The following is a 55,777-nucleotide window of genomic DNA, read 5'->3' on the forward strand; positions in this document are numbered from 1 at the left end:
GTTGTGGCAACTGGCTGCCCTGAACCTGTGGCTCAGTGAACAAGGAATCTGATTGATGAAACCCCACGCCACGGCCATCAACCAACGGCTGCTACGCGGTCAGACGCCGTCCTATGAACGCTTGCAGGCGCGTCTGGCCGAAGATGGCAGCATGCTGGCCGCCGACCCGATCGCCGTCCATTGCGGCTGGGGCCGGTTGCTGATCGGCCACACGTTTCCCGACCCGGCATCGCTGGCGCAGGAGCTGCTCAAAGAGCAGCCCGGCGAGCGTGATATCGCGCTGTACGTCGCGGCGCCGCAGCAGATCCTCGGCCTGGAACCGACGCAACTGTTTCTCGACCCGTCGGACACCCTGCGCCTGTGGTTCAGCGATTACCGCCAGGCCACCCGTGTGTTTCGCGGCTTTCGTATTCGCCGCGCGCAAAGTGAGGCGGACTGGCAGGCGATCAATCTGTTGTACCAGGCGCGCGGCATGTTGCCGATCGATGCCACGCGGCTGACGCCGCATCATCAGGGCGGCCCGGTGTACTGGCTGGCCGAGGATGAAGACAGCGGCGCGGTGATCGGCAGCGTCATGGGCCTGAACCATCAAAAGGCTTTCAACGACCCGGAAAACGGCAGCAGCCTGTGGTGCCTGGCGGTTGATCCGCAATGCTCGCGGCCGGGTGTTGGTGAAGTGCTGGTGCGGCACCTGATCGAGCACTTCATGAGTCGCGGCTTGAGCTATCTGGATCTGTCAGTTCTGCATGACAACCGGCAGGCGAAAAACCTCTACGCCAAGCTCGGCTTTCGCAATCTGTCGACCTTCGCCATCAAGCGCAAAAACGGCATCAACCAGCCGCTTTTCCTCGGCCCGGGGCCAGAAGCGCAGTTCAATCCGTATGCGCGGATCATCGTTGAAGAAGCTCATCGACGCGGCATCGACGTACAAGTGGATGACGCCGATGCCGGGCTGTTCACTCTCAGCCACGGCGGGCGTCGCGTGCGTTGCCGCGAATCGCTGAGCGACCTGACCAGCGCGATCAGCATGAGCCTGTGCCAAGACAAAAGCCTGACCCACAAAGTGCTCAAAGGCGCCGGACTGAACCTGCCCTCGCAGCAACTGGCCGGTAATGCCGACGACAATCTGGCCTTCCTCGACGAGCATCAACGGGTGGTGGTCAAACCGCTCGACGGTGAACAGGGCCAAGGCGTAGCAGTGGATTTGCAGAGCATCGAAGAGGTGCAGCAAGCCATCGAAACGGCGAAGCAATTTGACAGCCGCGTGCTGCTCGAAAGCTTCCACGAAGGGCTTGATCTGCGGATTCTGGTGATTGGCTTTGAAGTGGTGGCCGCGGCGATTCGCAAGCCGGCGGAAGTAGTCGGCGATGGCCAGCATTCGGTGGGCGCGTTGATCGAGGCGCAGAGCCGTCGTCGGCAAGCGGCGACCAGTGGCGAAAGCAAGATCCCGCTGGATCACGAAACCCAGCGCACCCTGCATGCGGCGGGCTATGACTACAGCAGCATTCTGCCGGCGGGCGAGCATCTGTTTGTCCGCCGTACGGCAAATCTGCACACCGGTGGCACGCTGGAGGATGTCACCGCGATTCTGCATCCGACGTTGATTGATGCCGCCGTGCGCGCGGCGCGGGCGCTGGATATTCCGATGGTCGGGCTCGACTTGATGGTGCCGGCGGCGGATCAGCCCGAGTACGTGTTTATCGAGGCCAATGAACGTGCCGGTCTGGCCAACCATGAGCCGCAGCCGACGGCGGAGCGCTTTGTCGATTTGTTGTTTCCGCATAGTCAGCCGGTTGTCTCTTGATTCTCTGGTGACTGAACCGACGCCATCGCTGGCAAGCCAGCTCCCACAAGTTTTGCGGTACATATAAAAACTGTGGGAGCTGGCTTGCCAGCGATGAGGCCCGATCAAGCAACACAAAACTTTCCTCATCGAAACCATCGGTGTGCTCAACCCATCAGGAGTTTCCATGACCACGCAAATCCCCGAACCGGATCTCAACTACCTGCAAAAAGTCTTGCTGGAAATGCTCGCCATTCCCAGCCCCACCGGGTTCACCGACACCATCGTGCGTTACGTCGCCGAGCGTTTGGAAGAGCTCGGCATCCCCTTTGAAATGACTCGACGCGGCACCATTCGCGCCACGCTCAAAGGCAAGAAGAACAGCCCCGACCGCGCGGTTTCCGCGCACCTGGACACCATCGGCGCCGCCGTTCGTGCGATCAAGGACAACGGCCGCCTGACCCTCGCCCCGGTCGGCTGCTGGTCGAGCCGCTTTGCCGAGGGCAGCCGCGTCAGCCTGTTTACCGACAACGGCGTGATTCGCGGCAGTGTCTTGCCGTTGATGGCGTCCGGGCATGCCTTCAACACTGCCGTCGATGAAATGCCGATCAGTTGGGATCACGTTGAACTGCGTCTGGATGCCTACTGTGCGACCAAGGCTGACTGCGACTCGCTGGGCATCAGCATCGGCGACGTGGTCGCATTCGATCCGCTGCCGGAGTTCACCGAAAGCGGTCACATCAGCGCCCGTCACCTCGATGACAAGGCCGGCGTTGCCGCGCTGCTCGCGGCACTCAAAGCCATCGTCGACAGCGGCCAGGAGCTGATGATCGACTGCCACCCGCTGTTCACCATCACCGAGGAAACCGGCAGCGGCGCGGCGGCGGCGCTGCCTTGGGACGTTAGCGAATTCGTCGGCATCGACATCGCGCCGGTCGCTCCCGGACAGCACTCCAGCGAGCATGCGGTGAGTGTGGCGATGCAGGATTCTGGCGGCCCGTACGATTATCACCTGTCGCGACATTTGCTGCGTCTGGCCGGTGAAAACGAACTGCCGGTGCGCCGCGACCTGTTCCGCTATTACTTCAGCGATGCGCACTCGGCGGTGACCGCCGGCCACGACATCCGCACCGCCCTGCTCGCGTTTGGCTGCGATGCGACCCATGGGTATGAGCGCACGCACATCGACAGTCTGGCGGCTCTCAGTCGCTTGCTGGGGGCTTACATCTTGAGTCCGCCGGTGTTTGCCAGTGATGCAGCGCCGGCCAATGCCTCGCTCGATCGCTTCAGTCATCAGATTGAACATGACACGCAGATGGAGAGCGATACGCGAGTGCCGTCGGTGGACAGTCTGGTGGGGCAGCGTTCCGATAGTTGATCCGGCTTTGTGATGACAGGACTGGCCCCATCGCTGGCAAGCCAGCTCCCACAGGTATCGGAGGTGTACACAAATTTGTGTTGCCCCAATTACTGTGGGAGCTGGCTTGCCAGCGATGAGGTCGGTACAGGCAACACAAAACTGGCAGGCAAACCGCAATCGCCGTAGCATCCCGCCATTGATTCAGCCGAGGTGCCCATGCTTATTCCCCACGACCAACTTGAAGTCGAAACCCTCACCCGCCTCATCGAGGATTTCGTCACCCGCGACGGCACCGACAACGGTGATGACACGCCGCTGGAAACCCGCGTGCTGCGCGTGCGTCAGGCATTGACCAAAGGCCAGGCGCTGATCGTCTTCGACCCGGAAAGCGAGCAGTGCCAGTTGATGCTCAAGCACGACGTGCCCAAGCACCTGTTCGACTGAAATCCTCAGCGAACTTTCTGCGTGGCTTGCTTGCGCTGAATCCGCTCATAGACCTCCGCGCGGTGCACGTTGACCTTTTGTGGCGCCTCGACGCCAAATCGCACGCTGGCACCGTTCACTGACAGAACGCGCAAGGTGATGTCATCACCGATTGAAATCAACTCACCAACGACACGGCTGAGTACAAGCATGAGATTCGTCCTTCAGGGTTAGCGAACCCTGAAGATGCGCGGCTTGCCGCGCCTCTTCAATGCACGGCGCGCAAATCAGTTTTGCCTTACACCCATGATCGCCGCGAGCTGTCAGACACTTCCCACAAAAGGTCTTCAGGCAGCAGAAAAGCGTGGCCCGAACAGAATCACGCTGGCGCCGATCACGCACAGCGCCACGCCGATCCAGTCCGAACCCAAGGGACGCACGCGCTCGACCACCATCAGCCAGCCAATCGAAGCGACGATGTAGATGCCGCCATATGCGGCGTAGGCACGACCGGCATAGTTGGCTTCAACACGGGTCAGCAACAGTGCGAACAGGGTCAGGCTGAGCAGCGCAGGAATCACCCACAAGGCACTTTTGCCCTGACGCAGCCACATGAAGAAGGCGAAACAACCGGCGATTTCAAACAGCGCCGCAAGAAAGAACCACAGGTAATTGAGCATTGACGTGTCTCGACAGGGTGACCATTGCGGCCACCCTAGCGACGCTGTCTCCGACGGGCAAGCTCAGCCGTTGCTCTGTTTGGCTTTGGCGCGCATTTTCTCCGCCATTGAGGTCATTTCGTTGTAGAGCAGTTGCGGGTTCTTCTGCTTCAGCGCCCAGGCCATGCGCCCTTGTTCGTGGGGCAGGATCATGAACTCGCCAGCGGCGACTTGCTGATAGATGTAGTCAGCGATATCCGCCGCCGTAATTGGCGAACTTTCCAGCAACTTGCCGACCTGCGCTTTCATCGCCGGGGTCGGCCCACGGAACGAATCGAGCAAGTTAGTCTGGAAGAACGAGGGGCAGACCACGTGCACGCCGACTTCCTGCTGCGCCAGTTCGATCAGCAGACTTTCCGACAGTGCTACCACGCCGGCCTTGGCCACGTTGTAGTTGCTCATCGCCGGGCCTTGCATCAGTGCCGCCATGGAGGCGATGTTGATGATTTTGCCTTTGCTTTGTTCAAGCAGCGGCAAGAACGCCTTGCAGCCCTTGACCACGCCCATCAGGTTGATCGCGATCTGCCAATCCCAGTCTTCCAGGGACAGTTCGCTGAAAAAGCCACCCGAGGCCACGCCGGCGTTGTTGACGATGATGTCGATGCCGCCGAGCTTTTCTTCACAGGCCTGAGCGAACGCGGTGAGCTGGCTGTAATCACGTACATCACAGCGCTGGGTAAAACCGTCGCCACCGGCCTCGCGGACCATTTTCAGGGTTTCCTGAAGACCGGGTTCGCTGACGTCGGACAAGGCCAGTTGCCAGCCTTCACGTGCCCAGCGCAGCGCGATTTCGCGACCCAGGCCCGAGCCCGCACCAGTGATCATCATGCGATTTTGCATAGCACACAGCCTTGTTGTTCTGGGAAAGATGCGCCGAGTGTAGCGAAGGATCGGCGCGCGCCCACGCTCCATCAAGTTGCTGAATGCAAGATCAAAAGATCGCAGCCTTCGGCAGCTCCTACTTGGATTCGTGTAGGCGCTGTCGAGTGAAACGAGGCTGCGATCTTTTCGCTGTAAAGGAAATAAACGAGCAATCCAAATACATTAAAAAAACATTGAATTTTCTTTCACGCGCACCGGTCGGAATTTGTAAGCCGTCTGGAATTACTTAGTCTCCAGTCGCCCTTGAATACCAAGACTTCTCGAACACTATCAACAAGGAAATCGACATGGGCACAATTCTAATCATTATCCTGATCCTGTTGCTGATCGGTGGTCTGCCGGTCTTCCCGCACTCCAGAAGTTGGGGCTACGGTCCATCGGGCATTATCGGCGTGGTGTTGGTGGTGCTGTTGGTGCTGCTGTTACTCGGTCGGATATAACGATTCACGCGTAAAAAAAGAGGCCCTGTTAAGGGCCTCTTTTTTATTGCGCGGATCTTTCTGTTATAGATCGATCAGTCCGGCTTGCCGTGGATGACACCGGCGGTGTTATCCATCAGGCTCTTGGTTGCCGTTTGCAGGAACGCTTCGAGTTTGAGTTTCAACTCGGCGGTGCGCGGCGCATTCGGTACCACTTCGGCGTGCGGATTGGCCCCCAGTTGGTACTGCCACATCTTCGGCCCCATATCCTTGTCTCTCGGCAACACCAGAATCTGGTCAGCGGTGACGATAGCAGTGGTCTGCTCGCTGCCCGACGGCTTGATCACACCGAAACCGGTGTCGCCTTCCGGCAGGTTGAGCAAGTCGCGGCCCCAGCACTGGTGACGCACTTCGCCGCCGAGACGGCCCATGATGGTTGGCACGATATCGATCTGCGTACCCACTGTGTGGTCACGCGTACCGAACTTCTCCTGAATGCCAGGTGCGATCATCAGCATCGGCACGTTGAAGCGGCCCAGGTCCATTTCGGTGATCTGGCGCTCGTTGCCGAAGCCGTGGTCGCCGACGATGACGAACAGGGTTTCCTTGAAGTACGGCTCTTTGCGCGCCTTCTCGAAGAACTGACCCAGCGCCCAGTCGGAGTAGCGCATGGCGGTCAAGTGTTCGTTGAGGCTGCCGCGATCGGTCACGCGCTCGACCGGCAATGGCGTCGGCAAGGCGTATGGCGTGTGGTTAGACAGGGTTTGCAGCAGCGCGTAGAACGGCTTGCCGTTTTCCCGCGCCTTCAACTCCTGCAGACCACGGTCGAACATGTCCTGGTCGGACACGCCCCAGGTCGGATCGGAGAACACCGGGTTGACGAAGTCGTTACGGCCAACGAAGTTGGTCATGCCCTGGTTGCTGAAAAAGCCCGACTGGTTGTCCCAGGCGAAGTCGCCGTTGTAGACGTATACGTCGTCGTAGTTGCGGGCGCTGAGCACCTGCGGCAAGCCGGACAGTTTGTGGCTGCCTTCCGGGGTCTGCATCAGGTATTCGAAACCTGGCAGGTTGGGGAAGCAGGCCATGGTCGCGAACATGCCCTGATGGGTATGTGTGCCGTTGGAGAAGAAGCGGTCGAACAGCAGACCTTCCTTCGACAGTTTGTCCAGGTATGGCGTGATGTTGCCTGGCGCGCCCAGTGCACCGACCGAGTGACCGGCCATGCTTTCCATCAGGATCACCACAACGTTTTTGATCGGCAGGGTCTTGTCGGCCGGCGGCGTGTAATCACGGCGCACAGCGGCAATATCGGCATCGACCAGTTTTTCGTCTGGCATCAGCAGCATGTCGCGCACGACTTTCTGCGCCTGCTCTTGCGGCAACGTCGCTTTCCAGATGTTGTCGCGATCTTCGCCCATGCGAGATTTGGCGGCCTCGATCAGCGACAGCGTGGCGTTGAGGCCGAGCTGGTTGGCGAAGTTGGAATCGGTGGTGTAGACATCACCCCAGCGCATCGGCGGGCCCTGACGCAAGGTGCCACGGGCGGCAGCCACGCAGATCAGCAGGCAGACCATGAACACCGCCAGACGGGTGTACCACGGCGCAACTTGACGAGTACCCACGCTGCCGCCGCTGAACGGTCCGCGTGGACGCGTGGCACGATCGGCGCCTTTGAACGCAAGGGTCAGGATGACAGTGCCGATGGCCCACGCCAGCAGATAGCGCACTACCGGAAAACCGTACCAGAGCATGCTCATCACGGTTTTCGGGTCTTCCTTCACGTACTGGAACACTAGGCCGTTGAGGCGCTGGTGGAACTCGCGGTAGAAGTCCATCTCCATCAGGCCGAGGAACAGCGCGATGCTTGAGGCGATGGTCAGCCACAAGCGGAAGAAGCCGCGTGCGGCCATGGCGCGGGCACTGAACAGCGCCAGCACCAGCGGAATGCACAGGTAAACCACCAGGCGCAGGTCAAAACGCAGGCCGTTGGCGAAAGCTTCGAGGAAGGTCGAAGCCGGGGTATCGAGGATCATCTCGCGGTTGTAGACCAGCAGCGCGAGGCGCAGCACGGAAAACATCACCATCATGACCAGCGCGCAAAGCAGCGTGTAGGCCAGATGCGATTTGACGGTCGGTTGCAGCAGGCGAGCAGAAGATCGCTGCTGATTCAGGGCGTCCGGGTTTGCCATGTCGTTTTAGGACCCATTGGAAGTTGAAGTTGCAAAAATACAGCGGCGCCATGCCCTCTATTGGTCATTCCAGACCCCGGGGCTTGCGCGGTGCGCAAATGTTGCACGATCACCCGCACCATTGCCATTGATTACTGCCCCGCCGCTAGACACTTTCATTTACAGCAGCGGACAAACAGCGCGGGCGAATTGTCAGGAACACTTTGTGAAAATTTCGTGCAACGCATATCTGGAAACACAATATAGATACAAAACAAAACGCCCCGACTTGTTCGGGGCGTTTCGTTGAACGCGGGCCGATTACTTCTCGGCGCGCTCTTTCAAAGCTTTGAGGGTGTTGAACGGAGCATCGACGACAAATTTGTTGGCAACCATTGCCGGCACGCTGCCACCTGGTTCGGTGTGCACTTGATAAGTGACTTCAACCTGGTCGCCCTTCGGTACGAACTTCCAGAAGCCTTTGACCTGCTGCACGCGGACAAAGCCTTTTTCTTCAGGAACGTACGTCGGCAGACCTTTGAGGTTGCGGGTCAAGCTGCCGTCGGCGCCTTCGACGGTGGTGACTTCGATCACCGAGTCACGCGGGGTGACTGGCCAAGGGGTGTTGAACTGGGTGTAGGTCCAGCTCCGATCGCCCTCGTGCTTGAGCAGTTTCTGGGTCTTGCACTCGTGAATCCAGGCGCAGGCGCCAGCGACGTCTTCCTGCAGTGCGCGCAATTTGGCGACGGTGGTTTTCATCAGCGCAACGCCCTGGTAGGACTTGTAGTCCGAACCTGGCACTTCACTCAGGGACACCTTGATACCGTCCTCGTTCTTGGCGACTTTCCAGTCTTCAGCCTGAGCGACGGAGGTGGCCAGCACAGCGGTCAAACCACACAACACAGCGATACGATGCAGCGAACCCATAGTCTTATTCCTTATTGTTGAAGTTCCGTTCGTTTGACACATCACGCCGCCGTCATCTGCTCCCACCAGCCAATCAACCTGATCGCTTCTTCCGAGCTGCTGCCACAGACTTCGACATCCGCCGCGAAGCCGGAACAGACTGCCGGGCGCTCGGGGCGGCCGAAAATGCTGCACAGGTTTTCGACCGAGAGTTGCACGCAACGTTCGCCGGCAGGTTTGCCATCAGGCATGCCGGGAATTGGCGAACTGATGGAAGGGGCAATGCAGCAAGCGCCACAGCCTTCACGGCATTTCATGACGAACAATTCCTCGCGACGGGCGATGTGTAAAAGGGACGCGGAACAGAGTAACCGCTAAAACGGCTGTTTCAAATTCCCGGAACCGGGGTTTTCACCGATAACTGAATGTGACTGACCAGTCTCCGACAAAGCGTCTGGTCTGCGGGTCACAGATGAGCTGAGTTTACTGCTTGAATTCAAAGTCCAGCGCCGCACCTTCGACTTCACGGCGCTCTTCATTGCGCAGTTGCAACTGCATTTCGTTGCTGAGCAAGCGGCCGTTGAGCTGGAATCCGTTGTTTTTCTCGCCAAACATCTGCGGCAGGATCGGCTCGCGCTTGGGCAATTCAACTGTGCCCTTGGGCTTCAATTCCTCGACCATGTCCTTGGGCAGGCTCAAATCGAGTTTGGCCGACGGCAACTTGGTTTTTACCACTTCACTGGCGGGTTTCGATTTCGAGGCGACTGGCTTGCGCTTCTTGATGACTTTTTGCTGAGGTTTCTTCGCGGGAGTTGCCTTCTGCGCTGGCGTGTTTTTTTTCGCCGGGCTCGTCGCCGCCGGTTTTTCCTGAGCCGCAGCGGCCACGACGCCAGGCGCATGACCTATCATCAGCAAACCCAGCAAAACCCAAGCGGCAGGAGCAATCGCTTTCATGAACCCAACAGTGGCAAACGGCAGATGGCCATATGCTCGCTTGTTGGGCGCCACAAGACAAGCATCACCCACCGCTCGTTCAGAATCCGCCAGCGGTTTCCTGACACAGTTGCGTCGCCAGCAACCCAAGGGTCATCAACGCCCGCTCCGCCTCGCGGTTCCACGGAATCCCGCAGTTCAGGCGGATACAGTGGTTGAACTGCTCGGTATTACTGAAGATCAGTCCCGGCGCAATGCTGATGCCCTGCTGCAGGGCGCGCACATGCAATTCCTGAGTATTCACCCTACCCGGCAAGCTCACCCAGAGGATGAAACCGCCCGTAGGCCGGGTCATTTGCGTACCCTCGGGGAAGTACTGCTGCACCGCCAACTGGAAGGCACTGAGGTTTTTTCGGTATTCCTGGCGGATGTACCGTAAATGCCGGTCATAACCGCCGTTTTCCAGATAAGCGGCAATCGCCATCTGCGTCACGCTGCACGCCGAATGGGTGCTGAAGGTCTGCAGTCGCTGGATTTCCTGCTGGTACTTGCCAGCGATCATCCAGCCGATGCGCACACCGGGTGACAAGGTTTTGGAGAAGCTCGAACAGTAGATCACCCGATCCAGTCGGTCATAAGCCTTGAGCGCTTTGGTTTTGCCCTGCTCGAACATCAACTCGCCATAGATGTCGTCTTCGACAATCTGGATGTCGAAGTCCGAGGCCAGACGCAGCAACTGTTTCTGCCGCTCTTCGGGCATGGTGCCGCCCAGTGGATTGCTCAGGCGCGTGGTCAGCACCAGCGCTTTGATCGACCACTGGTTGGCCGCCAGTTGCAAGGCTTCGAGGCTCATGCCGGTGGCAGGATCGCTGGGGATTTCGATGACTTTCAGGCCGAGCAGATCGGCCAGTTGCAGCAAACCGTAATAGGTCGGCGACTCGGCAGCGATCAGATCGCCCGGACGGGTCAGCACACGCAACGACATCTGCAGAGCATCGACGCAACCGTGGGTGATCACGACTTCCGACGGATCGACCACCACACCGGCATCACGCATGCGGATCGCCACTTGCCGGCGCAGCGGTTCGAAACCGGGGCTGAACATGTAGCTGAAGGCGCGTGGGCTATGAAAACGCGTGACCTTGGCCAGTTGCTGATGCAAGGCGCGCACCGGCAAGTAATCGACACTTGGCACGGCAGCGCCGAGCGGGAACACACCTTCACGGCGTGATTCGACCAGCACCTGTTGAATGATGCTGCTGCGAGTGACCAGACCGGGACGTTCAACCCGCGCAATGTCCGGTGTCGGTGCAGTCAGCGCAGGCGTTTGGTGTACGTAATATCCGGACTGCGGACGTGCGCGAATCAGCCCCTGATCTTCGAGATTGGCGTAGGCCTGCAACACCGTCGCATGGCTGACGTTGAGCTGCGAACTCATCTTGCGTACCGAAGGCACGCGCTCCCCCGGTTGATAGACCCCACGGCGGATGTCTTCGGCCAGTTGCTGAGCAATACGTTGGTAGAGCAAGAGATTGGTCATGACGCAGCACTCGATTTCACGGGCATTTTATTCTTGTGTGAAACAATACCGGAACAGTTTAGAAGTGTACTGGGACAGTTGCCACATTACTCGACCATACAGTGCGGTGTCTGCCCCCTACTGTACGGATTGCGAGCCAATCGACAGACGTAAAAAAGCCCGGCACTGCATGACAGCCCGGGCTTTCCAGAGACGCAACCCTTAACGGGCGGCGCCGAGCTGGCCTTTTTCATCGGAGAAGACAATTTCAACCCGACGATTCTGTGCCCGCCCACGCTCGGAAGCGTTGGCGTCCACCGGGTATTCGTCGCCGTAGCCTTCGACCTGAATGCGTTTGTCGTCGATGCCCAGGTCCATCAGCACGTCCGCCACCGATTGCGCGCGGTCACGGGACAGCTTGAGGTTCTCCTGTTTGCCGCCGGTGCTGTCGGTGTAGCCCTCGATGCGCACTACACGTTTGGGGTTCAGTTGCAGGAACTGGACGATTTTCAGCACAACACGGTTGGCCGAGTTTTTCAGCTCCGCTTCACCGGTGTCGAACAGCACATCGCCGAGGGTCATCACCAGACCACGGTCGGTCTGCGTGGTGGCCAGTGCTACGATCTGTTCTTCCAGCCATTTGCCCTGTTGCTGCACGCTGAGCAACTTCGATTCACGCAAGGCCAGTTGCAGGCGCTGACGCTCCAGCTCAAGTTTGGCTGCGCGCTCCTCATTGAGCACCTGATTGGTATGCTCGCGGGCGATTTCGCTGTAGCGCTGGCTCAGGTAGGCGTAGTGCACAACATCGGAACCGCTGCCCCAATAGGTCGACAGGCGATCGGCACGAGCCAGGGACTCACCGGCGCGGATCACGTCTTTCGGCGCGATGCGCAGCACGTTGGAGTCTTCCTTGACCTTCTGAAAGTCGGCGCTGGCTTCCTGCAGAGCGGATTCGCTGTGCTGACCGGCGCAGCCGTACAGGCTGACGCAACCGGCGAGGATCAGGCCGCCTACAACTTTCGACTTGAGGCTCATTGGGCATCTCCCAGTTGCTTGCGCAGACGGACGATGCGGGTGTTAAGCACATTCACCTGTTCTTGACTTTTTTGCGTCAGCACTTTGGCTTCGGCCAGACGTGCATCCAGCTCGGCCTGTTCGGAGCGCATGCGCGCATTCCGGTAGGACTGGTCAGCCATGTTGCCTTTGGCGCGGTTGTACTTGGTTTCGGCCAGTTTCATTTCCGGCACTTCATCGGCGGTGGCGCCAACAGCCTTGGCCTGGGTGATGGCTTGCTCGGTCAGGCGCATTTGTTCATTGGGTGCCGGATCGGTCGCGCAACCGGCCAGGGCCAGAACGGCCACAGCCGCGAAAAGAGGTCGAATACTCACTAAGAATCCCTACTGTTTTGGGGCACTGACAGGTTGTGGCGGCTGTTGCTGCTGCGCCTTCCAGCGCTCGATATTGCGTTGCAGCGCGGCTTCCGTCAGTCCGGACGCGGGCAATTCTGTCATCTTTTGGCCAACTGTCCGCGCAACCACGGATCGTTGCATGCCGAGTTATGCGAAACCGCGAGGAACAGCCCCGGCCGGTCGACCGGTTGCTCGAACACCAACAGGTCATTGGCCATACCCAATGCCTGCGCGGCGGCCATGCCCGAGTATCGGCCGGCGAGTACATATTCCACTTCGCCCAAGAGCAGTTTCTGTAGCGCCTGAGTGAGGTTGGCTGTCCGGGTCAGGGTCAGATTCTGCTCGGCGAAAGTGCCAAATGCCTGGGTCATACGAGACTTTTCCGACAACGCACCGACGTGACCGTGCAGGTCTTTGGCCTCGCTGTAGACCAGCGTCGAGCCTTTGCGGGTCCACACCAGATAGTCGTTTTCCAGCAACGGCGGATGGATGTAGTCGAGGTTTTCCAGCTCATTGAGGGTCAGCGGCGCGTCGGCGAGCATGTCCATGCGCCCGCTGCGCACTTCATCGAGGGCTTGCGAACGTTTGCCGGCGTAGAGCAATTCGACTTTGATGCCGAGGTCTTTGGCGACTTGTTGCAGCAGATCAGCGCTGGCACCGATCAACTGCTTGGGATTCTGCGGGTCCTGCCACAGGTACGGCGGCGCATCCGGGCTACCGGTGACGACGAGGCGCTCGCATTTGCCAGCGGCCATCGCCAACCCCGGCAACAGGGCCAACCCCAACAACCATCCGCAGCGCAGATCCATGGCAACACACTCCCACTCAAATCCGAGACAAAAAAAGCCCGACCAAAAGGTCGGGCTCTTTATAAGTGAAGCCGCTGGATTAGACCAGCTTCTCCAGCTCAGGGACGGCTTCGAACAGATCAGCCACGAGACCGTAATCGGCCACCTGGAAGATCGGCGCTTCTTCGTCCTTGTTGATCGCAACGATCACTTTGGAGTCTTTCATACCGGCCAAGTGCTGGATCGCGCCGGAGATACCGACGGCAATGTACAGCTGTGGCGCAACAATCTTGCCGGTCTGACCGACCTGCATGTCGTTCGGTACGAAACCTGCGTCGACCGCGGCGCGCGAAGCACCGACAGCAGCGCCCAGCTTGTCGGCCAGAGCGTACAGGTGTTTGAAGTTGTCGCCGTTCTGCATGCCGCGGCCGCCGGAAACGACGATCTTGGCAGCGGTCAGCTCAGGACGATCGGACTTGGCCAGTTCTTCGTTGACGAAGCTGGAAGTGCCCGCGTTGTGCGCAGCAGCAACTGCTTCAACGGCAGCCGAACCACCTTCAGCGGCAACCGGGTCGAAACCGGTAGCACGTACAGTGATCACTTTGATCGCAGCGGTCGACTGCACGGTAGCGATAGCGTTACCGGCGTAGATCGGACGCTTGAACGTGTCAGCGCTTTCGACCGAGATGATCTCGGAGATCTGGTCAACGTCCAGCTGCGCGGCAACGCGCGGCAGGATGTTTTTACCGTTGGAGGTCGCGGCAGCCAGGATGTGGCTGTAGCCAGCGCCCAGCTCTGCAACCAATGGCGCAACGTTTTCCGGCAGCTGATGCGCGTAAGCGGCATTGTCAGCGTTGAGGACTTTGCTCACGCCAGCGATTTTCGCAGCGGCTTCAGCCACGGCGCCAGCGCCTTGACCTGCAACCAGAACGTGAACGTCGCCGCCGATTTTGACCGCAGCAGCCACGGTGTTCAGTGTGGCCGGGGCCAGCACTTTGTTGTCGTGTTCAGCAATAACCAAGATAGTCATTTAGATTACCTTCGCTTCGTTTTTCAGTTTCTCGACCAATTCAGCTACCGACTTAACCTTGATGCCCGCGCTGCGTGCAGCCGGCGCTTCGACTTTCAGGGTCTTGTTGGTGGAGGCGGTGGAAACGCCCAAAGCGTCCGGAGTCAGCACTTCGAGAGGCTTCTTCTTGGCTTTCATGATGTTTGGCAGGGACGCGTAGCGCGGCTCGTTCAAACGCAGGTCGGTGGTGACGATGGCCGGCAGTTTCAGGGAAACCGTCTGCGCGCCGCCGTCGATTTCACGAGTCACGGCAACGCTGTCGCCGGAGACTTCGACTTTCGAGGCGAACGTGCCCTGACCGTAGCCGCTCAATGCAGCGAGCATCTGGCCGGTCTGGTTGTTGTCGCTGTCGATGGCCTGCTTGCCGAGGATCACCAGCTGCGGCTGTTCCTTGTCGACCACAGCCTTGAGCAGCTTGGCCACGGCGAGCGAGGTCAGATCTTCAGTGGATTCGACGAGGATGGCACGGTCGGCACCCAGAGCCAGTGCGGTACGCAGTTGCTCCTGAGCGGTGGTCGGGCCGATGGAGACGACGACGATTTCAGTCGCAACACCTTTCTCTTTCAGGCGTACGGCTTCTTCCACTGCGATTTCGCAGAACGGGTTCATCGACATCTTGACGTTGGCGAGATCGACGCCGGAATTGTCCGCCTTGACGCGAACCTTGACGTTGTAATCCACAACGCGTTTGACAGCTACAAGAACCTTCATGGATTCCTCGTTACTCTCCGGTGAAAAGAAAGTCGCCTAGGCGAACCTGGCGGTTGATGCTCATCAGGCTAAAGGGCACCTCTAAAAACGCCGACTCGGGTGTCAGGTGGCTGCACGGTGGAGGACCTGCGACCGTTCGTCAGGGGTGACCGACGGGTCATTGATCTTCACGCTGTGTAAACTGCGCGCCGGACCTGCGCTGCGCATCACCTTCTACTGCCTGTGCCCTGTCTTTAGACGTGCTCTTGAAACCGCCAGTCTGCCTACGACGAGCGCAAAACCGCCCGTATCTTGACCGGAACGCCTATTCCGGTCAATACAGCAAAATGACCATTCATAAGCCGCGCTTCTTTGATTTCTCTGGGCTGGAGCCAATTCAAACAAACGTTTGTATTGGACGCTCGGAGTGGTGTAGATATAATGCGCCGCCTAGAGAGAAAGGTCGGACTCCAATATTCCCCTTGACGTTAACGTAAAGGAATAGCGGATGCGACATCAAACCTCCAAATTAGAAAAAAAACTGTTGAGCCTTGAGTAGGAGATAGCCTGTGGAACGCGAATACATGGAATTCGACGTGGTCATCGTCGGTGCCGGCCCCGCTGGCCTGTCCGCCGCCTGCCGTCTGAAGCAGAAGGCCGCCGAAGCCGGTAAGGAAATCAGCGTCTGCGTGGTCGAAAAAGGCTCCGAAGTCGGCGCACACATCCTGTCCGGTGCCGTGTTCGAACCACGCGCTCTGAATGAACTGTTCCCGGACTGGAAAGAACTCGGCGCCCCGCTGAACACGCCAGTGACCCGCGACGATATTTTCGTACTGAAAAACGCCGACAGCGCGCAGAAAATTCCTGACTTCTTTGTGCCCAAGACCATGCACAACGAAGGCAACTACATTATCTCCCTCGGCAACCTGTGCCGCTGGCTCGCCCAGCAGGCCGAGAACCTCGGCGTGGAAATCTACCCGGGTTTCGCCGCTCAGGAAGCACTGATCGACGAACAAGGCGTAGTGCGCGGGATCATCACTGGTGATCTGGGCGTCGACCGCGAAGGCAACCCGAAAGAAGGCTTGTACACCCCGGGCATGGAACTGCGTGGCAAGTACACGCTGTTCGCCGAAGGCTGCCGTGGCCACATCGGCAAGCAACTGATCAAGCGCTACAACCTAGACAGCGATGCCGACGCCCAGCACTACGGCATCGGCCTGAAAGAAATCTGGGAAATCGACCCGGCCAAACATCAGCCAGGCTTGGTGGTGCACACCGCTGGTTGGCCGCTGGACATCATGGGCACCGAAAACACCGGCGGCTCGTTCCTCTATCACCTGGAAAACAACCAGGTGGTGGTTGGTCTGATCGTTGACCTGTCCTACAGCAACACTTACCTGTCGCCGTTCGACGAGTTCCAGCGCCTCAAGCATCACCCGGTGCTGGCCCAGTATCTGGAAGGCGGCAAGCGCATCAGTTACGGCGCTCGCGCGATTTGCAAAGGTGGCCTGAACTCGCTGCCGAAAATGGTCTTCAAGGGCGGCGCGCTGATCGGTTGCGACCTCGGCACCCTGAATTTCGCCAAGATCAAGGGCAGCCATACTGCGATGAAGTCCGGCATGCTCGCCGCAGAATCCGTGGCTGACGCGCTGTTCGCAGAAAAGGACGGCACTGAAGAGCTGACCACTTACGTCGACGCGTTCAAGAAGAGCTGGCTCTACGACGAACTGTTCGCCAGCCGCAACTTCGGCCCGGCGATCCACAAGTTCGGCGCCATCGTTGGCGGCGGTTTCAACTGGCTGGATCAGAACATCTTCGGCGGCAAACTGCCGTTCACCCTGCACGACACCAAGCCGGATTACGCTTGCCTCAAGCTAGCGGCGGACTGCAAGAAGATCGACTATCCGAAGCCGGACGGCAAACTCAGCTTCGACAAGCTCAGCTCGGTGTTCATCTCCGGTACCAACCACGAAGAAGAACAACCTTGCCACCTGAAGCTGACCGACCCGAGCATCCCGATCAGTAAGAACTTGCCGCTGTACGACGAACCGGCGCAGCGCTACTGCCCGGCCGGCGTGTACGAAGTGATCACCAAGGAAGACGGCGAGAAGCGCTTCCAGATCAACGCCCAGAACTGCGTGCACTGCAAGACCTGTGACATCAAGGACCCTTCGCAGAACATCACCTGGGTCACGCCGGAAGGCGCTGGCGGCCCGACTTACCCGAACATGTAAGTCGAACCGCTGAACATCAAGGCTCCCGAATCGGGGGCCTTTTTGTTGCCCAAAATTTACTGCATCACTTGACTCCCTGTGGGAGCTGGCTTGCCAGCGATGGCGGTGGATCAGGTGACATCTATGTTGAATGTGCCGGCCTCATCGCTGGCAAGCCAGCTCCCACAGGGATTGTGAAAATCCTCAGGCAGCGCGCTCGTCACCCGGGCTGCGCTCGAAATAGCGCTTATATTCACGGCTGAACTGCGACGTACTCTGATACCCCACCCGATGCGCCACCTGCGCCACACCCAGGCCTTCGGCGACCAACAACGTCTGCGCCTTCAGTAACCTCAGGCGCTTCAGATACTGCACCGGCGACAACAACGTGCTGCGTTTGAAATGCTCATGAAAGGTCGACACGCTCATGTTCGCGCAACCGGCCAGCGTTTCAACGTTCAACGGCTCGGTGTAATGCGCATGCAGATGACTGATCGACGCCGCCACCCGCGCGAATTGCCCTTGCTGCTCGACCAATGCCCGCAACACATCCGCCTGCGGCCCGCGCAACGCGGTGAACAACAATTCACGCACCCGAGCCGGCCCAAGAATCTGGCATTCCAGCGGATCGTGCAGGCAACTCAGCAAGCGCTCGACGCAACCGCGCATGGCATCGTCGAGTACCACTGAGGTCATCGACTCCGGGGTCTGCGCCGGGATATGCCGGCCCGGCGCCAGCCCCATGGCCAGCACCAGCTCACCGAGCAACACCCGATCAATCGCCACCGAAACACCGAGCAACGGCGCATCCGGCAAGGCAAACGTCTCGCATTCGAACGGCACCGGCAGCGCCTGAATCAGATAGTGCCCGGCGCCGTACTCCATGGTGCGCGGCCCGAGAAACGCCAGTTTGCTGCCCTGGGCGATGATCATCAGGCTCGGTTCGTAAATGTGCGGGCCACGGGCAACGTCGCAACTGGCGCGCAACACTTGCACACCGGGCAACCCGGTCGGGGAATAACCATCGCGCAGCGCCAGCGGCTCGATCAGCGAAACCAGCCGCGCATTGGCATCAAGATGACGGGTCAACTGCATCGAATTGCTCTTCACAAAAAATCACGAAAATAAGGGATGAAAGCATCATCGCAGATCCTTTTGCCAATGCGACCGATCAAACCCGCATGCCGGAGGATTAGGCATGAGACCCGGAGGAATCGTCATGGCCGGACCGACAGTCGACGCCCAAAATGCGCCGCCTCACTTGTTCCTGCTTTTGCGAGGTTTCACATGTACACCGCCATCGGCTATGCCGCCCAATCGGCCACCACTCCCCTCGCCCCGATGAAATTCGAACGTCGCAGCCCGCGCGCTGACGACGTCGCCATCGAAATTCTCTACTGCGGCGTCTGCCACTCCGATATCCACCAGGCGCGCAACGAATGGGGTATCGCCGTTTACCCGCTGATGCCCGGCCACGAGATCGTCGGAAAAGTCACCGCGATCGGTGCGAATGTCACTCAACACAAGGTAGGCGACCTGGTCGGGGTTGGCTGCATGGTCGACTCGTGCCGCACCTGCGAAGCGTGCCAATCGAACCTTGAGCAATACTGCCTCGAAGGCCCGACCATGACCTACGCCACCCCGGATCGGGTCGATGGCAGCAACACCATGGGCGGTTATTCCGACAGCATCGTCGTCAGCGAGCACTTCGTCGTGCGCATCCCGGAAAAACTGGCGTTAGCCAGCGCCGCGCCAATCCTCTGCGCCGGTATCACCACCTACTCGCCGCTCAAGCACTACGGCGTGAAGGCTGGCGACAAGGTCGGGATTCTCGGCATGGGCGGTCTGGGCCACATGGGCATCAAGTTCGCCAAAGCCATGGGCGCCGAAGTGACGCTGTTCACCCGCTCGGCAAGCAAGGCTGAAGAAGGCCGCCGTCAGGGTGCCGATCATGTGATCGTCTCCACCGACGCCGAGCAGATGAAAGCGGCTGCCGGTTACTTCGACTTCCTGCTCGACACCATTCCGGTGCAGCACGATCTCAACCCGTACCTCGACACCCTGCGCTTCGACGGCGTGCACATTCTGGTCGGTCTGATCGAGCCGATTGATCCACCGGTACACGCCGGCAAACTAGTGATGAGCCGTCGCGTGCTGGCCGGCTCGTTGATCGGTGGCGTCGCCGAAACCCAGGAAGTCCTGGATTTCTGCGCCGAGCACAACATCACCTGCGACATCGAAATGCTCGACATCCGCCAGATCAACGAGGCTTACGCCCGGATGATTGCCGGTGACGTGAAGTACCGCTTCGTGATCGACATGGCGACGCTCAAGGTTTAAACCTTCAGGCCTAGCTCTGCCGACAGCCGGGCTGTGACCCCTTTGATCAGGGGAATCAGCTCGGCCATTTTTTCCAGCGGCATGTACGGCACGGTGCTGGCGATACTGATCGCCGCCACGATGCCCTTGCTCGCATCCCGAATCGGCGCCGCCACGCAGCGGATCGACGGTTCGTTGTCCTCCAGATCGAAGGCGTAGCCCCCGGCGACGTACTCGGTCATACGCTGCTCAAGCTGCTCCCACGACTGCTGAGGATGCTGCGGCCAGAACTGACTCTTCCCACCTGCCGGCAGACTGATGTCGTACAGACGTTGCCAATCTTTCGGTGAGTCATCGAGCATCAATGCCTTACCAATACCGGTGCGCGCCAGCGGCATGCGATGGCCGACCCGCGAACGCATTTCCGGGCCGTTGCGCCCCGGATTTTTCAGCAGATACAACACTTCATCGCCTTCGCGAATGCCCAAGTGCACGGTGTCACCAGTCAGCGCCGACAACTCGTCCAGATACGGCCCGGCCAGGCTCACCAGCGGCAACTCTTCACGCGCCTGGAAACCCAATTCGATCAGCTTCGGTCCGAGCAGATAACCGACTTGCGGCACCACGCGCAGGTAGCGCTCGTCGACCAGGCAACTGGCCAGCCGATGGGTGGTGCTGCGCGTGGTACCGATTAGCCGGGCAATCTCCTTGAGATCGCGGGCGCCACTGGCCACCGCTTGCACCACGCCGAGACCGCGCAATAGCGTCTGGGTGCCGGTGGGTGCGGCGTCCTTGGTTTTTTCCGGAGCGTCTTCCTGCATATCCAGCCTTTTACCGTTGAGCGAAGGAACGGGCGGCATTATGGTCGCCCGACGCAGACCACTACAACTCGATACGCTCGACCTTGCCGACCAGCAGCACGTAGGACAAAGCACCGATCAAGGCGAGAACCGCGATATAGGTGATCGCCGGGGCGAACGAATCGCCGCTGGCAAGGAAACCGATGACGATCGGCGTAGCAATTGCCGACAGGTTGCCGATGAAATTGAACACCCCGCCAGTCAGCCCCAACAACCGCGCTGGCGCTAACGTCGACACCAGTGACCAAGTGATCGAGGCCAGGCCGTTGCCGAAAAATGCCAACGCCAGAAAGGCAATCACCAGCGGCGTCGACTCAACGAAGTTGGCGCCGATGATCGAGGTGGAAATAAGCAGCCCGCCAATGATCGGCAACTTGCGCGCAAACCCGACGGTGTAGCCGCGACGAATCAAGAAGTCGGAAAAGAACCCCGAACACAGCACACCGATGAACGCGGCGAGAAACGGCAGCGACGCCAGCAGGCCGGACTTGATGAAGTCCATGCCGCGATATTTCACCAGATAGGTCGGGAACCACGTCAGGAAAAACCACAGCGTCGAGTTCAGGCAGAACTGGCCGAGGTAGATGCCCCACAATTTGCGCTTGGTCAGGACGATGCCCAAATCGGTCCAGCTGAATTTGGCTTTGACCTTGGCCGACTCTTGCTGAATATCAACTAGACCACCGCCCTCGCGGATCAGGTCGATTTCCGCTTCGTTCGCGCCTTTGAAATCCCGTGGCTCGCGATACACCGCGTACCAGATCGCCGCCCAGATAATGCCGACAGCGCCTGTTGCGACGAACACCATGTGCCAGCCGAATTCATGTTGCAGCCAGGCGAGCACCGGAGTGAGAAATGCCAGACCAACGAACTGTCCCGACGTGTAAAAACCAATCGCCGTGGCGCGTTCCCGCTCGGGAAACCACGTCGTGACCACACGGCTGTTGATCGGATAAGCCGGCGCTTCCAGCGCACCGACCGCCATGCGCAATACAAACAACGCGATGAAACTCGCAGCGAAACCGAGCATCACCGTAGCCACAGACCACAACAACAAAGCGACGCTGTAAAGAATGCGCGGCGGCACGCGATCGACCAACCAGCCGCCGGGGATCTGCATCGCGGCGTAAGTCCAGCCGAACGCGGAGAAAATCAGACCGACGTGAATCGGATCGATGCCCAGCTCACTGGTCAGCGCCGGCGCAGCAATCGACAGGTTGCTGCGGTCGAGGTAGTTGATGACCACGGTGATAAACAGCAACACCATGATGAAAAAACGCTTACGGCTGGGCGTGACTAAAGACGCCTGCCCGGTGAGGGTTTGCGGTTGCATGGGGAGAGCCTCTTTTTATGTTTATTGAGGTCGGCCTGAGGCCTGATCGTTCCCACGCTCCGCGTGGGAATGCAGCCCGGGACGCTCTGCGTCCCAAAAGCGCACGCAGAGCGTCCATTGAGGCATTCCCACGCAGAGCGTGGGAACGATCTCATCGGGTGTGTCAGGGACGACTCACCACTCGGCAAAACTGCCATCGGCATGACGCCAGATCGGGTTGCGCCAGCGATGCCCGACCGCTGCGCGCTCAATCACATATTCTTCGTTGATCTCAATGCCCAACCCCGGGCCGTTCGGAATCTTCACAAAACCTTTGTCGTAATCGAACACCCGCGGATCCTTCACGTAGTCGAGCAAGTCGTTGCTCTCGTTGTAATGGATGCCCAGGCTCTGCTCCTGGATAAACGCGTTGTAACAAGCCGCGTCCAATTGCAAACACGCCGCCAGCGCAATCGGCCCCAACGGGCAGTGCAGCGCCAGTGCCACATCGTAGGCCTCGGCCATGTTGGCGATCTTGCGGGTTTCGGTGATGCCGCCCGCGTGGGAGGCATCCGGCTGGATGATGTCGACGTAACCTTCGCTCAACACGCGTTTAAAGTCCCAACGCGAGAACAGCCGCTCACCCAGAGCAATCGGTGTGCTGGTCAACGGCGCCAGCTCTTTCAACGCTTCATAGTTTTCGCTGAGCACCGGCTCTTCGATAAACATCAGTTTGTACGGGTCGAGTTCCTTCATCAGCACCTTGGCCATCGGCTTGTGCACGCGGCCATGGAAGTCGACGCCGATACCGACGTTCGGCCCGACCGCGTCACGTACGGCGGCGACGTTGGCCAGCGCCAGATCGACTTTCTCGAAGGTATCGAGGAATTGCAGTTCTTCGGTGCCGTTCATTTTCACCGCAGTAAAACCACGGCTCACCGCCTCTTTCGCCGCACGCGCGGTGTCCGCTGGACGGTCGCCGCCAATCCACGAATACACGCGAATCTTGTCACGCACCTGGCCACCGAGCAGATCACTCACCGACACGCCAAGGGCCTTGCCCTTGATGTCCCACAACGCCTGATCGATACCCGCCAGCGCGCTCATGTGGATCGCACCGCCACGGTAGAAACCGCCGCGATAGAGCACAGTCCAGATGTCTTCGATGTTGCGTGGGTCTTTGCCGATCAGGTAGTCGGACAATTCTTCGACGGCAGCCGCGACGGTGTGTGCGCGGCCTTCGACCACAGGCTCGCCCCAACCGGTCACGCCCTCGTCGGTTTCGACCTTGAGAAAGCACCAGCGCGGCGGGACGATGAAGGTGGTGAGTTTGGTGATTTTCATCTTTTTGTCTCTCTTGTAGATGCAGCGCACGCAGCGCCAAAAAGTCTTAGCGAAGGGCCTTCCACGCGGCCACGTAGGCCTTGGCATTCACCGCCACTTGCTCCGGGGTCATGCCCGGTTTGAACAGTCCGGAACCGAGGCCGAAACCTTTTACACCGGCATCGATAAACGCCTGCATATTGTCCGGCGTGATGCCGCCGACCGGCGCCAGTACCGTTCCCGTCGGCAACACTGCGAGCCAGGCTTTGACGACCGCCGGGCCCATCTGCTCGGCCGGAAACATCTTGAGAATGTCCGCGCCCTCCTCCAGTGCCGCGAAAGCCTCGGTCGGCGTGGCGACACCCGGCGACAGAAACAGCCCCGCCGCTTTCGCCGCACGCAAGACCTTGGCGTCACTGTGCGGCATGACAATCACTTGGCCGCCGGCTTCTTTCACCAGCTCGACCTGTGCCGGGGTCAACACCGTGCCGGCACCGATCAGGCAATCGGCGGGCAGGGCCTTACGCAGGATGCGGATACTTTCGTACGGCGAAGGGGAATTGAGCGGTACTTCGATGACGCGAAATCCAGCCGCATACAGGACTTCTCCGACAGCGGCGGCTTCCTGCGGATGCAGGCCACGCAGAATCGCGATCAGACCGTTTTGCGCCAATGCTTGCTTGAGCATGTCAGGCCTCCAGTCAGGGTTAACGGGATGAGGAATCGATCAGTCCGGCGGCCAGCGCCAGTTGCCACAGACCACGCTCGGTGGCCTGTTCGGCCAGCGTCACGTTGGCGAAACCGCAGGCAGCGAGGGCACGGCTGTAGCGCGTGCAGAGTTGCGCGTTGCCGATGAGGATGATCGAAGGGAGATTCGGGTTGTTGCGGCGACGCCGCTGAACCGTGGCGAGCGCCGCCAGTTCATGGCCGATCATCAGGCCGGACAGATAATCCGCCTGCGCGGTCGGGCTGAGTTCGCCGGTCAGGCCCAAGGTACGGGCACTGAACAACGTCGACAGCACGCCGAGTTCGCCGTCCACCGACTGCGCAACCTGCACACCACGGTCAAACGCCAGAGCATCGAACGCCGCCCCCTGCTTCAGGGTACGGCCGAGAATGCTGTGTTCACTGAGCACGGCGAACACTTCGCCGGTCATGAACGTGTCGAAATGGGTGATGCAGCCATCGACGACGTCCACCCATTTCGAATGACTGCCCGGCAGACCGATCAACAGATCAACACCCGCCTCAATCGGCAGATTTTGCAGCACGCCGAGCACTTGGGTTTCTTCGCCGCGCATCACGTTCGGCAGGCGCGAACGCTGAATCACACCCGGCACGATATGCACGCGGGTGCCGCGCAGGCTGACAATTGTTTGTAGGGAGTTTCCGAGATTGGCGACGTTCGCCGGCGTCTCGCAGTAGGCTGCTTCACGCCAGCCCTGTGCACTGCCGACCATGCCGCAAGCTATCACCGGTAGATTCGGCTGCGCATCGAGCCAGTCGCCGCACGCCTCGTCGAACGCCAGTTCAAAACCATCGGCGCATTCGCGACCGTTGATGACTCGCGGAGTCTTCGGCAGTTGCATGATCCCGGACGACAGCGCGCGCTGCTCCAGCACCACACCGTCCGCTGCGAGTTTGTAAGCACGTAATGAGGTCGTCCCCCAATCGAGCGCGATCAATTGCGCCAGCATCGCTTCACCTGTTTTGTTTTTGGCAGTGAGTGCGACGGACTATAGACCTCTCAGACGGGAAATCTCAATATGTAATTTTGCATCCCACATTATGGGATAAAGCAATCATTGCACGCGCTGCTGTTCAATGACGTGTACGAGGTCAGTTGCTGGAATCAGCATTGACTTCGAATAGTATCCCCCGAATGAGTAAGCTGAGGTAAACACTCTGCAAGAGACGGCGTTACGTTCATTTAATAATGCCAGCAGTTCTTCCGCGCTCATGAAAACATTTGAAACGCCCTCATCCTCCTTTCTCACTGCGGACAATCTAGACGTATAAATATGGTCTAAACCAGACTTATCGGCGTCAACCTCAACAAGATTACCAACAAAATAATTAGTCAATTTATCGGAGTTTTCAAATTCAAGCTCTTTATCCAGAGAGCAAAACAATGTTTCACCCAACTGTGTTTCTCCCGTCGCATCCTTAAAAAAATTCAACACATCGGTCTTCGAACTAAAGCGAACACTCCAAGACAAACTATCGCCCCCTGTAGCGACAGAAATGAATTCAATCTCGGTATCAGGAAGAATCGGCCGCTTGGCACAAGAACTACATAGAAGCATCGTCAGCACAATAAATAGTCGTATCATTTTTTCGATTCCAAATATTGAGTCACTCGCTCATAAACTATATCGCACGCAGACTTTCCACTTTGAAGTTTGGAGGCGAACAGCATACCTGCTTGCCGGTGATTCGCACTGACCGCCTCATTTATATTCGGTCCAGATGTCATGATCCAGCGCTCTCCCAAACTGGCAACAGTATCTGAATCGTCTTTTTCCTTGGGGGATGCCAATATATTTATCCAGTAATCTGCCACGGGCTTTGGCGTCGTAAAATAGATATCAGAGAACATCCATACACCTGTACCACCGCCAACAGGATCGAGTGTTACCAACATCTTGACTGTATAACCTCGCTCTTTCAAAATCGAGGTCAAATGTGCACCATTCCACCCCCCAAGGCTATGACCAACAATCACAAGATAAACCGTCTTATCACCTTTTAACGGGCGTATTACATACTTCTCGATATCCTTCTCACCGCGAACATCCTTATAGCTTATATAAGGTAAATTAACGTCGAGCTTTTGTTCCGGAGACAGTCTGTTCGACAACTGATTCCACGCATTTTGCACGTTATGATGAGGAGGTTCATTCTGATAATACTCCTCTTTATCCCCAGCACCGCCAATAAAGAAAACGGCTACCTTTTTCACTTTGACAGTAACTTGCTTGACGCTCTGGTCAGTCTTGCAGGTCAACTCATGGCCAGCCACTTCAGTTTTGCAGTCTCTGAGTGCAGGATTTTCGACTTCCATTTCGATCACTCTACAAACAATTTAATAGTTTCAGCCAAGTGAGAACTCACCATATGGGTAAAGCCCTGCTCATTGGTGATGCCATGTTCTATGCGCCCATCACCTCGCTGGATCGCATACGGATGATCGGGGATAGGCTCGCCAGTCGCCTCGTTAACCACTTGCAACCTGTCCGTAAAATGCACCGGCATCGGCAACAGCCCACTAAACGCTGCCCCTCCGCCACTCTGGCCGATAATCACCGTCCCCGAGCCACCCACCACGACATTGCCGTGGCCTCCGGTGCTGTCGAGCGTGGCGGCATTCAAGCCGTTGATAAAAACGGTGCCGGAAACTGCCCCGGTAATCGGACTGCCGCACGCCGATTTATCGGTCATGCGCGCGGCGGCGAGGCCGTCGAAGAAGACGTTCGGCGAGCCGGAGGCAATCGGGTTGGTGCCATGGCCTGGCAATGGGCAGGCGGTCGGGTCGGTGACGCGTGCAGCGGGTTTACCACTCAATTCAAAGCTCCTTGCTTCAGGGGTTCCGGGTGCGGCTGATGAATATCGATGTCGGTCGCGGCGAACCGCCAGCGGTTGTCGACGGGGTCGAACAGGGCGTGGCAATGCTCACGGCTGTCGGGTGATGCGGCGGTTTGCAGGTGTCGCCAGGCTTCGTCGGTTTGCCAGGCCAGTTCAGCCGGCGAGGCGTCGTCGAGTTCGTTGAGCCAGGCGTTGTAGTTGCGCAGGTGATTACGCTCGTAAGTCGATTGCAGCAGATCGGCCATTTGTGCGCCGAGGTCGAGATGATGCTGGGCCGTCCACTGGCCGATCTCGGAATAGACGTACCAGCCCATCGGCATCAACCCGCCGTCCTTGAGCAGCGAATGCCCGGCAGGGGCGACGAAACCACAGCAAATGTGCAGCATCAGCCAGCCTTGATGGGCGTCGATAAACGCCGTCGGATCGAAAGTGCGCAGCGGTATCACGCGGTAATCGGCGAGCCCGGCACTGCGCGTCATCAACTCAGCATCGAGGCGTGACACGAACGCACGAATGGCGCTGCCGCCCATGCGGTTTGTCATGCACAGAATGTCGACCGGTTGGCGCTGGGGGTTGTCGCTCGAGCCTGAGTTTTTCACTAGGCCATACAGACGCATTGTCGCCCGTAGTCCGCTCATCGCCGGTCACTCGTTGACGCAGCGAAGGCTCCACGGGCGTGGAGAAGTTGTGCCAGAGGCATTGCAGGTGTCGTCCGTGAGCGCGCAAAAATGGCGCGTAGAATGCCGGACTAGAGCGCTGGCGACAATCGAATTACTGCCGGATTGCCATCATCGTGTTCAACCCTCGGCAAACTCACGCAAAACCTGGCCATCCATGCGGTAGCGCACCCACTCTTCCTGAGGTTGCGCGCCGAGGGATTTGTAGAATTCGATCGCCGGCGTGTTCCAGTCGAGCACGCTCCATTCGAAGCGGCCGCAGTCGTTGTCGCAGGCGATTTTTGCCAGGTGGCGCAACAGGGTTTTGCCGGCACCGCCGCCGCGTTGCTCCGGGGTGATGTAGAGGTCTTCAAGGTACAGGCAATTGCTGCCGAGCCAGGTCGAATAGCTGAAGAAAAACACCGCGAAACCGATCGGCAGACCATCCCGCAGGCAGATCAGACCGTGGGCGGTGGCGCCTTCGCCGAACAGGCTGCGTTCGATGTCGGCGACGCTGGCGATGACTTCGTGACGGGCCTTTTCGAAATCGGCGAGTTCAGTGATGAAGGCGAGGATTTGCGGGGCATCGCTGGGGGTCGCCGGGCGGATTTCGATCGTCATGGACGGGCCTTGTCGGAAAAAGGAAAACGCCATACTAAGACGGTGCGCGGCGCTCGTCACATGGCAAAACACACACTACCCTGCGCAATGTTGCAAAAACAGCAGTCCCCTGTGGAAGCGAGCCTGCTCGCGAAAGCGTGCTTTCAGTCACCTGCATTGTTGATTGACAGACAGCATTCGCGAGCAGGCTCGCTCTCACACAGTGACTTCGACAGTCTAAAAGGATGTTTATGAACCTTGAGTTTTTTACACCGGTGGCGGCACTGGCAGCAGAGTTACTGCCGTACGCATTGGAGCCGTCCGACGACGGCGCTCACGACCTCGCCCACCTGCAACGGGTCTGGCACAACGTGCGTACGCTGCATGAAGAAGAAGGCGGTGATCTTGAGGTGTTGTTGGCCGCCGTGCTCTTGCACGATTGCGTGGCCGTCGAGAAGAATTCGCCACTGCGTTCGCAGGCTTCGCGGCTGGCGGCAGATAAAGCTTCGTCAGTGCTGGCCGATCTGAACTGGTCCGAAGAGAAAATCGCCGCCGTCGCCCACGCCATCGAAGCCCACAGTTTCTCCGCCAACATCACCCCGCTCACCCTCGAAGCGAAAATCGTCCAGGACGCCGATCGGCTCGACTCACTCGGCATGCTTGGCGTCGCCCGCACTTTCTACATCGCCGGGCGCATGGGTTCGGCGCTGTACGACCCGCAGGATCCCGAAGCGAAACAACGCGATTACGATGACACGCGTTTTTGCCTCGATCATTTCCAGACCAAACTGCTGCACCTCGCCGACGGTTTTCAGACCACCGCCGGCCAGCGTCTTGCGCAGGTCCGTCATCAACGTCTGAAGGGTTTCATGGAACAGTTCAAGGAAGAGATTGGCATTGTTTAAGCCGTTACTCCGGCGTGCGCTGAACCTGACTTCGCCAACTTCAGACCTAACCCGCTCACCTGGCGTGCTAAACAGATGACGCTGAATTTCCGGTCAAGGAACCGCGTCATGTCGCAAGCATCACCCCAGGTATCAGGCAAGCTGTTCGGCTTGTTCTGCCTCGCCAGTTATCTGCTGTCGCTGTCTTACGGCTCGACGTTTTTATTGTCGCTGTTGATCAGTTCTCGCGGCGGCAATGAACATGATGCCGGCAGCGTGATTTCGGCGGCGATGCTCAGTACGTTTGTCGCGGTGCTGGTGTCCGGGCATCTGTCGGACTGGCTCGGTGCGGCGCGTTCGATTGCCCTGTTTGGTCTGTTGCTGGTGGCGGCGAGTCTGGGCTTTGCAATGACGCCGGGATTCGGTCATCTGCTGTTGTTTTTTGGTTTGTTACTGGGCCTGGGCTGGGGGGTGTTTTACACCTTGGGACCGATCATCGTTGCCAGTCTGGTGACGCCGGCGCAACGGGCCAGGTATTTCGCGTTGCTGTCGGGCAGCATGATGACTGGCATCGGCAGCGGCCCGTTACTCGGGCGCGCCGCCAGTGCGTTGGGTATGCCTGTGACCTCGGCGTTTTATCTGGCGGCGCTGGCAAGCCTGATCGGCGCGCTGCTGTTCTGGCAACTCGGCGCAAAACTGAAAAGCACACAGGCGACAACCACCGCGAAAATCAGCTGGCAAGCAACCACTCAAGTGCTGGGCTCGCGCGCCGTGTTCCCGATCATCATGGTCGGTCTCGGCGGTTGCGTATTCGGTGGCCTGTCGAGCTTTCAGACCAGCTATGCCGCTGCGCGCTCGCTGGATTATTCATTGTTCTTTCTGGGCTTCATGAGTGCGGCGATCAGCAGTCGAATGTTGATCGCGGGGTATGTGGTCAAGCGTGACCCGTTGCGCGCGTCGAGCCTGCTGTCAGGGTTGATGTTGAGTTCGATTGTGCTGTTCGCGTTCGGCGTGCACGGCGGGTTCACTTACCTGCTGGCGGCAGTGCTGCTGGGTGTTGGTTATGGCCTGACCTATTCGGTGATCAACGGTCTGGCCGCCAACGAAGCACCGGCCGGCACCACATCACAGGCGCTGTTGCTGTTCAGTCTGGCGTACTTTATCGGCGTATTCGGCTTCCCGTTGCTCGCTGGCAAAATCATCGTCGAACACGGCATGGCAACGCTTTTACACACTGTGTTGGTAGTGGCATTGATGAACTGGCTGATCACCCTTGGTCGTCTGCTCTGGCGTCGACTGAATGTCAAAACCGTACCAGCGATTTAGACCGTTCGTCGTTCATCAGGCACCAAACCGCTCAGAGGGCAGACCAACGACAGGTAAGGATTCCAATCACTGGAGACGCCCTATGATCCCGTCAAGGTTGACCGCTTTCGTATTCAGCGCCCTGCTCTGCCCTGCGGTTTTCGCCGCATCCGCCACGGCTGCGGGCACTGGCCCTACCGACCCGACCCCGCCACGCGCCCCCGCCATCAACAGTGCCCCCGGTATGAACACCGATGGCTCGGGCGTGCCTTTGATCAATCAGCCTCCCGCCACCGGTACTGATCCGCGCACCCAGGGCAGTGACCCGGGTCGTCAGGGCGGGATGAACACTCCCGACGCCCCCGCCACGCCTGACAATGCGGGCCCCGGCGTTGGCTCAAAAACCACCACAGGTGGCTCCGGTTCCGAAGGCTCCGGTCAGTAGTTCGCCGACGCGAGCGTCCTATTCAATCCAATGAAGAGGTAACCATGAACGTCGATAAAAACCTGGAAAAAGAAGTCCTCACCCGCCTGCTGCATGCTCATCCGAGTGGACTGGGCAAGGAAGTGTTGGACAATTACCGGGGCGAGAAAGTCGTGGCCAGCGCCCTCGCCGCTTTGCAGGATCGTGGACTGATTCACCACGGGCATGTGACCTGCAACGAGGCTGGCGAACATTCGTTGAACCTGCCGATCAAGCTCAGTGCGGCCGGGGTTGAAGCGGCGCGCAAGCTGGATAGCTGAGCGATATGATCGTGTGATCGTGTGATCGCTAATCATGCAGGAGCGGCTGTTGGCTGCGATCTTTGCTTTTAGAAGATCAAAAGATCGCAGCCTTCGGCAGCTCCTACATTGGATCTAAGGCGAACAGAAATCCCCTGTGGGAGCGAGCTTGTTCGCGAAAACTATCTATCAGGCGCTGCTGGACTTGCGGATAAACGCATCCACTTCATCTGCCCCCGGCGAAGTCGCCGGTCCCCAGCGTGTCACCGCGATAGCCGCTGCCGCATTCGCCCGCCGCGCGGCTTCATGCGCTGACAAACCCTGCGCCAACCCGGCGACAAACACCCCGGCATGTGCATCACCGGCACCATTGCTGTCCACGGCTTTCACGGCAAACCCCGGCACATGCCGACGCTCGTTGGCCTGTTGAATCCAGCAACCCTGCGGCCCGTCCCGCACCACCATCAGCACCTCTTTGGGCAGATGCTCAGTCAGACGATCCAGCGCTAAAGCAATGTCTTCAGCCCCGGTAAAGCGCAACGCCTCGACACTGTTGCTGGTCCACACATCAATGCGCGGCAGCAACGCTTTCATCAGCAGCGAGTCCGGCGATTCAACCAACGGGCCCGGATCGAACACCACGTTGATCGACTCCGGTAACGCCAACGTCCAGTCGAGCAACGCTTGGGCCTTGCCTTCGTGGAGCAGGCTGTAGCCGCTGAGATAAACGTAATCGCCCGCCTCGGCCACAACGCTGTTCAGATCCTCTTCGGTCACCTCACCTTCAGCGCCGATGTAGGAAATGAAACTGCGCTCGGCCGACGCATCGGTCAGCGCGACGCACAAACCGGTGTCTTTCAGTGCGGGTTCGGTGATGCCGATGTGAATCCCCTCGGCGTTCATCGCCTGGCGCGCGAGATCACCGAAACGCCCAGTGCCATGGCGACCGAGATACACCACCGGCAGGCCATTACGCACCGCCGCCGCCATCACGTTGAAACCGCCGCCTGCTTCGAAACCGGCCGACTGCGCCAGCACGTCACCGCCAATCTGCGGCAGCTTATCCACGGCCATGACCAGGTCGATAATGACCTGGCCGGTGTGCAACATCTTAGGCATGAGCATTCTCGGTTTGCGCGGCGCGGCGGTCTTTCGCCCCGCCGAGGACAAAGTAAATGCCACCGGCGACCACGAAGGTCACGATCCAGCCGAGGCCGTTGTGGCCCAGCCAAGAGTCGGACAGGAAGCCTTTGAACCAGACGTTTTCAGCAGTGGTGCCAATGGTGGTGAAACTGAAGCCAAGGACGATGGCAATCGCCCAGGCGCCGAACGCGCGCCACTCGATGCCGCCGCGATACCAGTAGGCGCTGCTCGGGCTGACGTCGAGCAGGTCTTTCGGGCTGTAGTAATGACGGTGAATCAGGTCAACGACGAAGATCCCGACCCACGCGGTGATCGGCACCGCCAGCAGGGAAATAAAGGTAATGAACGGGCCGTAGAAACTGTCGGCGATCAGCATGAAGTAGATCGAACCGGCGAAGATCGCGACGATATCCACTACCACGGCGTAGACGCGTTTGACCTTCAGGCCAAGGGTCAGCGTGGTCAGACCGGCGGAGTACACCGACAGGTTGTTCGACAGCAACAAGCCACCGAACGCGGTGATCAGGTACGGCACGGCCATCCACGTTGGCAGCATGTCGCGGATTGCAACAATCGGGTCAGTCGCCGAGGCGAGGTCGTTGTTACCCACCGACAGCAGACCGCCAAGAGTGATCAGCAGCACCAGCGGAATGCCCGCACCGAACGCGGCAGACGCGACCAGACGTACAGCCTTGACGCTGCGATGCTGATAGCGCGACATGTCGGCGCCAGCGTTGGCCCAACCAATGCCGGTGCCCGCGGCCATGGTGCCGATACCGATGATCATTGCGCTCATCGGCGCCGGCGTGGCGTTGAATACCGCGCTCCAGTCGATGGTCGCGCAGAGGAAGCCGCCAACGAGAATGTTCAGCGCGCCGAACACGTAGGTCGCCCACTTCTGGATCACCAGCAAGGTCGCATGGCCGAGGCCGGATACCGACAGAGTCAGCAGCACGAAAATCGCGATGAAGATCAGCGTCAGTATCGGCGCACTTTTCGCTTCCACTGGCGAGCCGAACAGAATCGAGCACAGCGACAACAGCACAAATGCAGCGGTGGTGGTGTTGACGGTTTCCCAACCCAGACGCGACATCAGCGAGACCAGCGTCGGGCCGATATTGCCGCGCACGCCGAAGATCGCCCGCGACAAGGTCAGGCTCGGCGCGCGGCCACGGCGACCGGCAATCGAGATGATCCCGACCACCGCGAACGAACCGGCAGCGCCGATGATTGCGACGATGATCGCCTGCCAGATCGCCAGCCCGCGAAATGCGACCAGCGTGGCGCCCAGCGGCAGACCGAGGATGGAAATGTTGGCGGCGAACCAGACCCAGAACAGTTGCAGCGGGTGGCCGTTGCACTCGGCTTCCGGCACCGGTTCGATGCCGCGGGTTTCCAGTTGCCCGGCGCTTTGCCCGACGGTTGATGAACTCATGAAGGTGCTCCTGTTTGCCTTTTTTGTGGTTGTGGCAATGATGCAAAACGACAAGACATCGCGGCCGTCCTCGGCCTGTCTGCGCGATCCATTGCGGGTTGTAAATTCGATTATGCGGTGCGCCTATCGCTGGCAAGCCAGCTCCCACAGGGATCAGGGTGTACACAAATGTGTGTTCACAGCAAAAACCTGTGGGAGCTGGCTTGCCAGCGATGGCGTCATTTCACTCAGCGCAACGCCAACAGCCCCTGCACCAACGGCTCAAGCTCTAGGTGATTAACCGATTTGACCGTGTCGATCATCGGCACTGGCCAGCTCTCAAGACCCAGGCAGGCCCCAAGCATGGCGCCGAGAATCGCCGCGATGGTGTCAGTGTCACCGCCAAGACTGGCGGCCATGCACAACGCATCAAACGCGCTCATCTCGCCGACGGCCACTTGCTGCGCCAGGGCAAAGGAGACCACCACCGATTCCTGCGACGCCACCGAAGTACCGATCACGTCATAGAGCAGATCCGCCAGCAAAGCCTTGTCGCTATCGACACTGATGGTGCGCGCCCAACTGATTCGCGAGCCAATGCGCCCACCGGCCACCCAGTGCCCGTGCGCCTCGGCTTGCTGAGCGATGTGCTGGCCGAGGTTCAACGCCTCGCCCAGGTCCATGCCATTGATGCCGGCAGATACCACCGCTGCCACCGCCGCCGCACTGGAAATCCCCAGCGTGGTGTTGTGGGTGACCTGACAGGCCTGTACCACCGCTGCGATAAACCGCTGAGGATCGGCAACATCCGCCGCGATCCCTACCGGCGTAATGCGCATGGCCGCGCCGTTAGTGGTGCCGTAGCGTCCGGCCTCTTCCGGCGAATGGCCGGCGAGGATCATTTCGATGGCGCGCTTGGTCGACGGCCCGAGCAAGTCCTGCGAGCCCTTGGCCTGCATCTCGGCCTCCCACTCGATCAAGCGTTGCGCGAGGATCGCCGGTTCGATGCGGCCTTTGCCTTCGACCAGCAACTCACCGACCAGAATGGCTTGTTCAGTGTCGTCGGTGATCGAGCCTTTGGGCATGTTTGCGGCGATGGGTTGCAAGGGACCTGCATCCTGCAGATCGGTGATTGTGCCGAAGCGGGTCTTGATGGTTTCGCGGTTCAGCGATTGCGTCGGCATGCCCAGCGCATCACCGAGGGCCAGGCCATAGAAAGCACCAAGGGCACGGTTGAGCGCGGTCATTTCGATTCTCCAAATTGCAGGTGCAAACGGAAATGCACCGGGTCGAGCAGGCTTTCGACCAGCTCCATAAAACGGTTCTGGCGATCGTAGGTGGTGCGCAACGCCTTGAGGAAAACCGTGCCGACCGGGCGCCCGAGCAATTCGGCGTCTTCGGCATTCAACGGCTCGGCACCGATCCACTGATCACCGCGTTCGCCGATGTAGCCGTAAGCGGCCAAGGTGATGGTCAGGGAATTGTCGATCAGGCCGACACGCGGCAGGCTTTCCAGGCCGCCGGTGGCCGGCATCAAAGAGCGTTCGAGAGAGACCAGCGTGCCGTCGTTGGAGCGCCGACGGCGGTCGAGGGTAATGAATTGGTCAGTGCCGAACCGCGAGAGCAGATCGGGCCGGGTCACGGCTTCCAGACGCAGCACTTCGGTATTGATCAGCGCGCCGCTGTCGGCCAGCGCCTGCGCCCAGCCGCTGCGCTGGTCGAGCGCGACACCGTCGAAGGTGACGATGGAGCCGACGCCGCTTTGCGTGGCGATGTAGTTGCGCCGTTTCAATTCGGCCAGCGCTTCGCGCAGCGTGCCTCGGCTGACTTTGAATTCTTGAGCCAACTGATGTTCGCCGGGCAACAGAAAGCCGTCCTCCATGAGGCCGCTTTCGATGCGTCGGACGAGTTCGTCGACCACCCGTTGTTTCTTGTCAAATCGTACCTGTCTAATCATGTACAAATTGATACCCGAAACTAGCGTGGGCGGGCAAGGGATATTTAGCGAGAGTGACGAAAGGCGGGAGAATCAAAAGCCCCTCACCCTAGCCCTCTCCCGAAGGGAGAGGGGACTGAATGGGGGATGCTCAAGAAGTACGCCGACCTGAAAGTGCTTCGCCGAATCCACAATCGACCTGAAAGTACTTTGCCGAATCCATAATCGACTAGGTCTTTCAGGTCGATGCAGGACGCAAAGCACCCCGGTCGGCCCCCTCTCCCTCCGGGAGAGGGCTGGGCGGGCGGCGTTCCGATGAGGGGCTCTTGATTTTTAGCGTTGTTTCAGACGGTCGATGACGACGGCCAACAGCAGGATCGAACCACGGATAACATATTGGTAGAAGGTATCAATGTTCTTCAGGTTCATCGCATTCTCAATGATCGCCAAAATCAACACCCCGGCAATCACATGCCGAATCATGCCGATCCCACCGCTCAACGACACCCCGCCCAACACGCAAGCCGAGATCACCGTCAGTTCAAACCCCTGACCAATCATCGGCTGCCCCGAGGTCATCCGCGACGCCAGAATCACCCCGGCCAGCGCACCGATCACACCGTGCACGGCAAAGATAATGATCTTGGTCCGATCAACGTTCACACCCGCGAGCAACGCCGCTTCCTGATTGCCACCAATGGCCATGGTGTTGCGCCCGTAGGTGGTGTAATTCAACAGCCAACCAAAAAACAGGAAGCAAACAATGGTGATCAGAATCGGCACCGGCACGCCAAACAACTGGCCATTGCCGAAAACGAAGAACGATTCCTGCGACACGCCCACTGCTTTGCCGTTGGCAAAAATGTAAGCCAGACCGCGAACGATCTGCATGGTCGCCAACGTCGTGATCAAGGCGTTGACGCGCAACTTGGCAATCACGATGCCGTTGATCAACCCGACAATCAGGCCCATCACCAGCGCCGCGCTGACACCGAGAAACACGCTATTGGTGTCGCGCATCACCACCGCCGCAACTACCCCGGCGCAGGCAATCACCGAGCCGACCGACAAGTCGAAATGCCCCGACGCCAGGCAGTACAACATCGTGCACGCGGCGATCCCGGTGGTGGAAATCGCCAAGCCCAATCCGCGCATGTTCAGCGGCGAAAGGAAGTTGTCGATCAGCAAGGTGCAGGCGACAAAAATGCCCACGGCCGCCAGCAGCATGACCCAGTCGTCGAGGAAGCGGCGCATGTCCAGAGGTTTGCGCTCTTTGGGCAGGGTTTCGTTTTGGGTTGTCATCATAGTCACCTCTCAGTTCGCCACGCCGTCAGCGCGGTGGCGCGGCAAAGCCAGTTGCAGCAGGTTGGATTCATTGGCCTGATCGCGGCCGATTTCGCCGCGCAGGGCGCCTTCGCAGAGCACCAGAATGCGGTCGGAAATACCCATCACTTCCATCAGGTCGCTGGACACCACGATCACCGAAATGCCGTCGGCGGCGAGGTTATGGATGATCTGGTAAATCTCGGCTTTGGCACCGATGTCGATGCCGCGCGTCGGTTCGTCGAGCAGCAGGACTTTCATCGGCATCGACAGCCAGCGACCGAGAATGGCCTTCTGCTGATTGCCACCGGAAAGGAATTTGATCTGCTGACCGGCGTGCGGGGTTTTCACTTTCAGGGCTTTGATCTGTTTGTCGGCGTTGCCCTTTTCCCACAGACCGCGAATCAGGCAACCGAGGCCCGAATGGGCGCCGCGTGCGCTGATATTGATGTTTTCGGCAACGCTGGCCAGCGGGATAATGCCTTCCTTCTTGCGATCTTCCGGGCAGAGCAGAATGCCCGCAGCAATCGCGTCGCGCGGTGAGCGCAGTTTCAGTTCGTGACCGCGCAATTCGAGGCGTCCGGCGGTGTTGCGTTCCAGCCCGCTGAGCAAGCGAAACAGCTCGGTGCGCCCTGCCCCGACCAATCCGAACAGGCCAAGAATTTCACCTTTGTGCGCTTCGAAACTGATCGGTTCGCGCAGACCCGGGCCGAGCAAACCATCAACCTTCAGCGCGACGGCACCGCGTGGTCGATGGCGATAATCGTAAATGTCCTGAATGTCGCGGCCGACCATGCAGGTCACCAACTGATCGTGGCTCAACTGGCTCATGTCGTCGAAGGTGCGCACGTAGCGACCGTCCTTGAACACCGTCACGGCGTCACAGATGCGGAACACTTCTTCCATGCGGTGGGAAACGTAGAGCACGACTTTGCCCTCGTCACGCAGGCGTCCGATGATCGCCATCAAGCGGTCGATCTCACGGGCCGAAAGGCTGCTGGTCGGTTCGTCGAAAGCGATGACGTGGGCGCCGCGCGACAGCGCCTTGGCGATTTCCACCAATTGCCGCTGGCCGAGGGACAAGCGCCCGACCTTGGTTTGCGGATCGATTTCGTCGGCCAGGCCTTTGAGGCAGTTCAACGCTTGCTGGCGTAAAGCACCGCGATTGATCAAACCGAAACTGGCCGGCAGATGGCCGAGGAACAGGTTTTCGGCGACGGTCATTTCCGGCACCAGATGCAGCTCCTGGTGAATCACCGCGACGCCGCTGCCGATGCTGTCAGCGGTCGACTTGAACGCCATGGTCTGCTCGCCGATCTGCAACTCGCCGCTGCTCGGGATGTAAGCACCGCCGAGGATTTTCAGCAGGGTCGATTTGCCGGCGCCGTTCTCGCCCATCAAGGCGTGAACCTGGCCGGGATGGGCGACAAAGCTGATAGCGTCCAGCGCTTTCACCCCGGGAAAGGTTTTGCCGATCCCGTTGAAGCGCAGGCTGCCGCTGGCGCCGTGTTGTTCTTGTGTTTGTACTTGCGCGTGCATAAAGCCACCTCTTCACACCGAAAAACGGCCCGGCTGCCCGGGCCGTCGCGGCATCAGTTCCACAGGCCGATTTTTTCCAGCTCTTGCTTGAAGTTCTCGCGGGTGATCAGGGTGACGTCGTCCATCGCGGTGTACTTCGGCGGTTCTTTGCCGGTGGTGACCCACTCGTACATCATCTCTGCGGTTTTGTAGCCTTCGATGTGCGGGCTTGGCAGCATCGAGCCGAAGAAACCGCTATTAGGCTTTTTCAGTTCGCCGATGGCGTCGGTGCCGTTGATGCCGATGCCGATCACGTTGGCCGCAGCAAACCCGGCGGCTTCGGTGGCGCGCACGCCGCCGAGCACGGTGTTGTCGTTCATGCCGCCGATGATCAGGTTTTTCGCCGCGCTTGGCAGCTTCACCAGCGCCGAGTTGGTGGCGTCCATGCTGCCCGGTACGTCGAGGGTTTTCAGCGCAGCGAACAGAATGTGGTCTTTCGGCATACCGGCGTCTTCAAGGGATTTCACCGAACCGTCGGTGCGCTTCTTGCCGGTATCGAGTTCGTTGTAGGTGTTGACCACCGCGTAAGTGTCTTTCCAGTCCCAGCTACGCTTTTTCGCTTCGGCGACCATGGCATTGCCCTGCTTCTGGCCGACTTCGAACGCGGCCATGCCGAGGTATGGCACGTCTTCCATGAACTTGCCGTTGGCGTCGACGAAACGGTCATCGACGGCAATCACTTTCAGGTCGTTGAGTTTGGCTTTGGCCATGATTGCCGGGCCGAGCGAGACGTCCGGCGGGCAAATCACAAAGCCCTTGGCACCGTTGGCAGCAAGACTGTCGATCGCCGAGAGGGTTTTCTCCCCGTCCGGCACGGCAATCTTGATCAGTTCAAAGCCCTTGTCCTTGGCGGCTTTCTCGGCGAAGGCCCACTCGGTCTGGAACCACGGTTCTTCCGCCTGCTTGACCAGAAAACCGATTTTCACGGTGTCGGCAGCGAGCAGGGCACTGCTCAGGCTGAACGCGGTGACCGCCAGGGCGGTACTGCACAGGGTACGAATCCCGAAACGACGTTTCATAAGCTGACTCCTTGTTATTTTTTTTGAGCAATGTTTGAAAAGCGTTAAAGCGTGTTCCTGCAAAATCTTCTGACAATAGTCATATCGTATGATGATTGGATTTCACACGGATTTATCCGCGTGAAAGCCACTGTGCTCAGTCGTGGTACATCACCGAGCGCCCACCATCGATGGTGATGCATGCAGCATTGATGAACGGCGCCTCATCGCTGGCCAGAAATACCGCGGTCATCGCCACTTCGAGCGGCTGACCGATGCGCTTCGGCGGGTGCAGATCGAAGGCGCGCTGACGCTCGGCGTGCGGGTCGGCGAATCCGTTCCAGTAGTCGACGTTCAACTGCGTCTCGATATAGCCCGGGGCGATGGCGTTGACGCGGATGCCCTTAGCGGCGTACTCAATGCCGAGCGCGCGGGTCAGGCCGAGCAAACCGTGTTTGGCCACCGGGTACGGAAAGCAGCCGGGAATGATGTGGCTGGAATGGGTCGAAGCAATGTTGATGATGCTGCCGACGCCCTGCTCGATCATCTGTGGCAGCACCGCTTTGCAGCCGAACCAGGCGCCGTCCAGATCAATAGCGAAGCAGCGACGCCAATCTTCTTCGGTCATGACCAGCGGATCACAGAACACGTTGACCCCGGCGCAGTTGACCAGCACATCGATGCGCCCGTGCAGCTCAACGGCGCGTTTGGCCATGGCATGCAGGTCGGGCTGATGCGAGACATCCGCCTTCAGCGCTTGCACGTCGTAACCTTGCTCACGCCAGTGCACGGCAACCGTTTCGACTTTTTCCGCCTGAATATCACTGATCACCAGTTTCGCTTGCTGCGAGGCGAACGCCGCAACAATGGCTTCGCCGATGCCTTGGGCGGCGCCGGTCAGCAGCACGACCTTGTTTTTCAGACGCTCGCCCCTCGGCGGCGCAGGCACCGGCGGCAGGGAAAGAGGTTCAGCCATGGATCAGGACTCCTGTTTCGCAAGCACAAAAAAACCGGGCATCTGCCGATGTCCGGTCTGGAAGGCGGTTGGAACGAAACAGGCATGCGCACGCGACAGCTTGGGGCCGTTGCGAGACGCGGACTCCACACGGGAGTGCGATAGACATTCGCTGCATCACTTCACCTGTTTTGTTTTTTTAAGTGTGAGTGCGTGTTACTGCTGGAGCCGACTATAAACCCGACTGCCGAATAATCTCAATATATAATTTTGCATCCCATATTTTGGGATTTAACCAGCAAACCGCGTACAGAGTTTTCCTGCAACATCCACGCGTATCGACAGCACTGCGCCATCCAATGGATGGTTGCTCGGGCTCTGGGCGCTGGTGATGAACAGGGTTTTCAGGTCTTCACCGCCGAATACACAACTGGTCGGGCGGCTGACAGGCAGATCGATCCTGCGGTCGACCTTGCCGTCAGGCGTCAGGCGCAGCAGGCAGCTACCGTCCCAGCGGGCATTCCATACATAGCCTTCGGCATCCATTGCTGAACCGTCCGGGCCACCGTTCTGATCAGGGCCGTACCAAGGAGTGGCCACATCAAGGTTGCCGTCGGCATGAATAAAATAGCGATACAGCGTGTCATCGAGACTGTCACCGAACAGGACTGTGGTGCCGTCGTCGCTCCACAGCAGCGTGTTGGGAATGCCCAAGCCGCGCAGCAATGGCGTAACACGTTTATCCGGATCTATGCGGAACAGGCCACCGGAGCGCTGGGTGATCGGCAGATCTTCGCCCTGCTCGCCGATGTTGTTTTGCATGGTGCCGAGCCACAGTCGCCCCTGAGCATCGCAACGCGCTTCGTTGGGGCGATTGCCCGGTTGCGGGTCGGCGACGCAGAACAGCGTCAGGCGTGGTTCGAGGCCCGGGGAATCTAGGTCGAGGCGATAGACGCCGCTGCTCAGGGTCACCAGTGCATCGCCGCTGGCGCAGGGGATGAACGCGGAAACGTGTTCGGGCATCTGCCAGATCTGCACGTTCTGGCCGATCAGACGCAGGGCCTGTTTGCCGGCGATGTCCACCCAGTACAACGCCTGCGTCGGTGCGTCCCAGAACGGGCCTTCACCGAGTCGGGCGCGGTGTTGGGTCAGGGCGGTCCACGGCATATAACGGTCTCCATTGTTCTTGTGATTTTCTGTAGGAGTGAGCCTGCTCGCGATGGCGTAGTGTCAGTTGACTTCAATGCGGCTGATATACCGCTATCGCGAGCAGGCTCACTCCTACAGGGGATCTGGGTGTTAGCCGGCTTTTTTGTCGGCCATGACTTTCGGGTAAAAACGTTTGATTGCCAGGTCGGCGTTGTCGATCAGGGTCATGCACGCCCACACGCCGCGCGCTGAATCGCGGGCGGCAATGGCATCCGCCATGTCTTTGTGAATCGGCAGCGTACGGCGTAGTTCATCGGGATCAGCGGCGGAGACTTCGAACGATACCGCCAGCAACGCACCGAGCGCCGGGACCATTTGTTCAATGAATTGATTGTGGCTGGCCGCGAGAATGCATTCGTGGAAGAACTGGTCAGCGCGGTTGTAATCGGTGCCGCTGTCGACCGCGCGCTCGAGGGCGTTGTAAGCCAGTTGCACCGCTTCGATCTGGTCCAGCGTCGCCCGCTCACATGCCCAGCGCACGGCCATCGGTTCGATGGTGCGGCGCAGGTCAAGCAAGTCATCGACAAAATTTTCCGGCAGGCCGTTGCGCGACAGCCAACCGACCACTTGCGGATCGAACAGGTTCCAGCGCCGCACCGGCAGCACGCGGGTGCCGACTTTCGGCCCGACTTCGAGCATGCCTTTGGCGACGAGGGTTTTGATTGCTTCGCGAATAACCGTGCGACTGACGCCGAGCTGTTCACCCAGATCGGCCTCGACCTTGATGGTCTGCCCCGGCTTGACCTGGCCAGCGGCGATCCAGCTGCCCAGCCAGTCGACCGTGGATGCGTGAAAGCTGCTGGACATGAACACCTCAAAGCGGGTCGCGATGGGTGATCAAGCTAATCATCATACGATTAGCTGTCAACGACAAAAAAGATCGCAGCCTTCGGCAGCTCCTACAGGTGTAAGCCATGTAGGAGCTGCCGAAGGCTGCAATCTTTTAAGGTTCGAGGCCGATGCGGAAGAACTCTCCGCCGCTCCATACACCGAGCCAACGCTGCCCGTCGATTTCACGGCTCACCGCCAGTTCCACCAGTTGATAGAACACATTGCGATGAATCAGCGCTTCAAGATTGGTACGCACATGCACGTAAGGCGCCGGCTCTTGGGTCGTGGGATCAATCTCGACGCGGATCGGATGCTCCGGCCCGGCCTCAGCGGTTTCATCAACGTTGGTGGTAAAGCGCAACAGCTGCGCCTCCCCTTCGCCTTCAACCTCGACCGCAATCGCCACAAACGGCGCGTCGTCGACCTTGATCCCGACCTTCTCGACCGGGGTAATCAGGAAGTAATCATCGCCGTCGCGGCGCATGATCGTGGAGAACAATTTGACCATCGGCTTGCGCCCGATCGGCGTGCCCAGGTAATACCAGGTGCCGTCGCGGGCGATGCGCATATCGATGTCGCCGCAGAAGTCCGGATTCCACAAGTGCACCGGCGGCAAGCCTTTGGTTTTCGGGATCTGTCCCAACAGGTCATTGGCTTTTTGCGGGCCACTCATGGCGTTCTCCTTGAATTATTGGTCGCCGACTCCCAACAGGCTGCGCGCGTACTGGGCCAGTGGCGGGCCGATCAGGTCTTCGGGCTTGCTGTCGTGGAACGTCAGTAAACCGCCACGACTCTTGATCCGTGCAGTATCAATCAAATACTGGGTGCTGGTCTCGATCAACATGATCTGAATCACGCCGCCGTCGATGCCGAGGCGATCCACCGCTTCTTCATCGAGCCACTCATCGGAGTTGCCGATGCGGTCGTCAGCCTTGGCGAAACGCGTGTACAGCAGATAGTGCGCACCGGCATCACGAGCTTCACCCATCGCCTGATCGAGGCCTTCCGGCGCGCGAGCACGGCGGACCATCGGGAAGTACTCGACGAAGCCTTTGAAGGCTTCTTCGGCCACCACGTTCGGGCGCGGGTAGGAACCGCCCGGCGGTGCGAACGCGCCTTGGGCGATGTAGATGAACGAGTCCGGCTGAATGCGGAAATTGTTCACGCGACGGCTGTCGCTGTGATCCAGCAAGCCCGCGTCGCTCATCTGGTAGCGAGTGCCTTCGGCCATATCGCTGACAGTCATACAGCCGCCAAGCGCCAAAACGGCCAGCAGCAAAACCAGGCTACGCATCCTATTCCTCCAGAGGCCGGTGACGGAAAACCGGCGAATGGCCGTTGGATGCAGCTTTTGCGCCAGCTCTGGTTCTTCGTTGATTGTTAGATCGTATTCGCGAGCAGGCTCGCTCCCACCAGTGGAATGCATTCCAAGGTGGGAGCGAGCCTGCTCGCGAAAGCGGTTGATCAGCCGCCGATAATTTTCATCACTGTCGCGCCGCCAGAGAACGCCACTTCCTGCTTGTCGCCCAACGCCTTGACCAGCAAACGCTGGAGCGCCGGCAGCGCCTGATGACGCGGCTTGTCGAGCAAATCGCCGACATAGTGACGGTTGCTCGACGACAGGCAGCCATGCAGCCAACCAGTCGACGACAGGCGCAAGCGCGAGCAGGTCCGGCAGAACGGCACGCTTTCGTTGGCGATCACGCCAAAGTTGCCCAGGCCAGGAATCGCATAGCGCACCGCCGTAGCGTCAACTGGCGCGTCGGTTTGCGCGTACTCGTAACGTTCGCCAATCAGCTGCAGCAATTGCTGCAGGCTGACGAACTGTTGCAGGAACGCATTGGAGTCCTTGGCCAGATGGCCCATGCGCATCAGCTCGATAAAGCGCAGTTCGTATCCGCGCTCCAGGCAGTAATCCAGCAGCGGCATCACCTGGTCGAGGTTCTGCCCGCGCAATGGCACCATGTTGACCTTGATCTTCATCCCCGCCGCTGCCGCTTGATCCATGCCGTCGAGCACCGTGGCCAGATCGCCGCCACGGGCGATGCTGCGGAAAGCAGCGGCGTCGAGGGTATCGAGGGACACGTTGATCCGGCGCAGACCGGCATCCACCAGCAGCGGCAGTTTTTTTGCGAGGAGTTGACCGTTGGTGGTCAGACTGATGTCTTCCAGGCCCATCTTGCCGACAGCGGTCATGAACGATTCGAGTTTGGGGCTGACCAGCGGCTCGCCACCGGTAATTCGCAGCCGCTCGATGCCGGCGGCTTCGATCAGATACGCCACGCCACGCGCCATGGCTTCGGCCGACAGTTCATCCTGCGCAGCCACCAACCGCTTGCCGTTCGGCACGCAGTAGGTACACGCGTAATTGCAGGCTGAAGTCAGACTGATCCGCAAATTGCGAAAACGCCTGCCTTGACGGTCAACGATCATGATCACTCCGGCGATAGAAAATCGAGCCGCTAAAACTTGACTCACAAATCAAGTTTTAGCAAGCCCTATGCCTGAGTATATTCCTGCGTTACTGCGTCATGTAGCGAAATCATGGCGCAATAAGGCGGCTGAATGGCTCAGCTGCTTGGCGTTTCCGGGTCACGCTTGCGTTTGTTGCCCATGCGCACGCCAATGTCCATCAGGAACTGGAAGAAACCTTCCTGATCTTCCAGCACATTGCTCCAGAACGGCGAGTGATACAGCGCAACAGCGCCGTGCACCAGCGCCCAGGAGGCGCAGTAGTGGAAGTATGGCGGCACGTCTTCGAGCTTGCCTTCGCTGATACGGCCCTTGATCAGCAAGGTCAGGCGTTCGAAGTTCGAGGCACGGATCTTGTGCAACTCCTCGACCATTTCCGGCACCTGATTGCCTTTGACGACCTTCTCTTCGAGACGGTCGAACAGGCGATAACGCTGCGGGTCGCGCATGCGGAATTCGAAGTAGGCGCGGGACAGCGCTTCCTTGTCCTTGTCGACATCGGCCGAATGCAGCAGCTCGTTCAAATCGCGCTCGTAATCAAGCATGAGGCGCAGATAGATCTCGGCCTTGGATTTGAAGTGCTTGTAGATCGTGCCTTTGCCGATACCCACGGCATCAGCAATCATCTCGACGGTGACACTGTCTTCACCTTGGTCGAGGAACAGCTTGAGCGCGGTATCGAGAATTTCTTGCTCGCGGCGACGAAACTCACGGACCTTACGAGGTTCTTTGTGCATAAGAAAAGGTCTGAAGGGTCAAAATTCGAAGCCGCGTATTATGCCTAACTTGCGCAAAAATGCACGGATCATCCGACCATATCTGTGTTTCATGTTCATTTTGAGAACGTTTTGGGCGCAATGAGAACTCAACTGAAGCGAACGTATTCCAAATTTGTTTAAAAACCCCGACCGGCTAACTGGACTGCACGCCAGACTGATCAATACTTGAACTGTCGGGCGACATCTCCCCCAAGTGTCGCGCCGATAAAGGTACCAAGGGACCGCGTGCCTTTGTTTTACTCCTAATGGTCTTAACCCGGATTCACCCCCCAGAACCCGGGTTTTTTTTGCCTGCGATTTGGCTAAGGCCTACAGGGCAGATTTAACACTGGCCAGCGGGAACAGACGCTTGAAGTTTTCGGTGGTCTGCTCAGCAAAATGTTCGTAGTTCTCTCCGCGCAACATCGCCAGGAATTCCGCCACTTCGCGCACGTACTGCGGCAGGTTCGGCTTGCCGCGATAAGGGATCGGTGCCAGATACGGTGAATCGGTTTCCACCAGCAAGCGATCCGCAGGGACCTTGCTCGCGACGTCGCGCAACGCATCAGCATTGCGGAACGTGACAATACCCGACAGGGAAATGTAATAACCCATGTCCAGTGCAGCCTTGGCCATGTCCCAGTCTTCGGTGAAGCAATGCAGCACACCGGCCTGAGGCAACGCCGCTTCGCGCAGCAATTCAAGGGTATCGGCACGCGCGCCACGGGTGTGGATGATCACCGGTTTGCCGGTCTGCTGCGCCGCTTGCAGGTGCAGACGAAATGACTCCTGCTGCAGTTCGGCAGCTTCCGGCTCATAGTGATAATCGAGGCCGGTCTCACCGATCGCCACGACTTTCGGGTGATTGAGTTCGTGCAACAGCCAGTCCAGCGCTGGCGCCGCACCGGGTTGTACATCGAGCGGATGCACGCCGACCGAACAATCGACATCGTCATAACGCTCAGCCAGGGCTTTGACGTCGGCGGCGTTATCGGCACTCACGCCGATGCACAAGAAGTGCCCTACTCCGCGCTCACGGGCCGCATCCAGTGCAGCATCCAGCGAGCCGTCATGGGCGGCGAGGTCGAGGCGATCAAGGTGACAATGGGAATCTACAAGCATAAAAAGACGGCTACTTACATCGTATGAGTGGGACGGTCGGATTTAAGCGCTCCGGCCAGATGGGTTTCGATGCGACTGCGCGCCGTGTTGTCGCCATCGTTGAACTGTACGCCGACACCGGCAGCACGATTGCCTTGCGCCCCTTTGGGGGTGATCCACGCGACCTTGCCGGCCACCGGGATCTTCTCGGCCTCGTCCATCAGGTTGAGCAGCATGAACACCTCATCGCCCAACCGGTAACTTTTGTTGGTCGGGATGAACAAGCCACCGTTCTTGATAAACGGCATATAAGCGGCGTAGAGCACCGACTTGTCCTTGATGTTCAGGGACAAAATGCCGTTGCGCGGCCCTGGGCTGACGGATTCATTCATGTTGACCTCCACTGCTGATGTTCAGAGTCTAGGTACACATTCTTATCTTTGACCAGGCAATCCCGCCCATTGCACCAACAACGCTTCCAGCAGCAAGGCCGGATTGAGGTTGGCTTTGCTCATGACCTTCTGCCGCTGGGCGAGAATCCAGTCCTGAATCTCGAGGACTTTGCCTTGCGCACTTTTCTGCGCCAGGTACTGCACGACTTTGCGCATGTCGGTCAGGCCGAGGCCGGCTTCATCCTGAGTCAGTTGATAACGCAGGATCAGGCTCGACCAATCGCAGAACCAGTCAAACAGACGCAGCATCGGAATGCTTTTCCACTCCTCAGCCAGTTGCGTCGGCGATTGCTGCTGCTTGAGCAACTTCTTCACGCCTTCGACCACTTGCGCGCGCTGCTCGCGCACGCCCTGGGATTGCAGACTGACGGCCATCAACGGCGAGCCGGCGGCCAGCGTCAGCAGTTCGACACGTTCGTCTTCGGAGCAGTCCGGCAGCGCCTGAGCCAGCCATTGCAGGCTCATCGCCTCGCCCGGCAGCGGACAGGCCTGCTGCACGCAACGGCTCTTGATCGTTGGCAGCAAGCGGCTGGTCTGGTGGCTGACCAACAGCAGAACGGTATCGCCGGAAGGCTCTTCAAGGCTCTTGAGCAAGGCGTTGGCGGCATTGATGTTCATCGACTCGACCGGCTCGATCAGCACCACTTTGCGCCCGCCCAGTTGCGCGGTCTGCACCACGAAGCTGACCAGATCGCGGACCTGATCGACCTTGATCGCCTTATCGGCTTCTTCCGGTTCGAGAATGTAATTATCGGGGTGACTGCCGGCCTTGAGCAGCAGGCAGGATTTGCACTCGCCGCAGGCTTGCGGCGTCGGCCGCTGGCACAACAGGCTGGCCATCAAGCGTTCGGCCAGCGCACGTTTGCCGATGCCGGCCGGGCCATGCAGTAGATAGGCGTGGGCGTGCTGTTTACGCCCGGCCAGTTGCTGCCAGAGGCTGTCCTGCCATGGATAGGCCTCAGCCACGGGCCAGCTCCAGCAAATTCGGAATCAGGGTATCCAGCGATTGTTGAACCTTGGCCAGTGGCTGACCGGCATCGATGCGCACATAGCGCGCGGGATCGGCTTCGGCGCGCTTCAGAAACGCATTGCGTACAGCCTCGAAAAACGCCCGGCCTTCCAGTTCGAAACGATCCAGACGGCCACGGGCACTGGCGCGGGCCAGGCCGATTTCTACCGGCAGATCGAAAATCAGCGTCAGATCCGGACGCAGGTCGCCCTGCACGAAAGTTTCCAGTGTGGCGATGCGCTCCAGCGACAAACCGCGACCGCCGCCCTGATAGGCGTAAGTCGAATCGGTGAAACGATCACAAAGCACTACCGCCCCCCGGGCCAGCGCCGGTCGAATCACTTCAGCCAGGTGCTGAGCGCGCGCGGCGAATACCAGCAACAACTCGGCGTCCGGGTTCATGACCTCGTCGGCCGGCGCCAGCAGCACGTCGCGAATCCGCTCGGCCAATGGCGTGCCACCCGGCTCGCGGGTCAGCACCACTTCGATACCGGCGGCGCGCAGGCGCTCGGCAAGGTATTCGCGGTTAGTGCTTTTGCCGGCGCCTTCCGGGCCTTCCAGGGTAATAAACAAGCCAGTCACAGGCAGTCCTTAATCAAAGTCATTGCGTGTTTTGTGGGGCGGCAGCTTCTGGAGCCGGCGCAGATTCCTGAGGCGCAATTTGTGGCAACGATTCCGGCGCTGTATCCGGAGAGGCAGCGGGAATCGCCTCTTCAGGAGCGGGAGCGGTTTCAGGCGTTGTCGCCGGCGCAGGGCTGGAACGGTAATCGGCACGGCGTTTGAGCTGGTACTCACGCACCGCATTATTGTGCGCATCCAGATCATCGGAGAACACATGGCTGCCATCGCCACGCGCAACGAAGTACAGGCTGGTGCCATCCACCGGGTTCAGCGCCGCATGAATTGCTTCGCGCCCGACCATCGCAATCGGTGTCGGCGGCAGGCCGGGAATTACGTAGGTGTTGTAAGGCGTCGGCTCTTTCAAATGCGCCCGAGTCAGCTTGCCGGTGTAGCGATCGCCCAGACCATAGATGACGGTCGGGTCGGTTTGCAGCTGCATGCCCAGCGCCATTCGACGTACGAAGACGCCGGCAATCTGCCCCCGTTCCTGCGGCACACCGGTTTCCTTCTCGACCAGCGACGCCATGATCAGCGCTTGATAGGGTTCGCTGTACGGCACATCGGCAGAACGACTTTCCCACTCTTTCGCGAGCACTTCATCGAGGCGATCAAAGGCTTTCTTCAGCAGTTCGGCATCGGACATGCCGCGCACAAAGCGGTAAGTGTCCGGGAAGAAACGGCCCTCCGGGAACAACCCTTTATGACCAATCTTCGCCATGACGTCGCTGTCGCTCAAACCGTTGAGGGTCTGCTCGACCTTATCGTCTTTGGCCAACGCCGCGCGCACTTGATGGAAATTCCAGCCCTCGACCAGCGTCAGGCTGTACTGGACCACTTCACCGCGCTTCCACAAGTCGATCAGACCGTTGACGGTCATGCCCGGCTGCATACGGTATTCGCCGCTATGGATCGGTGTACCGGCGAGATTGAAGCGCCAATAGACTCGCAACCAGAATGCGTCCTTGATGACGCCATCGGTTTCGAGGGAAAGGAACGTACGGGTCGGAGTGGAGCCTTTCGGCACATCCAGCAGTTCTTCCTGCGTGATGTTCAGAGGCTGTTCCAGTGCGGAGTGAATCTTCCAGGCGCTGGCGCCCATCAACAGCCCTGCCAGAACCAGTCCGGTTTCCAGCAGCAGCAAAAGTTTACGTCTCACAAATCAGGCATCCAGTAGGGCGCGGGCAATGGTTTGCAGTTTACGGGTGAGCGGGCCAACCGGCCAGCTCAGTGCAGCGTAGGCGCGTACCGGCCAGACGCCATACACGCTGTTGCAGACAAACACTTCATCGGCCCATTGCAGCTGTTCGAGGCTGATGTCGGCGATCTGCGTGGGAATGGCCAGTGACTCGGCCTGAAACAATATTTCGGCGCGCATCACACCGGCAACGCCGCAGCGTTTCAGATCCGGCGTGATCAATACACCGTCGCGCACCAGAAACACATTACTGAACACCCCTTCGATCACTCGACCGGCTTGATCAAGCATCAAGCCTTCGGCGTGCTCGCTGTCCTGCCATTCGGCACGGGCGATGACTTGTTCCAGTCGATTGAGGTGTTTGAGTCCAGCCAGTAAAGGCTGTCTGGAGAGTCGCGTGTTGCACGGAAACAGGCGAATGCCTTGTTCAGTATGCACAGCGGGATAAGCTGCCGGAGGATTGCCTTGCAGAATACGTCGGCCAGGCGCCGCCGGATCAGGTGCATAACCGCGCAGACCGTCGCCACGGGTGAGGATCAGCTTGAGTACACCCTCGCCCATCGCTGCCGCATAACTCAGCAGCTCGTGGCGAACCCGTTCAATATCGGCGGCGATGGCCAGACGCGAACAGCCATCGGCCAGACGCGTCAGGTGCCGATCCAGCAGGATCGGCTGTCCAGCACGCACGGCGATGGTCTCGAACAGACCGTCGCCGTAAGCCAGGCCGCGATCTTTCAGCGACAGAGCGTCAGCCGGTTGACCGTCGACCCAGCTGTCCATCAGCCTGCGAACCGACGGAACGCCAAGGTGCCGTTGGTGCCGCCAAAACCGAAGGAGTTGGACAGCACGACATCGATGTCCATGTTGCGCGCAGTGTGCGGCACGAAATCGAGATCGCAGCCTTCATCCGGCTCATCGAGGTTGATGGTCGGCGGTGCCACTTGGCTGTTGATCGCAAGAACGCTGAAGATCGCTTCAACCGCGCCCGCCGCACCTAACAGGTGACCGGTCATCGATTTGGTCGAGCTCACTGCCAGTTTGTAGGCGTGATCACCGAACACGGTCTTGATCGCATTGGCTTCGGCGAGGTCGCCGGCCGAAGTCGAAGTACCGTGAGCGTTGATGTATTGCACTTGATCGGCGTTGATCTTCGCATCGCGCAGCGCGTTGGTGATGCAGCGTGCTGCACCGGCGCCGTCGGCAGGTGGCGAGGTCATGTGGAACGCGTCGCCACTGGTGCCAAAGCCGATGAGTTCAGCATAGATGGTCGCGCCGCGCGCCTTGGCGTGTTCCAGCTCTTCGAGAACCAGTGCACCGGCACCGTCGGACAGGACGAAACCATCACGGCCCTTATCCCATGGACGGCTGGCGCGGGTCGGTTCGTCATTGCGGGTCGACAGCGCACGGGACGCGCCGAAGCCCCCCATGCCCAGACCGCATGCGGCCATTTCGGCACCGCCGGCAATCATCACGTCGGCTTCGTCGTACATGATGTTGCGTGCCGCCATGCCGATGCAGTGCGTACCGGTGGTACATGCAGTGGCGATGGCGTAGTTAGGTCCCTGTGCCCCCAGGTGGATGGACAGGAAACCGGAAATCATATTGATGATCGAGCCAGGTACGAAGAATGGCGAGATTCGACGCGGGCCCGTCTCATGCAGGGTACGGCTGGTTTCTTCGATGTTGGTCAGACCGCCGATCCCCGAACCCATGGCCACGCCAATGCGTTCACGGTTGGCGTCGGTGACTTCCAGACCAGCGTTGCGTACAGCCTGAAAGCCGGCAGCGAGACCGTACTGAATGAACAGGTCGAGCTTGCGCGCTTCCTTGACCGACAGGTATTCCTCGACATTGAAGCCCTTTACCGAGCCGCCAAAGCGGGTGGAATAGGCAGAAAGGTCGGTGTGTTCGATCAGACCAATGCCACTGCGGCCAGCCAGAATGCCCTGCCAACTGCTCGGCACATCCGTGCCCAGTGGCGACAACATACCCATACCGGTGACTACGACGCGTCTACGCGACACAGCACTCTCCTTTTTCAAATGACGATTTTGCATCAGGCCTAAAGAAAAAACCGCACGCCATGATGGCAGTGCGGTTTTTCCATGACAGCAAACAACGATTACAAACTATTACGCCTGGTGGCTAGTAACGTAGTCGATTGCAGCTTGTACAGTAGTGATCTTCTCAGCTTCTTCGTCAGGGATTTCGGTCTCGAATTCCTCTTCCAGAGCCATCACCAGCTCAACGGTGTCAAGGGAGTCGGCACCCAGGTCTTCTACGAAGGAAGCAGTGTTGACCACTTCTTCTTCTTTAACACCCAGTTGCTCGGCAACGATTTTCTTGACGCGCTCTTCGATGGTGCTCATACCTTGTTTTCACTCCTAATGGACAAATTCAGGCAGCTGGCCAGTGGGTAAGTGTATAGAAAGACTTTTCAGTTTTTCAACTGAAAGCTTCACTCCTCAAACCCTGCAGCCCTCTGCCTATAAATAGATTGCAGCTTTATAACGGATTTTAGACAGCTCGTATGACATTTTTTTGAAGCAATCCGTCACATTTTACTTACATGTACATCCCACCGTTCACCGGGATTGTAGCCCCAGTGACGTATGCCGCACCGTCGGATGCAAGAAAAGCGACCACAGACGCGATCTCTTGAGCTTGCCCCAGACGACCCAGCGGAATCTGCGTCTGCAAGGCTTCACGCTGTGCTTCAGGCAGTTCGCGCGTCATATCGGTGTCGATAAACCCTGGGGTTACCGAGTTGACCGTAATCGAACGCGAACCGACTTCACGCGCCATTGCACGGCTGAAACCTTCCAGACCGGCCTTGGCGGCTGCATAGTTTACTTGGCCTGCGTTGCCCATGGCACCCACCACCGAGCCAATACTGATAATTCGACCCCAGCGCGCCTTGGTCATACCGCGCAGAACGCCCTTGGACAGGCGATACAGACTGTTCAGGTTGGTATCGATTACGTCGTACCACTCGTCGTCTTTCATGCGCATCATCAGGTTATCGCGGGTGATGCCGGCATTATTGACCAGGATTGCCACCGGCGCACCGAACTGTTCCTGAATACCCGCCAGCACTGCACTGACCGATTCATCGCTGGTGACATTGAGTTCGAAGCCGGCGCCCTGAATACCGTTTTCCTTCAGGGTCGCAGCGATACGCTCGGCGCCCGAAGCGGAAGTCGCGGTGCCAATGACGATGGCGCCCTGACGACCCAGCTCCAGTGCGATAGCCTGGCCGATGCCGCGGCTTGCACCGGTGACCAGTGCAACTTTACCTTGCAGACTCATGCAAGTTTCTCCTGATTCAGGCTTGCGCTGCGCGAGCGGCAGCGAAAGCGTCTGGGGTATTGAGGTTGGAAGTCGCCACGCCTTCGGCGCAACGTTTGTTCAGGCCGGCCAGGACTTTGCCCGGGCCGCACTCGACCAGATTGGTCGCGCCTTTGGCGGCCAGGGTCTGTACCGACTCGACCCAGCGCACTGGCTTGTACAGTTGTTCGAGCAGATCACGCTTGAGGGTTTCCAGATCGGCCGGCACTTGTGCGCTGACGTTCTGTACCACCGGGATCTGCGGCACCTGCCAGTCGATGGCAGCAATGGATTCGGCGAAGCGCTCAGCGGCCGGACGCATCAGCTCGCAGTGCGACGGCACGCTCACCGGCAGCGGCATGGCACGCTTGGCGCCACGCGCCTTGCAGCCTTCGATCGCGCGCTCGACGGCAGCCTTGGCACCGGCAATGACCACTTGGCCCGGCGAGTTGAAATTGACCGCGCTGACCACTTCACCTTGCGCCGCTTCGGCGCAGCCAGCCAGCACATCGGCATCTTCCAGGCCGAGGATGGCAGCCATGCCGCCCTGCCCGGCCGGAACAGCTTCCTGCATCAACTGACCGCGACGCTCGACGAGCTTCACCGCATCAGCCAGTGTCAGGCTGCCAGCAGCAACCAGCGCGCTGTATTCACCCAGGCTGTGACCGGCAACAAAGGCCGGACGCGCACCACCTTCCGCCAGCCACAAACGCCACAGAGCGATCGAAGCGGTCAGAATGGCCGGTTGGGTTTTATCGGTTTGATTGAGCAGCTCTTCCGGGCCCTGCTGGGTCAGCGCCCACAGGTCATAGCCCAGAGCCTCAGAGGCTTCTTTGAAAGTTTCGAGGATCAACGGATATTCCGCGCCCAGCTCGGCCAGCATGCCGAGGGACTGCGAACCTTGTCCTGGAAAGACGAATGCGAGGGAAGCAGACATGTAACAAGCCCCTAATGATCTTGTCGTCGGAAAATGGCGCCCCACTGGGGACGCAAGAAACTGACAGTTGGATGGCCCTTTGAACCGGGCGGTCACATTTAAGCATTGTCCGACGAAAACGCCTAAGACAACAAATCCTCCAGACGACCATGGAGACGCTCGGGAAGATTTTCCTGAATCTCGATCAGCGCACGGGAAATAGCACTCTGAAAGCCCTGAACACCGGCCGAACCGTGGCTTTTCACCACGATACCCTGCAAGCCGAGAAAGCTTGCGCCGTTATGTCGCGCCGGCGCCAGATCCGCCTGCAAACGCTTCATCAGCGGCAACGCCAACGCCCCCACGACACGAGAGGCCAGATTTTTTTTGAACAGCGCCTCGATACGCGCAGCGATCATCGTCGCCAGACCTTCGCTGGACTTGAGCAGGATGTTGCCGACGAAACCATCACACACCACAACATCCGCCTCGCCGCGATACAAACCGTCGCCTTCGATAAAGCCGATGTAATTGATGCCACGGGCAGCCTGCAACAGCGTCGCAGCCAGCTTGACCTGCTGATTGCCCTTAATGTCTTCGGTGCCGATGTTCAGCAGCGCGACGCGCGGGCGATGGATGCCCAGCGTCTGCGCCGCCACCGAGCCCATTACCGCAAACTGCAGCAAATGCTCGGCGCTGCAATCGACGTTGGCGCCCAGATCAAGCAACTGGCAATAACCCTTCTGCGTCGGGATAGCCGCCACCATTGCCGGCCGATCGATACCGGGCAGCGTCTTCAGCACGAATCGTGACAGCGCCATCAACGCACCGGTATTGCCGGCGCTGACACAGGCCTGAGCCTTGCCGTCACGCACCAGCTCAAGGGCGACACGCATCGACGAGTCCGGCTTGCCACGCAAGGCCTGGGTCGGTTTTTCGTCCATGGTGATGACTTCGCTGGCCGCAACAATCGTCAGGCGCGCGCGATCGGCAGCCGATTGGCCGTGGATCAATTCTTCAAGAAGGGAGGGTTGACCGACGAGGGTCAGGTGCAGCGAGGGCGTAGCAGACAGGCAAGCAAGGCTGGCCTGAACAATGCTGCGGGGACCGAAGTCCCCGCCCATTGCGTCAATCGCGATGACTTGAGCGGACAAGTGATTACTCGTCAGCGCCCTTGTCGATCACTTTACGGCCACGGTATACGCCTTCTGGCGATACGTGGTGACGCAGGTGAACTTCACCAGTGGTTTTTTCTACAGACAGGGTGCTAGCCTCGAGAGCGTCGTGCGAACGGCGCATGTCACGGGCAGAGCGGGATTTTTTGTTCTGCTGAACAGCCATAATTGATTAACTCCTAAACGTTTGGGTCACGCTTTAACTGCGCCAATACACTGAACGGGTTGGACCGCGTTACCTCGTCCTCGCTCGGTTCGGGCTCATCTGCTCCCGCCGGCTGCTGGCATTCTTCCGGATGATGAGCAGGCACAATAGGCAAGGCAAGCAAAAGCTCTTCCTCGACCAGTGACTGCAGATCCAATGGATCTTCGCCCAGTTCCAGCACGTCATAACCTTTCGGTAACGACTGGGTATTCGCACCCTCCTTCACTACAGCGTAACTGCATTCGCTGTGGATCGGCAGGGTGACCAGCTCAAGACAACGCTGGCAAACCATTTTGACCTCGGTGTCGATA

The 55,777-nt window shown here is 59.0% G+C and carries 61 protein-coding genes and 1 pseudogene (2 of these 62 running past the window's edge); 11 read left to right on the plus strand and 51 right to left on the minus strand.

All coding sequences use genetic code 11. The annotated features are described in order from the left end of the window. The 4 genes from LOY43_RS20370 to LOY43_RS20385 form a co-directional block, all read left to right on the plus strand. Window positions 1–52, plus strand: the 3' portion of a protein-coding gene (locus LOY43_RS20370) for an N-acetylglutaminylglutamine amidotransferase (protein ID WP_093435339.1). It extends 1,721 nt beyond the left edge of the window; the window shows 52 of its 1,773 coding nt (coding positions 1,722–1,773); its start codon lies beyond the left edge, outside the window; the stop codon is at window positions 50–52. Between the two features lie 3 nt (window positions 53–55). After that, window positions 56–1,804 (plus strand): N-acetylglutaminylglutamine synthetase, encoded by a 1,749-nt coding sequence (gene ngg / locus LOY43_RS20375; protein WP_095048582.1) that lies wholly within the window; start codon window positions 56–58, stop codon window positions 1,802–1,804. Between the two features lie 166 nt (window positions 1,805–1,970). Further along, entirely contained in the window at window positions 1,971–3,161 is a 1,191-nt protein-coding gene (locus LOY43_RS20380) for an osmoprotectant NAGGN system M42 family peptidase (RefSeq protein WP_077574040.1), read from the plus strand. A gap of 198 nt (window positions 3,162–3,359) precedes the next feature. Continuing rightward, the gene (locus tag LOY43_RS20385; RefSeq protein WP_258708657.1) at window positions 3,360–3,587 is read left to right on the plus strand and encodes a YheU family protein; all 228 of its coding nucleotides are present in this window, start codon (window positions 3,360–3,362) and stop codon (window positions 3,585–3,587) included. Between the two features lie 5 nt (window positions 3,588–3,592). Here LOY43_RS20385 and csrA read toward each other — a convergent pair whose 3' ends face one another. The 3 genes from csrA to LOY43_RS20400 all read right to left on the minus strand — a co-directional run bounded on the left by csrA (window position 3,593) and on the right by LOY43_RS20400 (window position 5,125). Beyond that, complete coding sequence (gene csrA, locus LOY43_RS20390; RefSeq protein WP_016985988.1) at window positions 3,593–3,778, minus strand: carbon storage regulator CsrA; 186 nt, start codon at window positions 3,776–3,778, stop codon at window positions 3,593–3,595. 135 nt (window positions 3,779–3,913) lie between these two features. Next, window positions 3,914–4,246, minus strand: coding sequence for a YnfA family protein (locus LOY43_RS20395; protein ID WP_008088571.1), 333 nt, complete (start codon window positions 4,244–4,246; stop codon window positions 3,914–3,916). 63 nt (window positions 4,247–4,309) lie between these two features. Then, entirely contained in the window at window positions 4,310–5,125 is an 816-nt protein-coding gene (locus LOY43_RS20400) for an SDR family oxidoreductase (RefSeq protein ID WP_095048583.1), read from the minus strand. A 323-nt stretch (window positions 5,126–5,448) separates the two neighbouring features. Here LOY43_RS20400 and LOY43_RS20405 point away from each other — a divergent pair, with 323 nt between their 5' ends. Further along, window positions 5,449–5,607 (plus strand): DUF3309 family protein, encoded by a 159-nt coding sequence (locus LOY43_RS20405; protein WP_169432680.1) that lies wholly within the window; start codon window positions 5,449–5,451, stop codon window positions 5,605–5,607. 74 nt (window positions 5,608–5,681) lie between these two features. Here the strand turns inward: LOY43_RS20405 and LOY43_RS20410 are convergent, their stop codons facing one another. From LOY43_RS20410 to LOY43_RS20455, 10 genes and pseudogenes are all read right to left on the minus strand, one after another. Further along, the gene (locus tag LOY43_RS20410; protein WP_095048584.1) at window positions 5,682–7,775 is read right to left on the minus strand and encodes an LTA synthase family protein; all 2,094 of its coding nucleotides are present in this window, start codon (window positions 7,773–7,775) and stop codon (window positions 5,682–5,684) included. 300 nt (window positions 7,776–8,075) lie between these two features. Continuing rightward, entirely contained in the window at window positions 8,076–8,681 is a 606-nt protein-coding gene (locus LOY43_RS20415; protein ID WP_258708658.1) for an START domain-containing protein, read from the minus strand. A 41-nt stretch (window positions 8,682–8,722) separates the two neighbouring features. After that, window positions 8,723–8,977 carry a YkgJ family cysteine cluster protein gene (locus LOY43_RS20420; RefSeq protein ID WP_007908349.1) on the minus strand — a complete coding sequence of 85 codons (255 nt, stop codon included), beginning with the start codon at window positions 8,975–8,977 and terminating at the stop codon, window positions 8,723–8,725. Window positions 8,978–9,143: 166 nt separating this feature from the next. Further along, window positions 9,144–9,614: a translation initiation factor 2 gene (locus tag LOY43_RS20425; protein WP_258708659.1), complete on the minus strand. Its 471-nt coding sequence runs from the start codon at window positions 9,612–9,614 to the stop codon at window positions 9,144–9,146. Window positions 9,615–9,693: 79 nt separating this feature from the next. Further along, window positions 9,694–11,133, minus strand: a complete 1,440-nt coding sequence (locus LOY43_RS20430; RefSeq protein ID WP_016985994.1) for a PLP-dependent aminotransferase family protein — start codon at window positions 11,131–11,133, stop codon at window positions 9,694–9,696. 201 nt (window positions 11,134–11,334) lie between these two features. Then, a complete protein-coding gene (locus LOY43_RS20435; RefSeq protein ID WP_034155321.1) occupies window positions 11,335–12,147 on the minus strand; it encodes an OmpA family protein in 813 nt (270 codons plus the stop codon). Continuing rightward, a complete protein-coding gene (locus tag LOY43_RS20440) occupies window positions 12,144–12,500 on the minus strand; it encodes a DUF4398 domain-containing protein (protein ID WP_093435356.1) in 357 nt (118 codons plus the stop codon). Before LOY43_RS20440 ends, LOY43_RS20435 begins: the two co-directional genes overlap by 4 nt. Before the next feature lie 9 nt (window positions 12,501–12,509). Continuing rightward, window positions 12,510–13,330: pseudogene (locus LOY43_RS20445) on the minus strand (substrate-binding periplasmic protein). A gap of 79 nt (window positions 13,331–13,409) precedes the next feature. Continuing rightward, window positions 13,410–14,339, minus strand: a complete 930-nt coding sequence (locus tag LOY43_RS20450) for an electron transfer flavoprotein subunit alpha/FixB family protein (RefSeq protein ID WP_093435361.1) — start codon at window positions 14,337–14,339, stop codon at window positions 13,410–13,412. Beyond that, window positions 14,340–15,089, minus strand: a complete 750-nt coding sequence (locus LOY43_RS20455) for an electron transfer flavoprotein subunit beta/FixA family protein (protein WP_095048588.1) — start codon at window positions 15,087–15,089, stop codon at window positions 14,340–14,342. 548 nt (window positions 15,090–15,637) lie between these two features. Here LOY43_RS20455 and LOY43_RS20460 point away from each other — a divergent pair. Continuing rightward, window positions 15,638–17,302: an electron transfer flavoprotein-ubiquinone oxidoreductase gene (locus LOY43_RS20460; RefSeq protein ID WP_064120345.1), complete on the plus strand. Its 1,665-nt coding sequence runs from the start codon at window positions 15,638–15,640 to the stop codon at window positions 17,300–17,302. 183 nt (window positions 17,303–17,485) lie between these two features. On the opposite strand, the gene LOY43_RS20465 is transcribed toward LOY43_RS20460, so the two are convergent. Beyond that, a complete protein-coding gene (locus LOY43_RS20465) occupies window positions 17,486–18,376 on the minus strand; it encodes an AraC family transcriptional regulator (protein ID WP_007908334.1) in 891 nt (296 codons plus the stop codon). A 192-nt stretch (window positions 18,377–18,568) separates the two neighbouring features. Between LOY43_RS20465 and LOY43_RS20470 the strand changes: the two genes are divergently transcribed. Beyond that, on the plus strand, window positions 18,569–19,621 hold the full coding sequence (locus tag LOY43_RS20470; RefSeq protein WP_007908332.1) for an NAD(P)-dependent alcohol dehydrogenase: 1,053 nt from the start codon (window positions 18,569–18,571) through the stop codon (window positions 19,619–19,621). Here the strand turns inward: LOY43_RS20470 and LOY43_RS20475 are convergent. The 10 genes from LOY43_RS20475 to LOY43_RS20520 all read right to left on the minus strand — a co-directional run bounded on the left by LOY43_RS20475 (window position 19,618) and on the right by LOY43_RS20520 (window position 27,957). Then, the gene (locus LOY43_RS20475) at window positions 19,618–20,421 is read right to left on the minus strand and encodes an IclR family transcriptional regulator (protein WP_053122534.1); all 804 of its coding nucleotides are present in this window, start codon (window positions 20,419–20,421) and stop codon (window positions 19,618–19,620) included. The genes LOY43_RS20470 and LOY43_RS20475 overlap by 4 nt on opposite strands. A 61-nt stretch (window positions 20,422–20,482) precedes the next feature. Then, window positions 20,483–21,793 carry an MFS transporter gene (locus tag LOY43_RS20480; RefSeq protein WP_095048589.1) on the minus strand — a complete coding sequence of 437 codons (1,311 nt, stop codon included), beginning with the start codon at window positions 21,791–21,793 and terminating at the stop codon, window positions 20,483–20,485. A gap of 174 nt (window positions 21,794–21,967) precedes the next feature. Next, a complete protein-coding gene (gene dgoD, locus LOY43_RS20485) occupies window positions 21,968–23,116 on the minus strand; it encodes a galactonate dehydratase (RefSeq protein ID WP_007908327.1) in 1,149 nt (382 codons plus the stop codon). A 46-nt stretch (window positions 23,117–23,162) separates the two neighbouring features. Beyond that, window positions 23,163–23,783 carry a 2-dehydro-3-deoxy-6-phosphogalactonate aldolase gene (locus tag LOY43_RS20490; RefSeq protein WP_220556697.1) on the minus strand — a complete coding sequence of 207 codons (621 nt, stop codon included), beginning with the start codon at window positions 23,781–23,783 and terminating at the stop codon, window positions 23,163–23,165. A gap of 19 nt (window positions 23,784–23,802) precedes the next feature. After that, window positions 23,803–24,792, minus strand: coding sequence for a 2-dehydro-3-deoxygalactonokinase (locus LOY43_RS20495; protein ID WP_258708660.1), 990 nt, complete (start codon window positions 24,790–24,792; stop codon window positions 23,803–23,805). A gap of 105 nt (window positions 24,793–24,897) precedes the next feature. Continuing rightward, on the minus strand, window positions 24,898–25,428 hold the full coding sequence (locus tag LOY43_RS20500; RefSeq protein ID WP_095125191.1) for a hypothetical protein: 531 nt from the start codon (window positions 25,426–25,428) through the stop codon (window positions 24,898–24,900). Beyond that, window positions 25,425–26,159, minus strand: a complete 735-nt coding sequence (locus LOY43_RS20505; protein WP_077574055.1) for a hypothetical protein — start codon at window positions 26,157–26,159, stop codon at window positions 25,425–25,427. Before LOY43_RS20505 ends, LOY43_RS20500 begins: the two co-directional genes overlap by 4 nt. 5 nt (window positions 26,160–26,164) lie before the next feature. Next, window positions 26,165–26,659, minus strand: coding sequence for a PAAR domain-containing protein (locus tag LOY43_RS20510; RefSeq protein ID WP_016986005.1), 495 nt, complete (start codon window positions 26,657–26,659; stop codon window positions 26,165–26,167). Further along, window positions 26,656–27,318 carry a hypothetical protein gene (locus LOY43_RS20515; protein WP_258708661.1) on the minus strand — a complete coding sequence of 221 codons (663 nt, stop codon included), beginning with the start codon at window positions 27,316–27,318 and terminating at the stop codon, window positions 26,656–26,658. The genes LOY43_RS20510 and LOY43_RS20515 overlap by 4 nt, the downstream gene beginning before the upstream one ends. A 159-nt stretch (window positions 27,319–27,477) precedes the next feature. After that, window positions 27,478–27,957: a GNAT family N-acetyltransferase gene (locus tag LOY43_RS20520; protein ID WP_007908312.1), complete on the minus strand. Its 480-nt coding sequence runs from the start codon at window positions 27,955–27,957 to the stop codon at window positions 27,478–27,480. A 230-nt stretch (window positions 27,958–28,187) separates the two neighbouring features. On the opposite strand from LOY43_RS20520, the gene LOY43_RS20525 reads away from it, so the two are divergent. The 4 genes from LOY43_RS20525 to LOY43_RS20540 all read left to right on the plus strand — a co-directional run bounded on the left by LOY43_RS20525 (window position 28,188) and on the right by LOY43_RS20540 (window position 30,869). Next, complete coding sequence (locus LOY43_RS20525; RefSeq protein ID WP_095048595.1) at window positions 28,188–28,841, plus strand: HD domain-containing protein; 654 nt, start codon at window positions 28,188–28,190, stop codon at window positions 28,839–28,841. Window positions 28,842–28,949: 108 nt separating this feature from the next. Then, window positions 28,950–30,146: an MFS transporter gene (locus LOY43_RS20530; RefSeq protein ID WP_220556699.1), complete on the plus strand. Its 1,197-nt coding sequence runs from the start codon at window positions 28,950–28,952 to the stop codon at window positions 30,144–30,146. Window positions 30,147–30,228: 82 nt separating this feature from the next. Further along, window positions 30,229–30,570 (plus strand): hypothetical protein, encoded by a 342-nt coding sequence (locus tag LOY43_RS20535; RefSeq protein ID WP_007908306.1) that lies wholly within the window; start codon window positions 30,229–30,231, stop codon window positions 30,568–30,570. A 44-nt stretch (window positions 30,571–30,614) separates the two neighbouring features. Then, window positions 30,615–30,869, plus strand: coding sequence for a hypothetical protein (locus tag LOY43_RS20540; protein ID WP_092279308.1), 255 nt, complete (start codon window positions 30,615–30,617; stop codon window positions 30,867–30,869). A gap of 168 nt (window positions 30,870–31,037) precedes the next feature. On the opposite strand, the gene LOY43_RS20545 is transcribed toward LOY43_RS20540, so the two are convergent. The 27 genes from LOY43_RS20545 to LOY43_RS20675 form a co-directional block, all read right to left on the minus strand. Further along, window positions 31,038–31,967, minus strand: coding sequence for a PfkB family carbohydrate kinase (locus LOY43_RS20545; RefSeq protein WP_258708662.1), 930 nt, complete (start codon window positions 31,965–31,967; stop codon window positions 31,038–31,040). After that, window positions 31,960–33,426: a cytosine permease gene (locus LOY43_RS20550; protein ID WP_150775188.1), complete on the minus strand. Its 1,467-nt coding sequence runs from the start codon at window positions 33,424–33,426 to the stop codon at window positions 31,960–31,962. Before LOY43_RS20550 ends, LOY43_RS20545 begins: the two co-directional genes overlap by 8 nt. A gap of 227 nt (window positions 33,427–33,653) precedes the next feature. Next, window positions 33,654–34,652, minus strand: a complete 999-nt coding sequence (locus LOY43_RS20555) for an ADP-ribosylglycohydrolase family protein (RefSeq protein ID WP_095125196.1) — start codon at window positions 34,650–34,652, stop codon at window positions 33,654–33,656. Next, window positions 34,649–35,362 carry a GntR family transcriptional regulator gene (locus LOY43_RS20560; protein WP_095048600.1) on the minus strand — a complete coding sequence of 238 codons (714 nt, stop codon included), beginning with the start codon at window positions 35,360–35,362 and terminating at the stop codon, window positions 34,649–34,651. Before LOY43_RS20560 ends, LOY43_RS20555 begins: the two co-directional genes overlap by 4 nt. A 312-nt stretch (window positions 35,363–35,674) precedes the next feature. Continuing rightward, entirely contained in the window at window positions 35,675–36,643 is a 969-nt protein-coding gene (gene araH, locus LOY43_RS20565; RefSeq protein WP_026000669.1) for an L-arabinose ABC transporter permease AraH, read from the minus strand. A 12-nt stretch (window positions 36,644–36,655) separates the two neighbouring features. Then, window positions 36,656–38,203, minus strand: a complete 1,548-nt coding sequence (gene araG, locus LOY43_RS20570) for an L-arabinose ABC transporter ATP-binding protein AraG (RefSeq protein WP_095048601.1) — start codon at window positions 38,201–38,203, stop codon at window positions 36,656–36,658. A gap of 53 nt (window positions 38,204–38,256) precedes the next feature. Next, window positions 38,257–39,261 carry a substrate-binding domain-containing protein gene (locus tag LOY43_RS20575; protein ID WP_258708663.1) on the minus strand — a complete coding sequence of 335 codons (1,005 nt, stop codon included), beginning with the start codon at window positions 39,259–39,261 and terminating at the stop codon, window positions 38,257–38,259. Between the two features lie 136 nt (window positions 39,262–39,397). Next, window positions 39,398–40,216, minus strand: a complete 819-nt coding sequence (locus LOY43_RS20580) for an SDR family oxidoreductase (RefSeq protein ID WP_095048603.1) — start codon at window positions 40,214–40,216, stop codon at window positions 39,398–39,400. Window positions 40,217–40,486: 270 nt separating this feature from the next. Further along, entirely contained in the window at window positions 40,487–41,362 is an 876-nt protein-coding gene (locus tag LOY43_RS20585; RefSeq protein WP_258708664.1) for an SMP-30/gluconolactonase/LRE family protein, read from the minus strand. 132 nt (window positions 41,363–41,494) lie between these two features. Continuing rightward, window positions 41,495–42,211 (minus strand): FadR/GntR family transcriptional regulator, encoded by a 717-nt coding sequence (locus tag LOY43_RS20590; protein ID WP_095048605.1) that lies wholly within the window; start codon window positions 42,209–42,211, stop codon window positions 41,495–41,497. Window positions 42,212–42,347: 136 nt separating this feature from the next. Continuing rightward, window positions 42,348–42,908, minus strand: a complete 561-nt coding sequence (locus tag LOY43_RS20595; RefSeq protein WP_053122580.1) for a DUF1285 domain-containing protein — start codon at window positions 42,906–42,908, stop codon at window positions 42,348–42,350. Between the two features lie 15 nt (window positions 42,909–42,923). Then, entirely contained in the window at window positions 42,924–43,529 is a 606-nt protein-coding gene (locus tag LOY43_RS20600; RefSeq protein WP_007908280.1) for a DUF4823 domain-containing protein, read from the minus strand. Window positions 43,530–43,699: 170 nt separating this feature from the next. Next, the gene (locus LOY43_RS20605; protein ID WP_220556707.1) at window positions 43,700–44,668 is read right to left on the minus strand and encodes a GTP 3',8-cyclase MoaA; all 969 of its coding nucleotides are present in this window, start codon (window positions 44,666–44,668) and stop codon (window positions 43,700–43,702) included. Between the two features lie 137 nt (window positions 44,669–44,805). Further along, window positions 44,806–45,444 carry a TetR/AcrR family transcriptional regulator gene (locus tag LOY43_RS20610; RefSeq protein WP_007908276.1) on the minus strand — a complete coding sequence of 213 codons (639 nt, stop codon included), beginning with the start codon at window positions 45,442–45,444 and terminating at the stop codon, window positions 44,806–44,808. A gap of 351 nt (window positions 45,445–45,795) precedes the next feature. Then, entirely contained in the window at window positions 45,796–46,587 is a 792-nt protein-coding gene (locus LOY43_RS20615; RefSeq protein ID WP_095048607.1) for a TatD family hydrolase, read from the minus strand. A gap of 14 nt (window positions 46,588–46,601) precedes the next feature. Further along, window positions 46,602–46,958, minus strand: coding sequence for a PilZ domain-containing protein (locus LOY43_RS20620; RefSeq protein WP_093435417.1), 357 nt, complete (start codon window positions 46,956–46,958; stop codon window positions 46,602–46,604). Window positions 46,959–47,000: 42 nt separating this feature from the next. Then, on the minus strand, window positions 47,001–47,984 hold the full coding sequence (locus LOY43_RS20625; protein WP_064120369.1) for a DNA polymerase III subunit delta': 984 nt from the start codon (window positions 47,982–47,984) through the stop codon (window positions 47,001–47,003). Next, window positions 47,977–48,609: a dTMP kinase gene (tmk, locus tag LOY43_RS20630; protein WP_095048609.1), complete on the minus strand. Its 633-nt coding sequence runs from the start codon at window positions 48,607–48,609 to the stop codon at window positions 47,977–47,979. Before tmk ends, LOY43_RS20625 begins: the two co-directional genes overlap by 8 nt. Before the next feature lie 19 nt (window positions 48,610–48,628). Beyond that, window positions 48,629–49,804: an endolytic transglycosylase MltG gene (gene mltG, locus LOY43_RS20635; protein WP_095048610.1), complete on the minus strand. Its 1,176-nt coding sequence runs from the start codon at window positions 49,802–49,804 to the stop codon at window positions 48,629–48,631. 3 nt (window positions 49,805–49,807) lie between these two features. After that, window positions 49,808–50,623 (minus strand): aminodeoxychorismate lyase, encoded by an 816-nt coding sequence (gene pabC / locus LOY43_RS20640; RefSeq protein WP_258708665.1) that lies wholly within the window; start codon window positions 50,621–50,623, stop codon window positions 49,808–49,810. Beyond that, window positions 50,623–51,867: a beta-ketoacyl-ACP synthase II gene (gene fabF, locus LOY43_RS20645; protein WP_093435430.1), complete on the minus strand. Its 1,245-nt coding sequence runs from the start codon at window positions 51,865–51,867 to the stop codon at window positions 50,623–50,625. The genes pabC and fabF overlap by 1 nt, the downstream gene beginning before the upstream one ends. 108 nt (window positions 51,868–51,975) lie before the next feature. After that, window positions 51,976–52,212, minus strand: a complete 237-nt coding sequence (acpP, locus tag LOY43_RS20650; protein WP_003175607.1) for an acyl carrier protein — start codon at window positions 52,210–52,212, stop codon at window positions 51,976–51,978. 196 nt (window positions 52,213–52,408) lie between these two features. After that, on the minus strand, window positions 52,409–53,152 hold the full coding sequence (gene fabG, locus LOY43_RS20655) for a 3-oxoacyl-ACP reductase FabG (RefSeq protein ID WP_034155354.1): 744 nt from the start codon (window positions 53,150–53,152) through the stop codon (window positions 52,409–52,411). Between the two features lie 16 nt (window positions 53,153–53,168). Next, window positions 53,169–54,107 carry an ACP S-malonyltransferase gene (fabD, locus tag LOY43_RS20660; RefSeq protein ID WP_258708666.1) on the minus strand — a complete coding sequence of 313 codons (939 nt, stop codon included), beginning with the start codon at window positions 54,105–54,107 and terminating at the stop codon, window positions 53,169–53,171. A gap of 122 nt (window positions 54,108–54,229) precedes the next feature. Further along, window positions 54,230–55,240 carry a phosphate acyltransferase PlsX gene (gene plsX / locus LOY43_RS20665; RefSeq protein WP_095125201.1) on the minus strand — a complete coding sequence of 337 codons (1,011 nt, stop codon included), beginning with the start codon at window positions 55,238–55,240 and terminating at the stop codon, window positions 54,230–54,232. Window positions 55,241–55,244: 4 nt separating this feature from the next. Then, entirely contained in the window at window positions 55,245–55,427 is a 183-nt protein-coding gene (gene rpmF, locus LOY43_RS20670) for a 50S ribosomal protein L32 (protein WP_003179396.1), read from the minus strand. 13 nt (window positions 55,428–55,440) lie between these two features. Then, a protein-coding gene (locus tag LOY43_RS20675) for a YceD family protein (RefSeq protein WP_038364482.1) crosses the window boundary here: on the minus strand, window positions 55,441–55,777 show its 3' portion. Its footprint extends 191 nt past the window's final position; the window shows 337 of its 528 coding nt (coding positions 192–528); its start codon lies off the right edge, out of view; it ends in the stop codon at window positions 55,441–55,443.

The sequence above is a fragment of the Pseudomonas sp. B21-041 genome (assembly GCF_024748675.1).
GTDB lineage: Bacteria > Pseudomonadota > Gammaproteobacteria > Pseudomonadales > Pseudomonadaceae > Aquipseudomonas > Aquipseudomonas neuropathica.

Excerpts from the sequence above, each read along its gene's own strand:
- ngg (WP_095048582.1), top strand. The coding sequence starts at position 56 with ATGAAACCCCACGCCACGGCCATCAACCAACGGCTGCTACGCGGTCAG.
- LOY43_RS20380 (WP_077574040.1), top strand. The coding sequence starts at position 1,971 with ATGACCACGCAAATCCCCGAACCGGATCTCAACTACCTGCAAAAAGTC.
- LOY43_RS20385 (WP_258708657.1), top strand. The coding sequence starts at position 3,360 with ATGCTTATTCCCCACGACCAACTTGAAGTCGAAACCCTCACCCGCCTC.
- csrA (WP_016985988.1), bottom strand. The coding sequence starts at position 3,778 with ATGCTTGTACTCAGCCGTGTCGTTGGTGAGTTGATTTCAATCGGTGAT.
- LOY43_RS20395 (WP_008088571.1), bottom strand. The coding sequence starts at position 4,246 with ATGCTCAATTACCTGTGGTTCTTTCTTGCGGCGCTGTTTGAAATCGCC.
- LOY43_RS20400 (WP_095048583.1), bottom strand. The coding sequence starts at position 5,125 with ATGCAAAATCGCATGATGATCACTGGTGCGGGCTCGGGCCTGGGTCGC.
- LOY43_RS20410 (WP_095048584.1), bottom strand. The coding sequence starts at position 7,775 with ATGGCAAACCCGGACGCCCTGAATCAGCAGCGATCTTCTGCTCGCCTG.
- LOY43_RS20415 (WP_258708658.1), bottom strand. The coding sequence starts at position 8,681 with ATGGGTTCGCTGCATCGTATCGCTGTGTTGTGTGGTTTGACCGCTGTG.
- LOY43_RS20420 (WP_007908349.1), bottom strand. The coding sequence starts at position 8,977 with ATGAAATGCCGTGAAGGCTGTGGCGCTTGCTGCATTGCCCCTTCCATC.
- LOY43_RS20425 (WP_258708659.1), bottom strand. The coding sequence starts at position 9,614 with ATGAAAGCGATTGCTCCTGCCGCTTGGGTTTTGCTGGGTTTGCTGATG.
- LOY43_RS20430 (WP_016985994.1), bottom strand. The coding sequence starts at position 11,133 with ATGACCAATCTCTTGCTCTACCAACGTATTGCTCAGCAACTGGCCGAA.
- LOY43_RS20435 (WP_034155321.1), bottom strand. The coding sequence starts at position 12,147 with ATGAGCCTCAAGTCGAAAGTTGTAGGCGGCCTGATCCTCGCCGGTTGC.
- LOY43_RS20450 (WP_093435361.1), bottom strand. The coding sequence starts at position 14,339 with ATGACTATCTTGGTTATTGCTGAACACGACAACAAAGTGCTGGCCCCG.
- LOY43_RS20455 (WP_095048588.1), bottom strand. The coding sequence starts at position 15,089 with ATGAAGGTTCTTGTAGCTGTCAAACGCGTTGTGGATTACAACGTCAAG.
- LOY43_RS20465 (WP_007908334.1), bottom strand. The coding sequence starts at position 18,376 with ATGCAGTTGACCCGTCATCTTGATGCCAATGCGCGGCTGGTTTCGCTG.
- LOY43_RS20470 (WP_007908332.1), top strand. The coding sequence starts at position 18,569 with ATGTACACCGCCATCGGCTATGCCGCCCAATCGGCCACCACTCCCCTC.
- LOY43_RS20475 (WP_053122534.1), bottom strand. The coding sequence starts at position 20,421 with ATGCAGGAAGACGCTCCGGAAAAAACCAAGGACGCCGCACCCACCGGC.
- LOY43_RS20480 (WP_095048589.1), bottom strand. The coding sequence starts at position 21,793 with ATGCAACCGCAAACCCTCACCGGGCAGGCGTCTTTAGTCACGCCCAGC.
- dgoD (WP_007908327.1), bottom strand. The coding sequence starts at position 23,116 with ATGAAAATCACCAAACTCACCACCTTCATCGTCCCGCCGCGCTGGTGC.
- LOY43_RS20490 (WP_220556697.1), bottom strand. The coding sequence starts at position 23,783 with ATGCTCAAGCAAGCATTGGCGCAAAACGGTCTGATCGCGATTCTGCGT.
- LOY43_RS20495 (WP_258708660.1), bottom strand. The coding sequence starts at position 24,792 with ATGCTGGCGCAATTGATCGCGCTCGATTGGGGGACGACCTCATTACGT.
- LOY43_RS20500 (WP_095125191.1), bottom strand. The coding sequence starts at position 25,428 with ATGATACGACTATTTATTGTGCTGACGATGCTTCTATGTAGTTCTTGT.
- LOY43_RS20505 (WP_077574055.1), bottom strand. The coding sequence starts at position 26,159 with ATGGAAGTCGAAAATCCTGCACTCAGAGACTGCAAAACTGAAGTGGCT.
- LOY43_RS20515 (WP_258708661.1), bottom strand. The coding sequence starts at position 27,318 with ATGAGCGGACTACGGGCGACAATGCGTCTGTATGGCCTAGTGAAAAAC.
- LOY43_RS20520 (WP_007908312.1), bottom strand. The coding sequence starts at position 27,957 with ATGACGATCGAAATCCGCCCGGCGACCCCCAGCGATGCCCCGCAAATC.
- LOY43_RS20525 (WP_095048595.1), top strand. The coding sequence starts at position 28,188 with ATGAACCTTGAGTTTTTTACACCGGTGGCGGCACTGGCAGCAGAGTTA.
- LOY43_RS20530 (WP_220556699.1), top strand. The coding sequence starts at position 28,950 with ATGTCGCAAGCATCACCCCAGGTATCAGGCAAGCTGTTCGGCTTGTTC.
- LOY43_RS20535 (WP_007908306.1), top strand. The coding sequence starts at position 30,229 with ATGATCCCGTCAAGGTTGACCGCTTTCGTATTCAGCGCCCTGCTCTGC.
- LOY43_RS20540 (WP_092279308.1), top strand. The coding sequence starts at position 30,615 with ATGAACGTCGATAAAAACCTGGAAAAAGAAGTCCTCACCCGCCTGCTG.
- LOY43_RS20545 (WP_258708662.1), bottom strand. The coding sequence starts at position 31,967 with ATGCCTAAGATGTTGCACACCGGCCAGGTCATTATCGACCTGGTCATG.
- LOY43_RS20550 (WP_150775188.1), bottom strand. The coding sequence starts at position 33,426 with ATGAGTTCATCAACCGTCGGGCAAAGCGCCGGGCAACTGGAAACCCGC.
- LOY43_RS20555 (WP_095125196.1), bottom strand. The coding sequence starts at position 34,652 with ATGACCGCGCTCAACCGTGCCCTTGGTGCTTTCTATGGCCTGGCCCTC.
- LOY43_RS20560 (WP_095048600.1), bottom strand. The coding sequence starts at position 35,362 with ATGATTAGACAGGTACGATTTGACAAGAAACAACGGGTGGTCGACGAA.
- araH (WP_026000669.1), bottom strand. The coding sequence starts at position 36,643 with ATGACAACCCAAAACGAAACCCTGCCCAAAGAGCGCAAACCTCTGGAC.
- araG (WP_095048601.1), bottom strand. The coding sequence starts at position 38,203 with ATGCACGCGCAAGTACAAACACAAGAACAACACGGCGCCAGCGGCAGC.
- LOY43_RS20575 (WP_258708663.1), bottom strand. The coding sequence starts at position 39,261 with ATGAAACGTCGTTTCGGGATTCGTACCCTGTGCAGTACCGCCCTGGCG.
- LOY43_RS20580 (WP_095048603.1), bottom strand. The coding sequence starts at position 40,216 with ATGGCTGAACCTCTTTCCCTGCCGCCGGTGCCTGCGCCGCCGAGGGGC.
- LOY43_RS20585 (WP_258708664.1), bottom strand. The coding sequence starts at position 41,362 with ATGCCGTGGACCGCCCTGACCCAACACCGCGCCCGACTCGGTGAAGGC.
- LOY43_RS20590 (WP_095048605.1), bottom strand. The coding sequence starts at position 42,211 with ATGTCCAGCAGCTTTCACGCATCCACGGTCGACTGGCTGGGCAGCTGG.
- LOY43_RS20595 (WP_053122580.1), bottom strand. The coding sequence starts at position 42,908 with ATGAGTGGCCCGCAAAAAGCCAATGACCTGTTGGGACAGATCCCGAAA.
- LOY43_RS20600 (WP_007908280.1), bottom strand. The coding sequence starts at position 43,529 with ATGCGTAGCCTGGTTTTGCTGCTGGCCGTTTTGGCGCTTGGCGGCTGT.
- LOY43_RS20605 (WP_220556707.1), bottom strand. The coding sequence starts at position 44,668 with ATGATCGTTGACCGTCAAGGCAGGCGTTTTCGCAATTTGCGGATCAGT.
- LOY43_RS20610 (WP_007908276.1), bottom strand. The coding sequence starts at position 45,444 with ATGCACAAAGAACCTCGTAAGGTCCGTGAGTTTCGTCGCCGCGAGCAA.
- LOY43_RS20615 (WP_095048607.1), bottom strand. The coding sequence starts at position 46,587 with ATGCTTGTAGATTCCCATTGTCACCTTGATCGCCTCGACCTCGCCGCC.
- LOY43_RS20620 (WP_093435417.1), bottom strand. The coding sequence starts at position 46,958 with ATGAATGAATCCGTCAGCCCAGGGCCGCGCAACGGCATTTTGTCCCTG.
- pabC (WP_258708665.1), bottom strand. The coding sequence starts at position 50,623 with ATGGACAGCTGGGTCGACGGTCAACCGGCTGACGCTCTGTCGCTGAAA.
- acpP (WP_003175607.1), bottom strand. The coding sequence starts at position 52,212 with ATGAGCACCATCGAAGAGCGCGTCAAGAAAATCGTTGCCGAGCAACTG.
- fabG (WP_034155354.1), bottom strand. The coding sequence starts at position 53,152 with ATGAGTCTGCAAGGTAAAGTTGCACTGGTCACCGGTGCAAGCCGCGGC.
- fabD (WP_258708666.1), bottom strand. The coding sequence starts at position 54,107 with ATGTCTGCTTCCCTCGCATTCGTCTTTCCAGGACAAGGTTCGCAGTCC.
- rpmF (WP_003179396.1), bottom strand. The coding sequence starts at position 55,427 with ATGGCTGTTCAGCAGAACAAAAAATCCCGCTCTGCCCGTGACATGCGC.